Origin of the sequence: Jingyaoa shaoxingensis (genome assembly GCF_014385005.1) — a bacterium.
GTDB lineage: Bacteria > Bacillota > Clostridia > Lachnospirales > Lachnospiraceae > Marvinbryantia > Marvinbryantia shaoxingensis.
Genome location: NZ_JACRSZ010000007.1, coordinates 1 through 57671 on the forward strand (window position 1 = coordinate 1; position 57671 = coordinate 57671).

55 protein-coding genes (1 of these 55 running past the window's edge) are annotated in these 57671 nt (G+C 43.0%); 52 read left to right on the top strand and 3 right to left on the bottom strand.

The window, feature by feature from the left end; all coding sequences use genetic code 11:
* A partial coding sequence (tnpB, locus tag H8716_RS18065) for an IS66 family insertion sequence element accessory protein TnpB (RefSeq protein ID WP_408610889.1) occupies positions 1-155 on the bottom strand: 155 nt, incomplete at its 3' end.
* Positions 149-547 carry an IS66 family insertion sequence element accessory protein TnpA gene (gene tnpA, locus H8716_RS07900; RefSeq protein ID WP_249308030.1) on the bottom strand — a complete coding sequence of 133 codons (399 nt, stop codon included), beginning with the start codon at positions 545-547 and terminating at the stop codon, positions 149-151. The genes tnpA and tnpB, both read right to left, overlap by 7 nt.
* A gap of 324 nt (positions 548-871) precedes the next feature.
* On the opposite strand from tnpA, the gene H8716_RS07905 reads away from it, so the two are divergent.
* The 23 genes from H8716_RS07905 (at position 872) to H8716_RS08015 (ending at position 23500) form a co-directional block, all read left to right on the top strand.
* Entirely contained in the window at positions 872-1213 is a 342-nt protein-coding gene (locus tag H8716_RS07905; RefSeq protein ID WP_249308031.1) for a nucleotidyltransferase domain-containing protein, read from the top strand.
* Positions 1200-1481: a HEPN domain-containing protein gene (locus H8716_RS07910; protein WP_330606517.1), complete on the top strand. Its 282-nt coding sequence runs from the start codon at positions 1200-1202 to the stop codon at positions 1479-1481. The genes H8716_RS07905 and H8716_RS07910 overlap by 14 nt, the downstream gene beginning before the upstream one ends.
* A gap of 445 nt (positions 1482-1926) precedes the next feature.
* A complete protein-coding gene (locus H8716_RS07915) occupies positions 1927-3639 on the top strand; it encodes an AAA family ATPase (RefSeq protein ID WP_249308032.1) in 1713 nt (570 codons plus the stop codon).
* A 316-nt stretch (positions 3640-3955) separates the two neighbouring features.
* Entirely contained in the window at positions 3956-4600 is a 645-nt protein-coding gene (locus H8716_RS07920) for a hypothetical protein (protein WP_249308033.1), read from the top strand.
* A gap of 156 nt (positions 4601-4756) precedes the next feature.
* On the top strand, positions 4757-6079 hold the full coding sequence (locus tag H8716_RS07925; RefSeq protein WP_249308034.1) for an RNA-binding domain-containing protein: 1323 nt from the start codon (positions 4757-4759) through the stop codon (positions 6077-6079).
* Between the two features lie 158 nt (positions 6080-6237).
* Positions 6238-7410, top strand: a complete 1173-nt coding sequence (locus tag H8716_RS07930; protein WP_249308035.1) for a plasmid pRiA4b ORF-3 family protein — start codon at positions 6238-6240, stop codon at positions 7408-7410.
* Between the two features lie 43 nt (positions 7411-7453).
* Complete coding sequence (locus tag H8716_RS07935) at positions 7454-9355, top strand: hypothetical protein (protein WP_249308036.1); 1902 nt, start codon at positions 7454-7456, stop codon at positions 9353-9355.
* A gap of 146 nt (positions 9356-9501) precedes the next feature.
* The gene (locus H8716_RS07940; RefSeq protein WP_249308037.1) at positions 9502-9894 is read left to right on the top strand and encodes a BlaI/MecI/CopY family transcriptional regulator; all 393 of its coding nucleotides are present in this window, start codon (positions 9502-9504) and stop codon (positions 9892-9894) included.
* A 2-nt stretch (positions 9895-9896) separates the two neighbouring features.
* Positions 9897-11048, top strand: a complete 1152-nt coding sequence (locus H8716_RS07945; RefSeq protein WP_249308038.1) for a M56 family metallopeptidase — start codon at positions 9897-9899, stop codon at positions 11046-11048.
* Positions 11045-11281 carry a hypothetical protein gene (locus H8716_RS07950; protein WP_249308039.1) on the top strand — a complete coding sequence of 79 codons (237 nt, stop codon included), beginning with the start codon at positions 11045-11047 and terminating at the stop codon, positions 11279-11281. The genes H8716_RS07945 and H8716_RS07950 overlap by 4 nt, the downstream gene beginning before the upstream one ends.
* Before the next feature lie 190 nt (positions 11282-11471).
* Entirely contained in the window at positions 11472-11876 is a 405-nt protein-coding gene (gene hxsD / locus H8716_RS07955; protein ID WP_249308040.1) for a His-Xaa-Ser system protein HxsD, read from the top strand.
* Positions 11869-12093, top strand: coding sequence for an HxsD-like protein (locus tag H8716_RS07960; RefSeq protein ID WP_249308041.1), 225 nt, complete (start codon positions 11869-11871; stop codon positions 12091-12093). The genes hxsD and H8716_RS07960 overlap by 8 nt, the downstream gene beginning before the upstream one ends.
* Positions 12086-13105: a prepilin peptidase gene (locus H8716_RS07965; protein ID WP_249308042.1), complete on the top strand. Its 1020-nt coding sequence runs from the start codon at positions 12086-12088 to the stop codon at positions 13103-13105. Before H8716_RS07960 ends, H8716_RS07965 begins: the two co-directional genes overlap by 8 nt.
* Positions 13102-13971, top strand: coding sequence for a His-Xaa-Ser system radical SAM maturase HxsC (gene hxsC / locus H8716_RS07970; RefSeq protein WP_249308043.1), 870 nt, complete (start codon positions 13102-13104; stop codon positions 13969-13971). Before H8716_RS07965 ends, hxsC begins: the two co-directional genes overlap by 4 nt.
* Positions 13968-15362 (top strand): His-Xaa-Ser system radical SAM maturase HxsB, encoded by a 1395-nt coding sequence (gene hxsB, locus H8716_RS07975; RefSeq protein WP_249308044.1) that lies wholly within the window; start codon positions 13968-13970, stop codon positions 15360-15362. The genes hxsC and hxsB overlap by 4 nt, the downstream gene beginning before the upstream one ends.
* A gap of 18 nt (positions 15363-15380) precedes the next feature.
* A complete protein-coding gene (locus H8716_RS07980; RefSeq protein ID WP_249308045.1) occupies positions 15381-15914 on the top strand; it encodes an MORN repeat-containing protein in 534 nt (177 codons plus the stop codon).
* 2 nt (positions 15915-15916) lie between these two features.
* A complete protein-coding gene (gene hxsA3, locus H8716_RS07985) occupies positions 15917-16276 on the top strand; it encodes a His-Xaa-Ser repeat protein HxsA3 (protein WP_249308046.1) in 360 nt (119 codons plus the stop codon).
* Between the two features lie 258 nt (positions 16277-16534).
* Positions 16535-18010, top strand: a complete 1476-nt coding sequence (gene pap / locus H8716_RS07990) for a polyphosphate:AMP phosphotransferase (protein WP_249308047.1) — start codon at positions 16535-16537, stop codon at positions 18008-18010.
* Positions 18011-18031: 21 nt separating this feature from the next.
* On the top strand, positions 18032-18619 hold the full coding sequence (locus H8716_RS07995) for a M48 family metallopeptidase (RefSeq protein ID WP_249308048.1): 588 nt from the start codon (positions 18032-18034) through the stop codon (positions 18617-18619).
* 116 nt (positions 18620-18735) lie between these two features.
* Positions 18736-20127: an alanine/glycine:cation symporter family protein gene (locus H8716_RS08000; RefSeq protein ID WP_249308049.1), complete on the top strand. Its 1392-nt coding sequence runs from the start codon at positions 18736-18738 to the stop codon at positions 20125-20127.
* 15 nt (positions 20128-20142) lie between these two features.
* Positions 20143-21060 carry a ketopantoate reductase family protein gene (locus H8716_RS08005; protein WP_249308050.1) on the top strand — a complete coding sequence of 306 codons (918 nt, stop codon included), beginning with the start codon at positions 20143-20145 and terminating at the stop codon, positions 21058-21060.
* Positions 21061-21320: 260 nt separating this feature from the next.
* Complete coding sequence (locus tag H8716_RS08010) at positions 21321-22802, top strand: DUF1538 domain-containing protein (protein ID WP_334299709.1); 1482 nt, start codon at positions 21321-21323, stop codon at positions 22800-22802.
* A 17-nt stretch (positions 22803-22819) separates the two neighbouring features.
* Entirely contained in the window at positions 22820-23500 is a 681-nt protein-coding gene (locus H8716_RS08015; RefSeq protein ID WP_249308052.1) for a P-II family nitrogen regulator, read from the top strand.
* A gap of 21 nt (positions 23501-23521) precedes the next feature.
* Here H8716_RS08015 and H8716_RS08020 read toward each other — a convergent pair whose 3' ends face one another.
* Positions 23522-24361 (bottom strand): helix-turn-helix transcriptional regulator, encoded by an 840-nt coding sequence (locus H8716_RS08020; protein WP_249308053.1) that lies wholly within the window; start codon positions 24359-24361, stop codon positions 23522-23524.
* Between the two features lie 325 nt (positions 24362-24686).
* On the opposite strand from H8716_RS08020, the gene H8716_RS08025 reads away from it, so the two are divergent.
* The 29 genes from H8716_RS08025 to putP all read left to right on the top strand — a co-directional run.
* Positions 24687-25967 carry an ABC transporter substrate-binding protein gene (locus H8716_RS08025; protein WP_249308054.1) on the top strand — a complete coding sequence of 427 codons (1281 nt, stop codon included), beginning with the start codon at positions 24687-24689 and terminating at the stop codon, positions 25965-25967.
* Between the two features lie 94 nt (positions 25968-26061).
* A complete protein-coding gene (locus H8716_RS08030) occupies positions 26062-26949 on the top strand; it encodes a carbohydrate ABC transporter permease (protein WP_249308055.1) in 888 nt (295 codons plus the stop codon).
* A gap of 76 nt (positions 26950-27025) precedes the next feature.
* Positions 27026-27754 (top strand): carbohydrate ABC transporter permease, encoded by a 729-nt coding sequence (locus H8716_RS08035; RefSeq protein WP_249308192.1) that lies wholly within the window; start codon positions 27026-27028, stop codon positions 27752-27754.
* Positions 27751-28200, top strand: a complete 450-nt coding sequence (locus H8716_RS08040; RefSeq protein WP_249308056.1) for a hypothetical protein — start codon at positions 27751-27753, stop codon at positions 28198-28200. The genes H8716_RS08035 and H8716_RS08040 overlap by 4 nt, the downstream gene beginning before the upstream one ends.
* Entirely contained in the window at positions 28169-29473 is a 1305-nt protein-coding gene (locus H8716_RS08045) for a right-handed parallel beta-helix repeat-containing protein (RefSeq protein ID WP_249308057.1), read from the top strand. Before H8716_RS08040 ends, H8716_RS08045 begins: the two co-directional genes overlap by 32 nt.
* Complete coding sequence (gene gnpA / locus H8716_RS08050; protein WP_249308058.1) at positions 29473-31635, top strand: 1,3-beta-galactosyl-N-acetylhexosamine phosphorylase; 2163 nt, start codon at positions 29473-29475, stop codon at positions 31633-31635. Before H8716_RS08045 ends, gnpA begins: the two co-directional genes overlap by 1 nt.
* 267 nt (positions 31636-31902) lie before the next feature.
* Entirely contained in the window at positions 31903-33003 is a 1101-nt protein-coding gene (locus tag H8716_RS08055; RefSeq protein WP_249308059.1) for a LacI family DNA-binding transcriptional regulator, read from the top strand.
* Positions 33004-33031: 28 nt separating this feature from the next.
* Positions 33032-33964 carry a carbohydrate ABC transporter permease gene (locus H8716_RS08060; protein ID WP_249308060.1) on the top strand — a complete coding sequence of 311 codons (933 nt, stop codon included), beginning with the start codon at positions 33032-33034 and terminating at the stop codon, positions 33962-33964.
* 16 nt (positions 33965-33980) lie between these two features.
* The gene (locus tag H8716_RS08065) at positions 33981-34844 is read left to right on the top strand and encodes a carbohydrate ABC transporter permease (RefSeq protein WP_249308061.1); all 864 of its coding nucleotides are present in this window, start codon (positions 33981-33983) and stop codon (positions 34842-34844) included.
* 92 nt (positions 34845-34936) lie between these two features.
* Positions 34937-36241: an extracellular solute-binding protein gene (locus tag H8716_RS08070; RefSeq protein ID WP_249308062.1), complete on the top strand. Its 1305-nt coding sequence runs from the start codon at positions 34937-34939 to the stop codon at positions 36239-36241.
* Positions 36242-36274: 33 nt separating this feature from the next.
* Complete coding sequence (locus H8716_RS08075; protein ID WP_249308063.1) at positions 36275-37321, top strand: zinc-dependent alcohol dehydrogenase; 1047 nt, start codon at positions 36275-36277, stop codon at positions 37319-37321.
* A gap of 92 nt (positions 37322-37413) precedes the next feature.
* The gene (locus H8716_RS08080) at positions 37414-38166 is read left to right on the top strand and encodes a hydroxypyruvate isomerase family protein (protein WP_249308064.1); all 753 of its coding nucleotides are present in this window, start codon (positions 37414-37416) and stop codon (positions 38164-38166) included.
* Positions 38163-39290, top strand: coding sequence for a Gfo/Idh/MocA family protein (locus tag H8716_RS08085; RefSeq protein ID WP_249308065.1), 1128 nt, complete (start codon positions 38163-38165; stop codon positions 39288-39290). Before H8716_RS08080 ends, H8716_RS08085 begins: the two co-directional genes overlap by 4 nt.
* A gap of 37 nt (positions 39291-39327) precedes the next feature.
* On the top strand, positions 39328-41853 hold the full coding sequence (locus tag H8716_RS08090) for a glycoside hydrolase family 3 protein (protein WP_249308066.1): 2526 nt from the start codon (positions 39328-39330) through the stop codon (positions 41851-41853).
* Positions 41854-41858: 5 nt separating this feature from the next.
* Entirely contained in the window at positions 41859-43352 is a 1494-nt protein-coding gene (glpK, locus tag H8716_RS08095) for a glycerol kinase GlpK (protein WP_249308067.1), read from the top strand.
* A gap of 23 nt (positions 43353-43375) precedes the next feature.
* Positions 43376-44485: an Ldh family oxidoreductase gene (locus H8716_RS08100; RefSeq protein ID WP_249308068.1), complete on the top strand. Its 1110-nt coding sequence runs from the start codon at positions 43376-43378 to the stop codon at positions 44483-44485.
* A 143-nt stretch (positions 44486-44628) separates the two neighbouring features.
* On the top strand, positions 44629-45048 hold the full coding sequence (locus tag H8716_RS08105) for a hypothetical protein (RefSeq protein ID WP_249308069.1): 420 nt from the start codon (positions 44629-44631) through the stop codon (positions 45046-45048).
* A 26-nt stretch (positions 45049-45074) separates the two neighbouring features.
* Positions 45075-46022 (top strand): L-lactate dehydrogenase, encoded by a 948-nt coding sequence (locus H8716_RS08110; protein ID WP_249308070.1) that lies wholly within the window; start codon positions 45075-45077, stop codon positions 46020-46022.
* A 12-nt stretch (positions 46023-46034) separates the two neighbouring features.
* On the top strand, positions 46035-47207 hold the full coding sequence (locus H8716_RS08115; protein WP_249308071.1) for an NAD(P)-dependent malic enzyme: 1173 nt from the start codon (positions 46035-46037) through the stop codon (positions 47205-47207).
* Positions 47208-47320: 113 nt separating this feature from the next.
* On the top strand, positions 47321-47455 hold the full coding sequence (locus H8716_RS17610; RefSeq protein ID WP_283243042.1) for a hypothetical protein: 135 nt from the start codon (positions 47321-47323) through the stop codon (positions 47453-47455).
* 145 nt (positions 47456-47600) lie between these two features.
* Positions 47601-48356, top strand: a complete 756-nt coding sequence (locus H8716_RS08120; RefSeq protein WP_249308072.1) for a tRNA threonylcarbamoyladenosine dehydratase — start codon at positions 47601-47603, stop codon at positions 48354-48356.
* A 33-nt stretch (positions 48357-48389) separates the two neighbouring features.
* Positions 48390-49208, top strand: coding sequence for an ATP-dependent sacrificial sulfur transferase LarE (gene larE, locus H8716_RS08125; protein WP_249308073.1), 819 nt, complete (start codon positions 48390-48392; stop codon positions 49206-49208).
* A 72-nt stretch (positions 49209-49280) separates the two neighbouring features.
* Complete coding sequence (locus H8716_RS08130; RefSeq protein WP_249308074.1) at positions 49281-50426, top strand: ATP-binding protein; 1146 nt, start codon at positions 49281-49283, stop codon at positions 50424-50426.
* A 136-nt stretch (positions 50427-50562) separates the two neighbouring features.
* A complete protein-coding gene (locus tag H8716_RS08135; RefSeq protein WP_249308075.1) occupies positions 50563-50901 on the top strand; it encodes a DUF6110 family protein in 339 nt (112 codons plus the stop codon).
* A gap of 13 nt (positions 50902-50914) precedes the next feature.
* The gene (locus H8716_RS08140; RefSeq protein ID WP_249308076.1) at positions 50915-52996 is read left to right on the top strand and encodes a heavy metal translocating P-type ATPase; all 2082 of its coding nucleotides are present in this window, start codon (positions 50915-50917) and stop codon (positions 52994-52996) included.
* A gap of 132 nt (positions 52997-53128) precedes the next feature.
* Positions 53129-54487 carry a Trk system potassium transporter TrkA gene (trkA, locus tag H8716_RS08145; protein WP_249308077.1) on the top strand — a complete coding sequence of 453 codons (1359 nt, stop codon included), beginning with the start codon at positions 53129-53131 and terminating at the stop codon, positions 54485-54487.
* Between the two features lie 16 nt (positions 54488-54503).
* A complete protein-coding gene (locus H8716_RS08150; protein WP_249308078.1) occupies positions 54504-55958 on the top strand; it encodes a TrkH family potassium uptake protein in 1455 nt (484 codons plus the stop codon).
* Between the two features lie 25 nt (positions 55959-55983).
* A complete protein-coding gene (locus H8716_RS08155; RefSeq protein WP_249308079.1) occupies positions 55984-56580 on the top strand; it encodes a TetR/AcrR family transcriptional regulator in 597 nt (198 codons plus the stop codon).
* A gap of 325 nt (positions 56581-56905) precedes the next feature.
* A protein-coding gene (gene putP / locus H8716_RS08160) for a sodium/proline symporter PutP (RefSeq protein ID WP_249308080.1) crosses the window boundary here: on the top strand, positions 56906-57671 show its 5' portion. Its footprint extends 752 nt past the window's final position; only the first 766 of its 1518 coding nucleotides appear in the window; it begins with the start codon at positions 56906-56908; its stop codon lies off the right edge, out of view.

The following is a 57671-nucleotide window of genomic DNA, read 5'->3' on the forward strand; positions in this document are numbered from 1 at the left end:
GCCCTCTTTCCACAGAACAGGAATAAGGAATTGCTGTAAGGATCCAGTTTGAAGTTGTACTGGATGATATCCAGCAAGCCATTGAGCTGCTTCCTCATATCGGTGTAGCCGCATCGGATATAGATTTTCTCCACATGGGAAAGATCTCCTAACATGACTGCACGGCTTTCAGAATGTTTTCCAGCATCTGGGCAGATGTGCCTTCATAAAGTTCCACTGTTATGGATCCGATATGAAGTATGGCTGCAGGAGTGGAACGGGAAATGTTTCTGTCCGGAAGTGAAAGCTCCGCAAACTCAGCCGGGGATTCCGTTAAAGCAGTTGACTGTTGGTCTGTACACATGTGGATGCCGTTTTTCTTGCGGGGCAGTTCTTCCAGGGCAAGCTTTCGAATTTTGGAAAGCCAGTAATAATAACTTTTCAAAGAGATATCGTGTTGTTCACACCAGATCTGATTTGTCAGTCCGGAGGCCCTGCATTGCTGTATTACATCCAGCCAGTATTGAAGTTTCACCTGTTTGTCTGGAGTCAAAGAAGAAAGATCCATAAGCCTGCTCCTTAGATTAGATTTAGAGTTTTTAGAGTCAACTCCCAAAACTCTAATCAATAGTTTACATGCAACAGCCAGAAATTTCGATACACCCTCTTATTGGACGCTTACGATATTCGAAAGATAATAGTAAAGTTGAAATGAGAAAATCTTGATTGAGAAACGGGCGTAAACTGGTTATAATAAAATAAAGAAGTAAGTAGATTACAGTACAATCAGCATAAAATGAGGTGGAGTATTCAATAAACCCCAAGATATTGGGAGAAAGGAGAATAATCCATTACCCTCAAAAAAGGATAATTGGATTATACGTGATGATATATGTCAAAGATGATGCAGGATTTAATCGAACAGTATGTAGAAGCTGTTAAAAAAATCTATGGTTCCCATGTACGACAGATAATTCTTTATGGTTCATATGCAAGAGGTGACTTCCGTTCAGATTCAGATGTAGATATTATGATTCTGGTGGATATATCCGATTTAGATTTGAAGGCATATGCACAACAGCTCTCTTATATGACTTATGATTTTAATATGGATCATGACACGGATATTAAGCCTATTGCAAAGAGCGAGGCACATTTTAAAAAGTGGATTGTGAACTATCCATTTTATTCCAATATTCATAAAGAAGGGGTAGTTTTATATGGAGCAGCTTAATCAGGAAATTGGTACCAGACGAGATTTGGTGTTATATCGTCTGGAAACGGCTAGAAATGATTTGAAATCGGCAAGAGCATTATTTTCTATTGAAGATTATAAAGGGGCCAATAACAGAGCATACTATTCCATTTTTCATGCAATTAATGCAGTGCATGCAGTCAGCGGTAAAGCATATAAAAGACATAAGGATGCAGTAGCAAACTTCAATAAGGATTATGTGAAGACATCTGTATTTCCAAGAGAAATCGGAAGGAAAATCGGATAGGCAGAAGAGATTCGCCATGCTAGTGATTATGATGATTTTTATATTGCAAGTAAAGAAGAATCAGAACGGCAGATTTCAGTTGCGGATGAATTTATAATTTTGGCAGAAAAATACTGTTTAGAACAGCTTGAAAAGCAAAAGGAACATTGAAACGTGACCAGGTTGAACATATTGGAGTGTAAGGATATAGATAATACCGTAGAAAGTTATGAAACGTACAGAAAAGTTAGAAAGTACAGACGGAAAGCACATGATCAAGAGTGCCAGTGTGGAGTTTATGAGTTTCATCGAAGAAGCGTATAAGTGCCTCCGGTGGTAGAAAAAATAATTGCGCTGTGCGGGGGTATCAACTTGTTATTTGGGCGGTTAGATGGTAAAATCAAAGGACACTGGGATTGAGTATCCTCATACTCAGTAGTATAGCTTCGGAAAGGAGCGTGGAAGAATGGCAATAACGTTGAAACTTCCAGTTGGAATCGAAGATTTTAGAGAAATCCGCCGAAAGGGTTTTTACTACATTGATAAGACAAGACTAATCGAACAGCTTCTTGACAGCTGGGGAAAGGTCAATCTTTTTACAAGGCCGCGTCGCTTTGGAAAGACCTTAAATATGAGCATGCTCCGTTACTTTTTTGAAATAGAAACGGATAAGACGCTATTTGATGGGCTTCACATCTCGCAAAGAAGTGACCTTTGTGATGAATATATGGGAAAGTTCCCGGTTGTATCTCTCACACTTAAAGGCGTATATGGAACCACGTTTGAGGAAGCTAAACTTAGCCTTGCAGAATTAATCGTGGCAGAAGCCAGACGGTTTAAATTCCTGTTAGAAAGCGATAAACTGGATGCCGACGATAAAGAAATGTATCGTGAACTGATTTCTTTAAACAAGGAACAAAGTCCAGCGTCTTCGGTAAAACTCAGATTCTCGCTTAAAAACCTATCTGAGTTGTTATATAAGCATTATGAGCAGAAGACTATCGTGTTGGTTGACGAATACGATGTGCCACTTGACAAGGCCTTTCAGGACGGATACTATAGAAAAATGGTATCGTTAATTCGCGGATTGTTGGGCGAGACTCTTAAGACGAACGATTTTTTGCAGTTCGCAGTTTTAACAGGATGCTTACGAGTATCTAAAGAAAGCATTTTTACAGGTTTGAACAATTTTAAGATTTTTTCTATAACGGATGCTCGTTTTGATGAACAGTTCGGCTTTACAGAAGACGAAGTCGAAAAGATGCTAAAAGATTACCAATTGGAAGATCATCTGGCAGAAATGAAGGAATGGTATGATGGATATCATTTCGGAGATGCCGATATTTACTGCCCTTGGGATGTAATCAATCGGATAGATGATCTATGTAATAAACCAGAAGAAAAACCGAAATGTTATTGGATAAATAGCAGCGGAAATGCTTTAGTTAAACGATTTGTTTTTATAGCCAATAGAACAACACAGGACGAAATTGAACGTTTGATTGCAGGTGAACCAATTGAAAAGTCTGTTCGGCTTGATTTGACACACGATGAGATTGATAAAAGTATAGATAACATTTGGAGCGTTCTGTTTACAACGGGATATTTGACACAGGTTGGTATGACAGAACAGGGAGCATATAAGTTGATCATTCCAAATAAAGAGGTTCGAGAGGTATACAAACTTCAGATACAGGACTGGTTTGATCAGAAAATAGCAGATAATGCGGAGCAGATGACCTCTTTTTGGAAAGATATTGAAGAGGGAAACACAGAGGCAATAGAACAGTATTTAAACCGAACATTAAATAATACAATCAGTGTTTTTGATACGAAGGCACCAGAAACAGAAAAGGAAAACTCCTATCATACTTTTCTTGCAGGGTTGTTGACGGGAAACACAGATTGGGTGGTTAAGTCAAATGTGGAAGCCGGAGAGGGATTTGCAGATATTATCATTAAACCGCAAAATCCGGACGATGGTATTATCTTTGAACTTAAGTATTCAAAGGAAGCATCAGGATTGGATAAAGCCTGTGAAAGAGCAATTAAACAAATCAGAGAGCGAAGGTATTCTGAGTACCTGAAAAACGATGGCCGCCACAATATGACTCTTTATGGCATTGCTTTTTACAAAAAGAGATGTAAAGTAGTGGTTGAGAAACTGAAGGAAGCATAATGCTGACAAGCCCATTTACGCACTGTGTAAATTTTACATGGTTCGTAGGTGGGCTTCTTTTTTGGGGGCCATTTTTGCACGAGTTCCTACCTTATTATAGGTATACGGTAAATAGTTAGTACCGTGCTTTTTATTATAGTAAAGAAGGAAAATGGATGCGTATGCCAATTAATCAGTTAAGTGATGGATATAAGAGTAACTTACGAGTTGCTAACTCACGAATATAATTGTTGGAGGTGAGCAAATGAGTAAATTCTATTGTCGTGAAGATGAACAAACGGTATAATAACTATTTTTGAGAGGAGACAATACGAGAATGAAAAACAGAAAGACAAGATTTACAGGAATTATAGCAATGGCAGTAATGGTAGCAGTAATGCTTATGCCAGTGGGGGTACAGGCAGCATCGCAGAAATCCATGGCGATTCAGGCGTATAAAAAAATTTTATCCAATGCGACGATACCATGGGAGGATGACTGGAAGGTGAGAGCCTCCAGATGTTCGTTTGCACTTGCATATATTGATAACAACAATGTACCGGAACTGATTGTAAGTAATAGCTTAGATGTTTCACATGCAAGTGGTCATGGACGGATTTTTACTTATAAGAATGGAAAAGTACGGCGCATTGTGAATCTCTATATGGATAATTCAAAGTTTTCTTACTATAAGAAAAAAGGGGTTTATGCAGACTCATATGTACAGGGTGGTGTTACAAATACATATTATAAATTATCTGGCATTACAAAAATAAAAAAATTATCGATCTTTAAAAATGTAGCAAGGATAGCATGGTTGCCAAAAGGAACTAGCTATTATGATATTTCCGGTGCGGCAAATGTAAAAATTTCCAAAAAGACATTTAATAAAAAATTGAAAAAAATGGTAGGAAGCAGAAAGATGACAAATGTGTCTTTAAAGAAAAATACATCTTCCAACCGTAAAAGATACCTGAAATAAGAAAAAATAAACATTTCAAAAAATTTATAAATAAAACTGAGAGAGGTATGTTTTTTAATCGACAAAACATTTGTTTCTGCACCTCTTGACTCTTCTTTCTTTCTTGATTACAATGAGAAAGAAAGAAGAAAGAAATGAGAAAGGAAGGAGCAGAAGATGTTAGCATTCGAAAACCAGAATATCGAATTTAAGCAAGAGTATGTCCCTGACATCCGAAAAGAGGTGATGGGATTTGCAAATGCAGAGGGCGGCACAGTTTATGTCGGTGTACGAAAAGATGGAGCAGTTCTGGGTATTAGTGATCCGGATGGTGTGATGCTCCAAATCGTGAATTCTTTGAAGGATTCGCTGGCACCAGATATAATGCCATTTGTTAGAGTCAATACAGTTGAAATAGAAGAAAAGCAAGTCATCGAAATTGATGTAACAACAGGAACGAATCGGCCGTACTATCTCCGTGAAAAAGGTCTGAAGCCTGGTGGAGTGTATGTAAGAAAAGGAAGTTCTACACAGCCAATGACTGAAGAGGGAATCCGGGAGATGATTCTTCAAAACAGTGGTAGATCTTTTGAACTGTGCAGAAGTATGAATCAGGAATTGACGTTCCATACTCTCCAAACAGAGATGCAGAGAAGGTCTATCGAAATCGGACCATCGCAAATGCGGACCCTCAAGCTGATTGGTGAAGATGGCTTATATACAAATCTTGCATTGCTGCTATCAGACCAGTGTGAAACAACAACGAAGGTTGCTCTTTTTCAAGGAACAGATAAGGAATTATTCCGAGACAGAAAGGAATTTAAGGGCTCCATTTTAAAGCAGCTTGAAGATGTCTACCAGTTTATTGATTTAGTCAATAAAACGAAAGCAACATTTTCAGGGCTGGACAGAACTGATAGAAGAGATTACCCAGAAGAAGCAGTAAGAGAGGCTTTACTGAACAGCATCGTTCATCGTGATTACTCTTTTAGTGGAAGTAATCTGGTCAATATCTATGAGGATAGAATCGAATTTGTTTCTCTTGGAGGTCTTGTATCAGGTTTGGAGTTGAAATCCATTTTTCTTGGTGTTTCACAATCGAGGAATCCGAACCTTGCGGCTGTTTTCTACCGCATGAGATTGATTGAGAGTTATGGTACAGGAATTGGAAAAATTGAGCGTGCGTATAAAGTGTGTCCATTCCAGCCAGAGTTTGAAACAGCAAAGGGCGTTTTTCGGGTGACACTTCCGAACCGAAATGAAGAGCAAGAAACTGAGATGCAGGAAATAGAGAATACGAACAACGATATTTCACTGGATGAGCAAAAGAATCTAATAGTTCAGTATGCGCGGGAGAATGGCAGTATAACAAGAAAAGAAGTCGAAGATTTGATTGGCGCAGGAACAACAAAGGCATTCCGATTGCTTAAAGAACTTTGCAAGGTTAATAAACTTGAGCAAAAGGGAAGTGGAAAGTTGAGTACCTACGTTATCAAATAAATATCAATGCATGAAGAAGCATCTTGGCGATGGTTAGGGTGCTTTTTGGTACCATATAAGTGTAAGAGATAAAGCGTTCAGAGAAATACCGAAACAGAATGAGGCATGCAGCGGCTATACAGGTGATAAAAGCGAATCGAAAAGGAGACAGGGGTGAAATGCAGGTAAAAGATGACAGAAGCAAATGCAAAGCACAGGTTCTGAAACTTCATCTGGAACTGGATCTGAAATGTATAAGTGAAGAGGAAGTTCAGATTCTGAAAAAATATGGTTCCATGAAAAAGTCGATATCAAGAGATATACTTGTTCCGGCAGATATTACGCTGCATGCATTAAATTATGCAATCCTTCGAATGTTTGGCTGGCAGAACGGACATTTGCACAACTATAGTTTGCCGGAAAAGGTCTTTAAAGAACTAACTGAAAACAGTTTTCAGACATGGGCGGGGATGGCCGGTGTGTACTTCAGATTCCCGACAGAAAATTATGAGGATATCTATTGGGACGATGATTATCGGGAAGGACAAAGTATCAGATCATGGATGAAGAAAAAATATACAGGTCCATATAGATATAAGGGATATGGAGAACATTATCTGATGAATCAGATGGAAGTACAGGATATGTTTGCAGGATGGCAGGAGATTACAGTACGGGAGTTTGCATTTGGAGCCAAGAAACAGCCAGAGCCATATCAGGTGAGATTAAGTGATGCGACAATTGATCAGGTAACAGATGCATTTGCAGACATTTTCTGTGAAGAATTAATAGAGAGACTCCCGTTGGCAGAGATTCTTCTGCCAAAGAAAAAAGAAGTGGATTATGCACAGGTAAGAGATAATGTGAGTAACCAATTATCCAAAACAGATATAGAAAGTGCGATCTCGGAATATATGCATACACGATTCAAAAGTGAGAAACAGAAAAAAGAATTTTTGATGAAGTACGACATTCCGGTCTCACCGATAACAGAGCAATTGATCTATAGTTATGATTTCGGAGATGGTTGGAAAGTTTTCATAAATTGTGAAAATGTATATACACGGAACGGAGACAGTGACTGGAAAGACAGTAAAGGAGAAAATGTAGATGTTTTAGAAGGGGATCTGGAAAAAGTAATTGCTAAATATTCGCCAGTCTGTATTGAAAAAGACGGGATAGAACTCGTGGATGACGTGGGAGGTATCTATGGTTTTTGCAGAATGCTGCAGACAATCTATGAGACAGATACAGGTATAGAGGAAGATCGGGAAGAAAGAGAAAGCATGCTGGGATGGGCAGATATGATGGGATGGACCGGAAGAAAAATCGGTTTAAAGCAGACGCTGTGAGAAAGATATTCTAAACTGTTGCTTAAACTACGGGAGATTTTTTATGTATTATGCAGATGATGAAATAAGGAGAACAGATTTAGAGCTGCGTTGTTGGTATCCGGAGCTGGAGACAGAAATCTATAAAAAAGGAATGTTTCGTTATGAGATCCGCTGCGTAGATTATGCGGGGGATTTTGAACTGCTGAGAAAAACGTTTGAACAGAAGATACGAAAGATAGCTTCTCCGGTTACACTTTCGCAGGTGAGACCGGTTGAATATGAAGAAAAGTTAGAGCAGATACCATTTGAAAATCCTGTTCAGGGGTTTCGTGCCTCTGTATCCACAGAACCGGAGGTTCGTGCATTTGTAGAGGCAAAATATTCAGATGTGGAACTTATAGACATCGTACATCATCCCGGTGTTGATTATACAGTAGATATTTTTGTGGGGAATAAAACAGACCCGGAAACGATGAAAGAAATGGAGTCTTTTTTAAAGCAGGTTCTTGGTACGGATACGATCCGTGTGCAGAAGAAAGAGAGGAAGGAAGTATCGAAAGAATTTGAAAATGAGAAAGAGTCGGTTGTTTTGGATCCGTTTATTCAATTTTTGGATAATAATAGCTTGGGGTATCATCGAGAACTTGCATATTCAGCGGAAGAAGCAGATTATTGGTTTTCTAATGCAGAAGCTATTTATGGGAATCAGATCAGTAGATCAGATCTGCCATATTTTCGGGACGGACAGAAGAATTTTTTCATGGACTGTTCGGTAAGCGAAGGCCTGGATATTCGAAATGCATTATTTTTATACGATACAGTGTACCTGGGAATGCCCATGGAAAAGTATTTGGATTCTTTCCTCTCATATCAGCGAATGACAAGAAAAGAACTGATAGAATTAGTGGATATGGGAAAAGTTGTCATTGTATTGACAGGAGCAGAGAAGAGATATGATGCAGCGCTGCTGAATGATGCGTATCAGGCAACCTCTCTTGGAGTCGTGGGAAGACGGGGAGCTAATATCCTTATGGCGTCTTATTTTTCAGATTTGGAAAAACGATATGCAGGTCATTTCCCGGGAATATATGATTGTGCAAAAGAAATGTATCGTTTTTCGAGAAAAAATCAGGATAACAATCTTTTAATGACAGCAGATTTGATAAGTTTTCCACTGCGCGCCAAAGCAAGGAGCTTTGAATATTTAAACAAAGATGGTTTATTGTCCCTGACAGCATTCGGAGCGAATACAATGCTGCAGGAGATGTTAACTGACAGTTTGAAAGAAACAGGAGATTTTGATCTGTTTCTTGGTGCATGTGCAGGACCTTTACATCTTTCCATGGCACTCAATGCATCTTATTTTCCTGTATCAATGTTGAAAGAGCAGGGGAAGAATCCAGGTACGGATATGTGCCTGGCGGAGATTATGGAACAAATGCTGAGCTTTTACTGGTATAATAAGGATCAGTTCGCGTATCTGCAGGAATCCAGGAATACGAAAGACTTGGATCAGCTGAAGTTGTTCGAATGCGAGCCAAGTCTTTCAGTGCTTGATGTGGCCAAGAGTGCGGATGACTGGCATACACCTGATTTGTTTGGAAAAATCCTGGAAAGTATTGCCAGACTTCCGGTCAAAGAGCAGAATGAGAAGATACGGGAATATAATCATCTTTTATTTGAACTTGCGAAGCTTCCGTCTGGCACATCTGTCATCGATATGATCATGACCGGAGCCGGATATCTGCCACTTCCGGATGGCGCTTCCACAGCTATGAATGTGTTAGATATTTTGAGAAAGGTTCTTTCAGACCAGGAAGACATGAAAGAGCTTGCAGAGAAAAAAGAGTTGAAAAAGAAACTGAAGAAAATTGACAGAAAAGAGACAAGTTCTGAAATGGTTGAGGATATTTATCTTTTGGATAAGATTTATCGTGTAGCGAGACTGAAATCGAATTCATAGGAAACGGTTGGATTAAAAATCATAAAAATCTTCCATTTCACGTAATTTACGATTGACGAGCTATGATATTTATTATAGAATAATAGTTAACAAAAGAAATTAACATGCAATATTAATTACTATATAGATAAGGCAGAGTGTAGAAAATGCAGTTAACAAAGAAAAAATATTTATTGACAGACGCAGAGCGGGAAGTGATGGAATATATCTGGACATCCGAAGAACCACTTTCCGGTAACGATATTTTAGCGAAGCCATCATTTAAGGAATGGAGTTCAGGATATCTTCACAATGTGCTTCGTTCCATGTTGAAGAAAAAGGTGATTCAGGTAGACGGGCTGGTGCAGAGTAATACACAGTACGCCAGAACCTTTGTACCGGCACTGACGAGAGAAGAGTATGCAGCGCAGATGGCCATGTCCGTAGGCGGTGTAGTGAACCAGAAGTCCATAGCGAAGGTTGCAATGGCTATGGCAAAAGAAGCAGGAAGCGAAGACCTGATTCGGAAGCTGGAATCACTGATCGAGGAGAGCAAATAAGCATGGATAACTTTTTACTCTCATTTCTGATCATGATGCTGTGGAGCCTGATCTTTACATGTATGTTTCTTGGAATGAGGAAGACGAAGATTCTCAGAAGCAAGATCGGGATCTCAGGCAGTATTTTGATCTGCGCAATACTTATGGTACGCATGGCAATACCGTTTGATATCGGAATTGCAAGACGGGTTCGGGTATATTGGCCATGGTTTCTGAAATGGTACAAGGCTGTGAAGATAACAAAGTACAGCACCATATTTGGAGATGTATCCGTTATACAGATTGCGGGAGTGATCTGGGGCGTGATAGCCATAATACGACTAATCCAGTTTGCAAGATTATATATCATGCAGAGGAATGTGTGTCACAGAAGTATCCTATATGGGAGTGAAGAATATACAGCAGTTTTACGGAAAGTATGTGAGAAGCGAAATTATAAGCGTAAGATTTTGCTTACCAGGAGCAGCGAGATTACATCTCCCATATGTATCGGGATAAGGAATTCGTACATTGTTCTACCGGAGAGAAGCTTCAGTGCGACAGAGCTGGAATACATATTTTCTCATGAGATTACACATCTGAAGAATCATGATCTGTGTTATCTGATGGCTGCTAATCTTCTGACTTGCATATTCTGGTGGAATCCATTGACCCATGTAGTAAGGACTGAACTGGAGTACGCATTAGAAGTTCGTTGTGACATCGCTGCAACAGCAGGATACACAAAAGAAGAAAGCTTAGAATACCTTGGAGTCATATTGAAAATATTGGCTGAAGGACGCAAAGATAACCGTCTTCTGACGGGGAATGGCGTTGGCTTTGCAAAAGATTCTTTTGATAAAGTTATGGAAGAAAGATTTCATGCAGTACTGGATCAAGAGCCAATGAAAGGAAGTTCAAAAGCGGGATTTCATGTATGGTGTATAGGAATGGCTGGCTTGCTGGTGTGTAGCTACATGTTTATCGTTGCACCGTATTATGATGCAGATATGGGTGCAGGACAAGAATTAAATAGCAGCGAGATGTGGACCACAACTAATGAAAAAGGAGAATATGTACTACATTTTTGGAAAGATGGAGAGTTAGTAGAACAAGTTGTTGAAGAAGATATGATTTCTACAATGGAAGCGGAAATGGGGGTGAGAGAAGAGTGAAAAAAAGAGTAGGTATAGTATTAATGGTTTTAGCATTAGGTAGTATGGGAGTGATAGCTGGAGCAAATGAAATGACAGTTGCTCAGGATACTGAAATTGCACAGGATGTGGAAGGCAGAATAGCAGATGAAATAATAATGAAGTATCGTTACTATAATGGTCATGTGCAGTGTCGCAGATGGAACGCAACACAGGGTTACTGGGTTGATCCTTATTGGAAGAATGTAACTTGATTCTCAAAGAGCACTTTAGGAATTTTATCTTTCCTAAAGTGCTCTTTTCCGTTGACGAATAGTATGGAAGTCTGTACAATAGAAATAATAAAAATGGTTTACAGATATGAGAAATAGAGCAATGCTATGATTATAAATGAGCAATCTTATGATGCAATAACAAAGAGCAGATATTTTCAGAGGGATTACTATGTTGGAGTACACGATATTAGATGACGGAAAAGCGGAGGTTCGGATAAAGAAGGAGCTTTATCCGTTAAAGGCGGTTTACAGGACTGCATATTTATTCATGGATGATTATTATATCGGACTGGATATGGATGAAGTGCATTTTATCATACGTTTTACCGGTAAGGATGGACGGATTGACAGTGACAGGGTGGGAAGGCTTCAGAATGAGCTGCTGAATCAGTGCCTGAAGCTGGCGGTTGGTCAGGATACACAGGAATTAAGAGAACTGATTGTGACGAGAGCCTTGTACAGTGCATTTATCCCGGAAGAGGATACAGACGAGTCTGAGGAAAAGGAAGAAAAAGCAGACGAGCCTGATCGATATGATTTAGATGAGATTGCGAAGGCGTGGTACGATGAATAGAATGACTCTGCAAAAAGAAATATATCCCAAAAGTGCAATAGAAGAGACAATACAGGCTTTTAGCCGGATCGCGAAGATCCATATGGAAGAGGAAAAGGAAAATTACTACAGCCTGACTTTTGAACAGTGCCTGGCAGATCCACAGCGAACCATGGATGAGTTTGGCAATTACGTTCTGGCAGAGACCATAAGGGCAGCCGGAGGTATGTATGATTGAAGGGATCATGATGCTTTATCTGCTGGGCATTTGTCTGGTGGCGGCGGTTACAGACTGGAAAAAGGGGAAGATCTACAACCGCTGGCTCAGCCTCGGCATGATTCCGGCCAGTATACTGGTTGTTCTGTATTATTACGGACATCGGGAAAGTATTCGGCTTTTTCTGATGAATCTGCTGGCAGCCATTGCCATTGCCATTATATTCTATGCATTAAAGATGTGGGGAGCGGGAGATTCCAAACTATGGATGTTTTTGAATTTCCTGTTTCCGGCCGGATGGTACGTGACCACAGACAGCATGCTGTTCCCGTCTATGTTGATTTTTATGCTGATTTTTCTGGAAGCTTATCTGTATATCTTTCTGGAATCAATATGGTACCGGTTTTTTAAGAAGAAAAAGGGAATTCAACTCCAAAAAGAGAAATTTGATTCACAGCAGGTCTGGAATCTGCTGTTTTCCATCTCATTTTTATCTCTGGTATACACACTTTGTGCTTATTTTATGGGAGAGTATTATGAGAGCAACCGAATCTTTTTCGCAGTGGTGGGAGTACTGCTGACCAGTCAGCTTGTGGCAGTACAGTTCCGCGGAAAGAAAGTACTGACCGTGATCCTGTGTATTCTGTATGTGGCAGGGGCAGTGATGTCGGGCGGTATGCGAATGAATGATCTGGGACTTACGATACTTCTGGTACTGGTATCTCATTTCAGTCTGAAGTTTGCAGAAAAGTATAATTACGAATGGGTAAAGACCAGTGAAGTAAAAAGTGGTATGATTTTATCCTGTTTTGCGGTACAGCAATTTTTATGTTCCAGAGTGAAAGGGCTGCCGGAAAGCACAGATGAGACAACGAAGTCCCGTATTACCCAGGAACAGGCAGAATCCATTCACAGATGGGAAAAGTCCAAATACGGAAAAGAATATATTATGGTGGTACGTTATATTCCATTTGCAGTGTTTATACTGGCAGGGCTGATAACGTATCTCGTGGGAGTAGTGATAATAAAATGACAGAAGAAAAAGCGGAATCCAGTGCACTGGTTTATGTGACGAATCAGTGTAACTCTAACTGTATTATGTGTCCGGATTCTGTAAAATTGCGGACCAGACCCAATGAAGTCACCAGGGAGAATCTGCTGGAACAGATAGGTGAGATCAATCCGGAAGCAGAACATGTGGATATCACTGGTGGAGAACCAACACTGCTGAAGGAACAGCTTCCAGAACTGATAGAAGCAGTATTTCGTCAGGCACCGGATGCGGAAGTACTGATGTTGTCCAATGGGAGGAGTTTTGCTGCCGGAGGATATACAGAACGGTTTTCAGCATTTGCTCACAGGCGGCTGAAAATTGAGATACCAATCCATGGGGATTGTGCAGAACTGCATGACAGGATAGCAGGATGTCCGGAAAGTTTTGTACAGACAAGAGCCGGGATTCACCATCTGCTGGAAGCAGGTGTGGAAGTGGGAATTCGGATTGTGGTATCAAGACTGAATTATAGCAGACTAAATGAACTGATCCGGTTTATCAGCCGGGAGTTCCCGGAGATAAAGTATGTGAATCTCATGGGAATGGAAGTACTGGGAAATGCCTGGAAAAACAGAGAACAGGTGTGGATCGAATTTGATGAAGTAAAAGACAGCCTTCAGCAGGCGGTGGAACAGTGTTTTGCCTGTGGAATCATCCCAAGTCTGTACAATTATCCGCTTTGTCTGTTTGACCGGAAATACTGGTATTGTTACCGAAACAGTATCAGTGATTATAAAATACGGTATTTTGAGGAATGCGAGAAATGCACAGAGAAAAGCCGGTGTGGTGGATTCTTTGCATCCACATACCGCTATACCAGGTATAAAGTCAGGGTACAGGTATGAAAAAGAATTTTTTTAACTACAGAGAGATGAGACAAAAGGTCTTGCTGACCAATGATCTGGGGAGATATGTATTCCTCTCCAAAGAAGAATTTTATCGGTTTCTGAGAGATCAGCTGGATCCACAGGAGGAGATCACCCAGAGATTAATGGATGAATTCTTCTTATATGATGGCAGTGAATATGAGTTTGTAGAACGGGCTGGAGAAGCTTTTCGAATGTACCGGCGGAATCTGTTTCAGGGAGCGGCGCTGCATATCTTTGTGCTGACTAAGCAGTGTAATCAGCAATGTGTGTATTGTCAGGCGTCTACAGAACTGGAGCGTCATACGCAGATGTCAGGGGAGACAGCCGCAAAAGCAGTGGATATTGCACTGCAGACGACGGCACAGTATGTGACCTTCGAATTTCAGGGCGGGGAGCCGTTGATGAATTTTGATACACTGCAGTTTATTGTAGAGTATGCAGAAGAACAGAATCAGAGTTGTGGAAAGAATCTGGAGTTTTCGGTTGTAACGAATCTGATGCTGTTAGATGAGGAGAAACTGGAATTTCTGATAAAGCACGGAGTTTCGATCTGCACATCGCTGGACGGAGATGAGATCTTACATAATAAAAACAGACCTTATTTTCAGCAGAATACATTTGAGATTCTGAAAAAGAAAATACAGATGATTCAGGATAAAGGTGCTTCGGTGTCAGCCATTCAGACAACGACCAGGGATTCACTTCCCAGATATCGAGAGATGGTAGATCAATATCTGGCATTCGGATTAAATCAGATCACCATACGTCCGTTGACGCAGCTGGGGTATGCAGCGAAGAACTGGGCTAAGATCGGATACACAGTGGACGAATTTCTGAATTTTTACCGGAAATCCCTAGACTACATTATAGAACGAAACCAACAGGGAACCTTCATTCTGGAAGGACATGCGCGCATGTTTCTTTCGAAGATATTCTGCAGAGATGCAGGCAATTATATGGAACTGCGCTCACCATGTGGCGGTGCGATAGGTCAGCTTGCCTATTATTATAATGGAAAGGTGTATAGCTGCGACGAGGCGAGAATGCTGGCAGAGATGGGGGATGACAGTTTCTGCTTGGGAAATGTGGAACAGGATACCTACGAAAGCATTGTAAATAATCCTGTCTGTAAGACAATTGCGAAATCCTCCTGTCTGGAAGGACTGGCAGACTGCGATGGCTGTGTGTATCAGCCATATTGTGGAACCTGTCCGGTGATCAGTTATGCAAGATATCAGACCGTTTATCCGTCCATGCTTCAGGAATATCGATGCAGAATCTATAAAGGAATACAGGACATTCTCTTTGAAAAACTGGAACAGCAGGACGAGGAAGTAGTAGAGATATTCAGACGATGGTGTGAGTAAAGAAGGGAGAGAAGACAAATGAGAAAGGGTATGAAGAATCTGCTGAGAGTAATGCTGCTGAGTTTTCTGGTTCTGTTCGGAATACAGCAGCCGTATCAGGCTCAGGCAGCATCAGGAACCATAAGGTATGAAGATGGAGAGCGCTATGTTGGAAAGTATAATGCAAAAACAGAGCGAAAAGAAGGAAAGGGAAAATATTACTGCAACAATGGCTGTGTGATCACCGGTACTTGGAAAAATGACTACCTGACAGGAAAAGCTACCGCTGTTTATCGCAATAAAGACAAATATGTTGGATATTTTAAGTATGATCAGCGCAATGGCAGCGGCACCTATATCTGGAAAAATGGAGACAGGTATAAGGGATCGTGGAAAGACGATGTCATGAATGGAAAGGGCAAGTATACCTGGAAAAATAAGAATTATGTAACTGGAACCTGGAAGAATGGCAAACTGAATGGCAAAGCGACTTTAAAGATTCGTAAGTACAAATATTCCATTCGGGTATCAAATGGAAAGCTGAAGAAAGTATACAGAAGAAAGAAGGCGTAGATATGGATAAAGACAATATTTTTCCAACGATCAAAAAAGGTCTGGAAGATTTTATTCAGGAAGAAGAAGGAAATATTTCCAGATCAAAAGTGGCCATGATCGGCTCTATGATGGTGATTCTTGGTGTGATGCTGGCAGATGGAAGCGTCTATGCGGCACACCGGTCTCATAGTTCCCATAGTTCTCATCGGTCTCACAGCAGTCACAGCTCCCACCGTTCAGGAAGTCACAGCAGCCACAGCTCCCACTCATCAGGCAGTCATAGCTCCCATTCTTCTGGAAGCCATTCATCCGGCAGCAGTAAATTAAAAGTGTCTCTTCCGAAGATGCAGATACCGCAGTCTACACCGGATATGTATTAGATCGTTTAATGAATCAGGAAGGTCTCATATTTGCGGGACTTTCCTGATTTTTTAGTTCTTATCGTTTGTGGTTGGTATTATTGCCTGATTTCTAATGGAAGGATGGTACGGTATCCAGCCTTGGTTTCAGAAATTTCAATACGAACGTGATATACATCTTCAAGTATGGATTATTTTAATTTTTTTATTATAGCAGTTTACTCATACCCTGGTACGGGGTAAAATAGTAAATCATAACATCCCACAGGAGGTAATGCCATGCTTACAAACTGGAACCCGGCGCATATGCCGGAAAAAGAGGAATTAAAGACGCGTTTGTCAGATGCGAGAAATCAGTTATACGATCTGCAGATGAAGATCAAGGAACACAAGGTACCGGTATTGGCATTGTTTGAAGGCTGGGGCACTGCAGGTAAGGGCAGTACCATTGGCAAGGTAATCCGCAATATTGACCCGCGGTTTTTCAAGGTTGTTACCATGTCAGAACCGACCGCGGAGGAGCAGCGATATCCGTTTCTGTATCGTTATTTTAAGCATATCCCGGAACAGGGAAAGTTCACATTTCTGGATTCCGGATGGATGGAACAGATCTGCAGGGAGCGTCTGGAGGAAAAGAATGATGAGAAGGAATATGGCAGCAGAATTGAGAGTATCCGCCGGTTTGAGCGTCAGCTGACAGACAACGGATATCTGGTGCTGAAGTTCTTCATGCACATCGATCAGGAAGAACAGAAGAAGCGGGAAGAACGTCTTCTGGAGCATAAGGACACCAGATGGAGAGTGTCAGAGTTTGACCGGTGGGAGAATGCACATTATAAGAAGTGTGTAAAGGTATTTTCCCAGTATATGTCAGATACCAATGCGTCCACATCACCATGGTATATCATAGATGCCAGTGAGCGGAAGTGGGCAGAACTGCAGGTGTTGGAGACCATGATCAGCAACATTCAGGTGGCACTGCAGAATCAGGCACATTCCGTACCAATTCTGCAGAATGTATTTCCATTGGAGCAGATTCCACGCCTGTCCGAGATCGAGCTGAAGGATAAGGAACTGGAGGAAGCAGAATACAAAACAGAGCTGAAGAAGCTGCAGAGTGAACTGGGGGAACTTCATAACCGGTTATACAGAAAACGGATTCCGGTGATTATTACTTATGAAGGCTGGGATGCTGCCGGAAAAGGCGGGAATATTAAGCGCATCACGGAAGCACTGGATCCGAGAGGATACGAAGTGCATCCCATTGCCAGTCCCGAACCGCATGAGAAAGCAAGACATTATCTGTGGCGTTTCTGGACGAGACTGCCAAAGAATGGTCATATTGCGATCTTCGACAGAACCTGGTATGGACGTGTCATGGTAGAGCGGCTGGAAGGATTTTGCAGTGAGAATGACTGGCGGCGTGCCTATAACGAGATCAATGAGTTCGAAAAAGAACTGAAGGAATGGGGTGCTGTGATCATAAAATTCTGGGTGCAGATCGACAAGGATACCCAGTTGGAACGCTTCGAAGAGCGCCAGAACACACCGGAAAAACAGTGGAAGATCACAGAGGAAGACTGGAGAAACCGTGAAAAGTGGGATGATTACGAAGTGGCGGTAGATGAAATGCTGCAAAAGACGAACACATCCTTTGCCCCGTGGCATGTACTGGAATCTGTAGATAAGAAATACGCCAGAATTAAAGCACTGAAAATCGTAATCGAAGAAATCCAAAAAGCACTGGGGGAATAAAAGATCAGTGCAAAGTGTGAAATGAGCGAAATACAAAGCAAAGGCATGGAAGAAATGAAATACAAGAATTATGACATTGAGTTGATCCGCAGCCGTCGCAAGACCATTGCCATTGAAATTCATCCAGATCTCAGTATAAGGGTGCGGGCACCGTTGCGGATGCCTCAGTATCGGATTATGGAGTTTTTGGAAGAGAAGGAGCATTGGATCGATCTGCACCTGGAGAAGATGAGGCAGAGACAGGAAAGTAACGCAGATCAGACGTCCCGAATTTCGATTTCCGAAGAAGAAATAAAGCAATTAACAGAACTGGCAAAAGAGGTAATCCCACAGCGGGTTGCCTTTTTTGCCGCACAGATGGGTGTGAATTACGGCAGAATCACGATCCGCAATCAGAAGACCAGATGGGGAAGCTGCAGTCAGGCAGGAAATCTGAATTTTAACTGCAGATTGATGAAGATGCCACCGGAAGTATTGGACTATGTGGTGGTACATGAGCTGTGCCACCGTAAGCAGATGAATCATTCGCGGGCATTCTGGGAAGAAGTAGAAAAGGTACTGCCAGATTATCGCGTTACACGGCAATGGCTGAAACAGAACGGAAGATAAACCTTTCTTGCAATCCATCCCAGAATCCGTTACAATAATACTATTGTGGAGTGAAATACAGAAGAAACGTATTTTGCAGGAAGAGCAAAATTCATGGAAAGAGGACAAGAGAGAGTATGATAGAGGCAATAGAAAGGATAAACAGTGTAGTCAACAATTTTATCTGGGGAGTTCCGGCCATGCTGTGTATTTTCGGCGTGGGGCTGTACTTAAGTATCAGGACAAACTTCCTGCAGATTCGGAAGTTCCCTTACGCGATTAAAACAACAATTGGACGAATGTTTCGTAAAAAGAATGCATCCGACGGTACACTGACTCCGTTTCAGGCTGTCTGTACCGCACTGGCGGCCACAGTGGGAACCGGTAACATTGCAGGTGTAGCAGGAGCCATCGCCATTGGTGGTCCCGGCGCTGTATTCTGGATGTGGGTATCTGCCCTTTTGGGCATGTGTACCAAGTTCGCAGAAGTGACCCTGGCAGTACAGTTCCGTGAGAAGAATGCCAACGGAGATCTGGTTGGCGGACCAATGTATTACATCAAAAACGGGCTGGGCAAAAAATGGCTGTGGCTGGCATATCTGTTTGCAGCCTTCGGTGTGCTGACGGTGTTCGGTACCGGTAATGCCACACAGGTCAATACCATTACCACTGCGGTGAATTCCGCACTGTTAAATTATCATGTGATTCCGGAGAGTGCGGTAGCAACATCGAATCTGATTATCGGCATTATTATCACCATTCTGGTTGGCATGATTCTTCTTGGAGGAATCAAACGAATTGGTCAGGTAACAGAGAAACTGGTGCCATTTATGGCATTGTTATATATCGTTCTGGCAATCGGTGTAGTCGTGATAAACATCCGTGTTCTGCCGGCTGTATTTGTATCTATTGTAAGAGGAGCATTTCAGCCATCTGCCGTAACCGGCGGTGTGGTAGGAAGCATGTTCCTGAGTATGAAAAAGGGAGTCTCCCGTGGTATCTTTTCCAATGAAGCAGGTCTTGGTACCGGATCCATTGCCCACGCCTGTGCAGATACCAGAAAACCGGTAAAACAGGGGATGTTTGGTATTTTCGAAGTATTTGCAGATACCATTGTGATCTGTACACTGACAGCGCTTGTTATTCTGTGCAGTCAGGTACCGATAAACTACGGAGCGGCAGCAGGTGCAGAGCTGACTATTCAGGGATTTACATCTGTATATGGCGACTGGGTATCCATCTTTACAGCCCTTGCCATGTGCTGTTTTGCTTTTTCCACCATTCTGGGATGGGGACTGTATGGCGCAAGATGTATTGAGTTCCTGTTTTCAGAAAAAGTCATCAAGCCATTCATGGTGGCATATGCACTGGTTGCTATTCTTGGTGCCACAGCGAATCTGGGACTGATGTGGAGCATTGCAGAGACCTTCAACGGTCTGATGGCTATCCCGAACTTAATTGCACTGTTCCTGCTGTCCGGAATAGTGGTGAAACTGGTAAAAGATTATTTTGCATCCGGTGAGGAATAGAACAGGAGAGAACATATGGAACAGATCGTACTCATTGGTTTTGGGGCAATCGGAATTCCCATTGCCTGGCATATGAATCAGTGTTATGGAGACCGATTTGCCCTGGTTGCCACCGGGCAGCGCAGGAAGAAGATGGAGAAGAAGCATTACTGGGTAAATGGAGCTGCCTTTTCTCCGAAGATAATTTCAACGGCAGAGGAGCTGGTGGAAAAGCCTTCCCTTGCCATTATCTGTGTCAAAAATTATGATATCGAATCTGCGATAGAAGATCTGCGTCCGGTGATTGCACCGGGAACAATTCTTCTTCCTCTTCAGAATGGAATCTATGCATTCCGGAGATTCTGTGAGGCATTTCCGGAGAATATTGTACTGAAGGGGTACATACAGGGACCGAATACCATTATGGATGGAGAAAATCTCCTTTTCACCAATGCGGGAGTGACCCACATCGGTGCATCTTCCTATTCCGGAGATGATATTGTACAGTATGTTTACCGGCTGATGCACAGTACCGGGCTGGATGTAGTGGTAGAAGCAGACATAGACAAAATGGTATGGAAAAAATGGATGCTGAATGTAGCGGGCAATTCTGTAACGGCACTGACCGGGGCAGATTACAGTAAGTTTCGGACTTATGAAGAGCTGCAGACCATCTGCCGGAAAAGCATGCGGGAGTTTGTGAAGGTGGCGCAGGCCAAAGAAATTCCCCTTTCTGAAGAAGATATCGAAGATATTATTCAGTATTATGTCAGCTACAAAGGCGCAAAGAAGACGTCCATGCTGGAGGATGTGCTGCATCACAGAAGAACAGAAAATGAGTATCTGGCAGGAACGCTTCTGCAGATGGCAAAGAAAAAGCAGATCCCGGTTCCGGCAACCGAGACACTGTATCTGCTGATGAAGGCAAAAGAAGAGATCTATCTGAATGAATAGTAGCACTGTATAATATGGATGTGAATCTGGTATATCAGATGTGAAATGGAAAAAGCTGAAAAAACTCTGGAAGAATAGAATGATCCGTGATAAGATAAGGCAAACATATTTTTGGAAACCAACAGACGGCAGAATATAAGACAAGGGGGATTTCGTTGGCGGGAAAAGGATTTGTCAGAGAATTACGGATACACAGGAAAACATTAAAAGATAAGATACAGGAAAAGGCGCGGGAATCAGTAACAGCAGTACTGCCGGTCATGGTGATAGTACTGATACTGAGTTTTGTCATAGCGCCTCTTTCCCCTGAGATTATGGTGGAATTTATCATAGGCGCTGTGCTGGTTATTATCGGCATGGCGTTTTTTTCACTTGGTGCAGAAGTTTCCATGACTCCTATGGGAGAACGGGTTGGCGGAAGTCTGGTGAAAACAAAAAAGCTGTGGTTCATTATCGGAACCGGATTTATTTTGGGAATTATTATTACCATATCAGAACCGGATCTTCAGGTTCTGGCGCAGCAGGTACCATCCGTACCCAATATGGTATTGATCCTGTCGGTGGCAGCAGGGGTTGGAATCTTTCTGGCAGTTGCACTGATGCGAATTCTATTTGGTTTTGCGCTGGCACCATTACTGATCGTATTTTATGTGATCATTTTTCTGCTGGCAATGCTGGTGCCGGGAGATTTCCTGGCAGTTGCCTTTGATTCAGGAGGCGTGACGACAGGTCCTATGACAGTACCTTTTATTATGGCACTTGGCGTGGGAATTTCTTCCATTCGTAATGACCGTCATGCGGAAGATGACAGCTTCGGACTGGTTGCGTTGTGCTCCATCGGCCCGATTCTTGCAGTCTTGCTGTTAAGCCTGATATATCAGACAGAAGGATGCTTTTCTCCGGAGAGAAGCGGAAGTATTGCGAATTCTGTAGAAGTCGGGCAGCTTTTTCTGGGGGCAATTCCGGAATACATAAAAGAGATAGGCGTATCCCTCCTTCCGATTACAGTATTCTTTGGGCTCTTTCAGATTTTTTCGCTGAAACTGGAACGAAGAACACTTAGTAAAATCCTGATTGGACTGGTGTATACCTATATTGGTCTGGTACTGTTCCTGACAGGGGCAAATGTGGGATTTATTCCTGCAGGAAACGCACTTGGAACTGTACTGGCATCGCTTCCGTATGCATGGATTCTGGTGCCTCTTGGAATGCTGATCGGGTATTTTATCGTAAAAGCGGAACCTGCGGTGTATGTGCTGATGAAGCAGGTAGAAGAACTGACAGATGGCGCGATATCGGGAAGGGCTATGCAGATCAGTTTATCCATAGGCGTTGCGGCGTCGGTAGGGCTTTCTATGATTCGAGTCTTAAAGGGAATCTCGATTTTATGGTTCCTGATACCGGGATATGCCATTGCATTGGGACTGACCTTCCTGGTTCCGAAGATCTTTACTGCCATCGCCTTTGACTCCGGTGGTGTGGCGTCCGGACCGATGACGGCTACTTTTCTGCTTCCACTGGCGCAGGGTGCCTGTATTGCCGTGGGAGGAGATGTAGTCCGGGATGCATTTGGCGTGGTAGCAATGGTAGCTATGACGCCACTGATTACCATCCAGATTCTTGGTGTACTATACGTGAAGAAAGAAGCACAGTCTGCAGGCAGAACACCTGGCATGGAATATCAGACAGATATGATGGAACTGTTTGCAGAGTATGGCGATGATGAAATCATCGAGTTCTGAGAAAGGAAAAACAGGATATGAGCAGAGTATCGATGCTGATTACCATCAGCAGCCGGAAAAAAATATCAGAATTTGTGAATTTTTATGAAACCTGGCAGGTAAAAGCCGGAACAATTTCCCTGGGGCGTGGGACGGCAGCCAGTGAGGTGCTGGATTATCTGGGACTGGAAGATGAAGAAAAGGGAGTTTTTTTCTCACTGGTTACAGACGCTGTATGGCAGAAGCTGCAAAAGGGACTGCAGAAAGAATTACAGATTGACATTCCGGGAACCGGAATCGCCTTTACCGTTCCCTTATCCAGCATAGGAGGAAAAAGGACACTGGCATTTTTCCTGGATGGACAGGAGTTTGAAAAAGAGGAGGAAGCAGAGATGACAGATGCGAAGCATGAACTGATTATTGCGATTGCCAATTACGGATATACAACGAAAGTCATGGAAGCAGCCAGATCCGGAGGTGCCACGGGTGGCACCGTGCTTCATGGAAAAGGCGTCGGAATGAAGCGGGCAGAACAGTTCCTGGGAGTCTCGCTTGTCTCTGAAAAAGAAGTGATACTGATCGTCTCAAAAAAAGAAGAGAAAAATGCGATTATGAATGCCATTATGGAAAAGACAGGAATCGGAACAAAGGCCGGAGCAATCGTATTTTCCCTCCCGGTTACCGGGGCGGCGGGCTTAAGGCTTCTGGAAGAAATGTAAAAACGGCAGCAGGCAGGGACATTATTTTTGTCCCTGCTTTTTTTTAGCAAGTTTTCGGTAAGTGCCTGCCGTCATCTGGCAGTACTTGCGAAAACTCTGTGAAAGATAGCTCTGAGAAGAAAAACCGGTCAGATGGGCAATATCTGAGATGCCATAGTCACTGTTTTCCAACAGATCCTTGCAGACTTCGATGCGCTTCCGGTTCAGATAATTAATCGGTGAGATATCATAATACCGGGAGAATTCGTGACTCAGATAATATTTGTTCAGGTGACTGAGTTCTGCCAGATGATCCAGAGTAATGTTATCACTGTAGTTAGAGTCCAGATAACGCTTGATGGCGGCACATTCACGGCTTGGATGCTGGGATGGCATCAGCTCAAAGGCAGAATCAGTAATACGGCGCAGCTGGATCATCAGGATCTCCAGCATGTGGCGGCAGATCACATCGTATCCTTCTTCCTGACGGTCCAGTTCGCGGAAAAGTGACTGGAAGTAGAACAGAAGGTTGACCTCGCGGTTGTGACAGTGCAGAATCTGAAAGTCTTTATGATCTTTAAAGGAAAAACCGATTCCGTCGATACCAAGGGTCAGATAACTCAGAGGAGGGCTGCCTTTGGAAAGTTCAGTGTGCAAAATCTGAGGATTAATGATGACCAGATCATCTTTGGCAATAGGGTAATGCTCATCCTCAATCAGGAATTCTCCTTTACCGTTCTGCACATAGAACAATTCAGTAAAAGCGTGGGAATGACGGATACTTGGCCAGTCACCTTCGTATCTGGAGGAAGAAGCACTGAGCAGTACCGCATCAGTAGCGGAAGACTGTTCGGAAGAAAATCGCAGGGATCTGGTACTCATAAAGACTCCTTTCCGGAAAATAAAATATTTATTAGGAATTTTGTTTTGAATAAAAATATACTTCTAAACAGAAAAGAAGGTTGACTGCTATAAAGTGTATATTTTATCTAAAACAATTTGAATTATTTGAAAAAACAAAGCAAATTCTCCAAAAAAATAGATACCTTGATTTCTGATAGTAAGTATAAATCCATAATAGCGCAAAAGAGACGTAAACGCAAGAAATCTAAAAAACAAAGCAAAAAGAGAATTGAAATACAAAAGAAAACAACGTATGCTAAAGACAGATGAAAAAACGTGAAAAAGATTTTCAAGGAGGATAAAAATGAGAAGAAAATTAGTAAGTGCAATTCTGGCGGCTACAGTAGTTGGAAGTATGATCGCAGCAGTACCGGTTGCTGCCGAAAGTAACGATGAGACATTAACCGTATGGTGCTGGGACCCGAATTTTAATATTTATGCTATGAAACAGGCAGAGGCAGCATATCAGAAGGATCATCCGGATTTCAAACTGGATATTCAGGAAAACGTATACTCCGATATCGAGACTAAGCTGATTACGGCTGCGACATCCGGGGATTACAGTACACTGCCTGATATTTTCCTGATGCAGGATTATTCTTATCACAAAGATGTTACCAGCTTCCCGGATGTATTCACAGATCTGACAGATTCCGGAATTGATTTTTCTTCATTCTCAGCCGGTAAACTGGCAGACTCTACGGTAGATGGCAAGAACTATGGTGTTCCATTTGATAATGGTGCAACTATCATGGCAATTCGTTCTGATATTGTAGAAGAAGCGGGACTGACTACAGATGATTTCAAAGATATTACCTGGTCACAGTTCATGGAACTGGCTAAGACAGTAAAGGAAAAAACCGGTACACCGATGCTGACTACTTCCGGTGGATCCGAACTGGTTCTGGAAATGCTTCAGTCCGCAGGTGCTTCTCCAATCGTAGACGGAGAAGTTAAGATTGCTGATAACGAAGTACTGGCACAGGCTGTTGAGGTATATGCAACTCTGGTAAAAGAAGGTTATATGACAGAGTACACTGATTGGGATCAGTATATTGCTTCCATGAACAATGGAGATGCAGCAGGTGTGATCAATGGATGCTGGATTATGTCTTCTATTCAGGCAGCAGAAGATCAGTCAGGTAACTGGACAATTGTGAATATGCCTGCACTGGATGATGTAGAAGGAGCAACCAACTACGCAAACTGTGGTGGTGCAAGCTGGGCAGTATCTTCCAACTGTGAGAATACAGATCTGGCTTTTGATTTCCTGAAATCCACATTTGCAGCAGATGTAGATCTGTATGATGATTTACTGGTAAATGCAGGTGCAATCGCAAGCTATCTTCCTGCAGCAGAATCCAGTGTATATCAGGAAGCATCTGACTTCTATGGCGGACAGAAGGTATATGCGGATATCGTAGATTTCGCAAGCCAGGTTCCTGCATTTGACTGCGGAGCTTACTATTCAGATATCAGAAGTGCTCTGACAGACGTAGTAACAAACGTAGTACAGAATGATGCAGATATCACATCTGAACTGCAGAATGCACAGGATACTGTAGAGTTTAATATTGAAGGTTAATCAGATCTTGACAGTATAAGATTTGACAGATGATTGAAGGGCCGCTGCAAAATGCAAGGATATTTTTGCAGTGGCTCTCTTTAGGAGGGAATATATGCAGCCAAAACGAAAAAAAATGAGCCTTCAGAAGAGACATAATCTGATTGGATGGGCATTTCTGATTCCGGCATCTCTTCTGATTTTTATTTTCTGCTTTTATCCCATGGTGCAGGCCATTTTGCTATCATTCAAGAAGGGCATGGGAGCAGCAGGAGTCTGGAATGGAATCGGCAACTATACACGTATTTTAAAGGATAAGACTTTCCGGCAGTGTCTGTTTAACACGGTATTCTATTTCATTATTCAGGTACCGATCATGCTGCTTCTGGCACTGATCCTGGCGCAGCTTCTGAATAATAAGGATCTGAAGTTTAAGGGGCTGTTCCGTACGATGATCTTCTTGCCGTGTGCCACATCACTGGTATCTTATTCTATGATTTTCAAGTCATTGTTTGCAGGAGACGGATTTGTTAATGCGATACTGACTCACATCGGAATGCAGCCGGTAGACTGGTTTCAGAATGCATGGGCGGCAAGATTTGTTATCATTATTGCCCTGATCTGGAGATGGACCGGATACAATATGGTATTTTATCTGTCTGGACTTCAGAATATTGACAGTTCTATCTATGAAGCAGCGCGGATTGACGGAGCAAACGGCATTCAGCAGTTTTTCAAAATGACGATACCACTGCTAAAGCCAACGATTCTTCTGACTGCAATTATGTCAACATCAGGTACCCTGCAGCTTTTTGATGAATCTGTGAATCTGACCGCCGGAGGACCTGGAAAGTCAACCATGACTCTGGCACATTATATTTTTAACATCTCTTTTGTAGAGACACCGAAGTTTAATTATGCAGCAGCTCTGTCCGTATTTATTTTGGTATGTGTGGCAATTCTGTCTGCAATTCAGATGAAAGTGGGTGACAGTCGTGACTAGTAATAAATGGAAAAACAGGATCTCTTATATTGTATTAAGTATCGCAAGCCTGCTATCGGTGTTCCCACTGTATTATATGATCTCCGGGGCAACGAATAAGAGTATCGATATTGTCCGGGGACGTTTGATTCCGGGAAGCTATCTGATGGAAAATTTTAAAAGTCTGACTGCTAATCAGAATCTGGGTCTGGCTATGTTTAACTCTTTTCGAAATGCGATAGTGATTACCATCCTGACACTTCTGATCTGTTCTATTGCAGGTTATGGATTTGAAATCTACCATGACAAGGGAAAAGACCTTTTGATGAGTATTCTGCTGCTTGCCATGATGCTGCCGTTTGTGGCACTAATGATACCGTTATTTACCATGTTTTCCAAAATAGGGCTGGTAAACAGCTGGATGGCACTGGTACTGCCGTCGATCTCCACCCCGTTTATGATTATGCTATTCCGTCAGGCATCCCGTTCCTTCCCGGTGGATATTATTGAGGCAAGCCGTCTGGAAGGAATGAGCGAGATTGCGATTTTCTTCCGTATGTATATACCGGTGATGAAGTCTACTTATGGAGCAGCTATGACGGTCACATTCATGAATGCATGGAATAATTATCTGTGGCCGAAGGTCATCTTACAGAATAATGAATCCATTACCATGCCAATGCTGGTAGCCAATTTAAAGAGCGGTTACAGTGTAGATTATGGAATGCTGATGCTGGGAGTACTGATCTGTACCTTACCGACAGCAGTGATTTTCTTCTGTCTGCAGAAGAGCTTTTCCAATGGACTGACAGGAGCGGTAAAATGATGACATTTGATTTTCTGGATAAAAAGGAACGGGACTACAGTATGGCAAGTCTGATGCAGGCTTACAGACTGGGACTGATAGAGAATCCAAGACTGGCAGCTGTGGAGCAGCGAAGGCAGGTGGAAAACAGGAGGCGCAGAGAGACACTGGAGAAAGGCGAGACGGTCTACGGACCTGAGCAGTATTCCCCGATTGCCTATCTGCACCATGAACTGACTGAGTTTAAGCTGGCTTATGCTTCAGAAAGCGCAGCCATTGACAACAGAGAAGTTTTCCGTCCGATCAGCCGGGAGGAAACAAGACGCTTTTATGAAACACACAAGAATCTGTTTACCAGATATCAGGGAGATGCATTTTCATATGAAGATGTGGAATTGATCATACGAAAAAAAATAAGGGAAAAGGAGTATGAAGATGCAGTACAGAACATATTATGTCAGCTCTGAAACAGGAAATGACTGCTATGACGGTCTGAGTAAAACGACTCCTTTTGCCACACTGAAGCGTCTTCAGCAGTGCAAATTGTATCCGGGAGATCAGATTTTGCTGGAATGTGGTTCAGTATTTGAAGACCAGTATCTGCATATATCAGATTCCGGATCAAAAGAACTGCCAATCGAGATTGGCGCGTATGGAAATGGCGCACTGCCAAAGATTCATGCCAACGGAACGGGTATCTGGTATCAGGATTATGGAATGCCGCTGGATTCTCCGACGCATGTATACAGGGGAAACGTGTCATCAGCAATTCTGCTCTATGATGCGCAATATATCTGGATTCACGATCTGGAGATTACCAATCAGGAGCCATTTACGACCATGGACGCATATTGTGCACCGGATAAAATGGACCGTACCGGAGTGGCAGTTGTGGCGCAGAACGGCGGTACCCTGCATGGAATTCATCTGAGCAATCTTATGATCCATGATGTGAATGGTAATGTATACAATAAGCACATGAATAATGGCGGAATTTATATGACGGCTCTGAAGCCGGAAAATGAGAAAGTAACCGGAGTGGCACGTTTTGATGGAGTGCTGGTGGAAGACTGCTCTGTGTGGCGTGTCAGTCGTTGGGGAATCGCAGTAGGTTATACTTATCAGCATGCAAGATTTACCGGAGCCGAGCTAGCAGAAGAGACATTTTTGCAATATGGACAGGAACATATTCTGCTGAGGAATAATTATGTAAAAGAGGCTGGCGGAGATGCCATCACACCAATGTATGCACTGCGTCCGGTAACAGAACACAACAGTGCAGATTCTTGCGCCTGTGAGATGAATGATCATGTTTACCGTCATCCGGGAGAGCGCATGGGTAAGGTGGCAGCGGGAATCTGGTCATGGAAATGTAAGGATGCTGTGTTCCGTTATAATGAAGTGCGGGATATGAAGCTGAATCAGGATGGAATGGCGTATGATGCAGATTCCGGAGACGGGACTCTGTATGAATATAATTACAGCAGTCAGAATGAAGGCGGATGTGTCATGTTCTGTCTGGAGGAAGCTATCCATAATACATTCCGATACAATGTCAGCGTAGATGATCTGGGAGGAATCTTAAGTCCTTCCGGCAATCCGGATGCATATGTGGCAGAGAATGAATTCTATGTGAGAAGAGGCGTTCCTCTTCTGAGAAATCAGATGAGTGACGGCAGAATCACACTGGAGAAAAATAAGATCACAATGATAGAGAACGAAAACGGAGGACAGAGATAATGGAGCAGAACAAAGGTCGTGTAACCATACCGACAGATCTGGATGTGGTGCCGCAGACACTGGAGATCATGGGTGAGTGGGGAGCAGATGCACTCCGAGACTGTGATGGCACGGAGTTTCCGCAGGAATTGAAGAATACCGGAGCAAAGGTCTATGCGACTTACTGTACAACCAGAAAAGATAATGAATGGGCAAAAGCGAATCCGGACGAAGTTCAGCAGATGTATATTATGTCATCTTTCCATACGGCAACGGAAGACAGTTTGAAAATCCATCTGATGGATCATCTGTATCCGGCAATGCTGAAGGTGAATGACCGGGATGATATCCGGAAATGGTGGGAAGTGACAGATCGTACCACAGGGGAAGTCGTTCCTGTCGGTGAATGGACTTACGAAAAAGAGAGCGGGGATGTGGTGATTCATCCGACAAAACGGTTTCATGAGTATACCGTCAGTTTCCTGGCTTATATTATGTGGGATCCGGTCAATATGTACAATGCTGTGGTAAATGACTGGAAAGATGTGGAGCCGCAGATTACTTTTGATGTGCGTCAGCCTAAAACGAAGGCGCATTGTATGGAAAAACTGCGTCAATTTCTGGATACCCATGAATATGTAGATGTGATTCGTTTTACTACTTTTTTCCATCAGTTTACACTGATCTTTGATGAACTGGCAAGGGAAAAATATGTAGACTGGTTCGGCTATTCGGCGTCTGTCAGTCCTTATATTCTGCAGCAGTTTGAACAGGAGGTGGGATATCCGTTCCGCCCGGAATACATTATCGACCAGGGATACATGAACAATACCTATCGCATTCCATCAAAGGAATTCAAAGATTTCCAGGATTTCCAGAGAAGAGAAGTGGCGAAGCTGGCAAAAGAGATGGTGGATATTGTACACGAATATGGCAAAGAAGCCATGATGTTCATGGGTGACCACTGGATCGGTATGGAGCCGTTTATGGACGAATTTGCGTCCATTGGTCTGGATGCAGTAGTAGGAAGTGTTGGAAATGGCGCAACTCTGCGCCTGTTCAGCGATATCAAAGGCGTAAAATATACCGAAGGAAGATTCCTGCCATACTTTTTCCCGGATACTTTTTATGAAGGCGGGGATCCGGTGAAAGAAGCAAAGGAGAACTGGGTAACTGCCAGAAGAGCCATCCTTCGCAGTCCGATCCAGAGAATCGGATACGGCGGCTATCTGAAGCTGGCACTCCAGTTCCCGGATTTTGTAGAATATATTAAGGACGTCTGCCGAGAATTCCGTACCCTGTACGACAATATTCAGGGAACCACACCATATTGTGTAAAGCGTGTGGCGGTGTTAAACTGCTGGGGAAAGATGCGCTCCTGGGGCAATCATATGGTGCACCACGCAATTTATTACAAACAGAATTATTCTTATTTTGGTATCATAGAAGCCTTAAGCGGAGCTCCATTTGATGTGTCCTTTATCAGTTTTGACGACATCAGGAACAATCCGGATCTGTTGAAAGACATTGATGTTATTATTAATGTAGGAGATGCAGATACAGCTCAGAGTGGAGGCGAAAACTGGATTGATGAGACAGTTATTACAGCAGTAAAAGAGTTTGTATATAATGGTGGCGGCTTTATTGGTGTGGGCGAACCTGCAGCACACCAGTGGCAGGGCAAATTCTTCCAGTTGGATGATATCCTGGGCGTAGAAGAAGAACGGGGATTTAACTTGAATACAGACAAGTACAACTGGGAAGAACACAGGGATCATTTCATTCTGGAAGACAGTGAGGGTGAAGTGGATTTTGGAGAAGGCAAGAAGAATATCTTTGCACTTCCGGAGACAGAGATTCTGATACAGAATCATCAGGAAGTACAGATGGCGGTAAAGACCTTTGGAAAAGGTCGTGGCGTTTATATCAGCGGACTTCCATACAGCTTTAAGAATAGCAGAGTACTCTATCGTGCAGTATTATGGTCCTCATCTGCCGAAGATCAACTGCACTGCTGGTATTCCTGCAACTACAATGTGGAAGTGCATGCATATGTAAAGAATGGTAAATATTGCGTGGTTAACAATACTTATGAACCACAGGATACGATTGTATACAAAGGAGACGGAAGCAGCTTTGAACTGCATATGGATGCAAATGAGATAAAGTGGTATCAGATCTAAAATAATACTTTCAGTAAATGGCAACAGAATGGCTGCATGAAAAGTCATGTAACATTCTGTTGTCATTTTTTGTTTTGAGAACGTGAAAAAAATCACATTTTTACAAAATGGTTTTGTTGTAAATATGTGAAAAAGTGACAACGTTTTCATAGTACAACACTGACAAAGTTGTGAAAATAGACTAAAATAGTGTTGCAAAACGAAGGAGTTTATGTTTAAATCACAATATAAGCGGGTGGGAAATGAAAAACATAAGAGGAAAAATAGATGACCGAATATGAAAAAATTTCACAATTCAATATGAAAAATAAGTCATCCAATAAAGTGACACTGAAGATGATTGCTGAGAAAGCAGGAGTGTCTGTATCCTGTGTGACAAGGTGTATAAATGATAGTGGTTATGTGGCAGAGAAGAAAAAGAAAGCCGTGCAGGCGGTGATGGAGGAATTGAAATATGTTCCAAACAGACATGCCAGAATGCTGCGGGGAGAAAGATCTAAACTGTTGGCATACATTTATTTGGCTGTTGATGAAAATATCTTTTTTACCAAGATCGCAACGAGAATAGAAAGTATCAGTTTTCGAAAAGGATATACCATTTTATCATTTGCATTGACGAATACCAATTCTATAGCATTTAAAGAAGTAATGGAATCGCTGATGTCTTACGGCGTGGACGGACTGATTTTTAACACAGGAAGTAATCAGTCCATTATAGAAAAGGTTAGGGAAGTTGTTCGGACTATATCGGTACCAACGGTTATGATTGAGCGATGTGGGGATATCTATAATGTGGAAAAGGTTCTGATTGATAACACAGAAGGCAGTTATATAGCAGTATCCAAGCTGGCTGCAATGGGACATCGACGGATTGGATTTTTTGGTGTCAATCCGGAATCCAAAGTAGAACAGGAACGTTATGACGGATACCTGCAGGCAATGGAAGAAGTAGATCCGGAGTATGCAAAAGGACACAGTTTTTTTACCACCGCATATACAGTGGAAAATGGATGTTATCGTTTCAGGGAGATTCTGGGTATTCTGGAAAAGGAAGAGGAATCCGTAAAACCAACAGCTTTTCTGATCGCATCCGATATTTTGGCGGCAGGCGCCTACCGGGCAATATCAGAAAGAGGGTTGAAAATCCCGGATGATATTTCACTGGTTGGTTATGATGATACGATTGCGGAATTCCTTTCCCCGCCACTTGCAACCATGCAGCTCCCGGCAGAGGAAATCGCTGAAGCAGCGACAGATATCTTAATTGATAGAATTGAGTCATCCACGGAGCATGATGCTCACAGAACAGTAAAGATCGGACCGGTATTTATTCCACGGCGTTCCGTAAAAGATCTCAGAGGACAGTAGAATCAGACATTGGATAAGGAGGAAAGACATGGAACAGCAGACTGAAAAAGTAAAGAAACAAAATAGTTTTGGAAGTATTCTAAATCAGTGGACTTCGTTTTTGATGCTGATGCCTGCAATTGCATCTCTTTTGATTGTTTCGATTTATCCTACGGTAAAAACCATTTGGATGTCATTTTTTGACAAGTCTATCTTGAAAAAAGAGGAACCGTTTATTGGATTGGCAAATTACATAGAATCTTTTTCAAAGGCGGGTACCTGGCAGACGATCTTTAATACTTTGTTTTTTGCAATTGTGTCCCTCGTCTTAGGAGTATCGCTGGCAATGCTGATAGCTACCAAACTTATCAAGCCTTATCCACTGAGAGGATTTTTCAGGGCAATGTTCCTGATTCCATGGGTAACTCCGCCACTGGTAGCATCAATTGTCTGGAGATTCATATTCAGTGAAAACTTCAGTCCGATTAATTCTATTTTATTAAAATTACATCTGATAAAAGTTCCGGTTAATTTCCTGGGAAGTACAGCAACATTTTTGGGAGTATCAGAACCGTTGATTGTATTGACGATCATCAATGTATGGTCCATTTTCCCATTCCTTATGGTCATGTTTATTGCAGGATTACAGACAGTTCCGCAGGAAATATATGAAGCGGCAAGAATGGACGGAGCCGGTAAAATGGCAACATTCTGGAAGATCACCGTTCCGTGTATCCGGCCGGTGATTACATCTTCCATTGTGCTGGAACTGATCTGGCAGTTTAATAATTTTAATATCAGTTACATGGTAACCAATGGTGGACCACTGGGATTGACTAAAACCATGGCGGTAGAAGTATATCAGGCGGCGTTTACCAATTACAGATATGGGTATGCTTCGGCACTTAGTATCATTATGATGCTGATTGCATTGATTCCATCCATTTTCTATATTCGTTCTTCACTGAAACCAGAAAATTAGAAGAGGAGATGAGCTGATGAATGCGAAGACAAAAAAGAAGATTCAGAAAGTTTGGAAAGTGATCTGGCATTATATTTCATTATTCCTGATCAGTTGTTTTGTATTACTTCCATATTACTGGATGATCGTGACAGCAGTGAAACCGACAGAAGAGGTAATGCAGTCACCAGCGACCTTACTCCCATCCAGATTATCTTTTACGAATTTTACAAAAGTGTGGTCCTCTATCCCACTTGCAACTTATATGAAGAACTCTATGGTAGTATCACTGACAGCAACGGTTGTGAGTGTCATATTTGCAACACTTTGCGGATACAGTATAAGCCGGTACATCCGCAAGAGAGCACAGAGAGTATCCTTTGTAATCATGCTGGTCAGCCAGCTGATTCCAGGAATAGTTACTATGATCAGCTTATATTTTATCATGTTCAATATGAAACTGACGAATACCTATGTAGGTCTTGTGATTGCATATGTGGTATGGGCAGTTCCGTTCTGTACCCTCATGATAAAGAGCTACTTTGATGCGGCAATTCCGGTGGCAATTGAGGAAAGTGCCAGAATCGACGGATGTAGTAATTTTGGAATATTCTGGAGAGTATGTCTTCCGATTTCTGTTCCAGGTATTATTTCAACAGGAATTTTCGCTTTCATTACGGCATGGAACGAATATATGTGGGCAAGTATTATTTTATCAAAAGACAAATTAAAACCGGTATCAGTAGGTATTTATGATTTTATAGGACAGTACAGTGCCAATACAAAGATGGCAATTACTATGACAGCCGGTATTATTATTACCATTCCGGCAATTATCATATTTGCATTTTTACAGAAGTATCTGATCAGCGGCTTATCAGCAGGCGCTGTAAAAGGATAAAAGAATAGCTTACTGTCAGGGGCGCAAGACGGGAAACTATGTCAGAAGGGTGAAACAAAAAGGATAATGTATTCTAAAGGAGGATATTTGATATGAAGAAATCTTTGATCGCATTAGGCATGACAGGAACCATGATTTTGGCAGGAACTTCTATGGTAATGGCAGAAGATAAGCCATATGACGGAACAAACCTGGTATTCTGGATGCAGGCTTATGGTTCAGATCCATCCATACAGAGAGCTGCTCTGGATAAGGTTACCGCAGATTTTCAGGAACAGACTGGTATTTCAGTAGAATACAATATTGTGGACTGGGGCAGTGCATCACAGAAGCTGACACTTGCCTGCACAGGCGGTGAAGCACCGGATGTGGCAGATATTTTCTTTACCAAGTCTCTGGCCACTATGAGTTCAGATGAATACGGATTGATGGAACTGAATGATCTGGTAGAAGAAATGGGTGGAGAGGATACCTGGATCACAGCCGGAAAAGATGAAGCCTGCGTAGATGGTGACTGGTATGGAATTCCATGGCGTGCTGATACCAGAGTATTACTTTACAATACGGAAGATTTTGAGAATGCAGGTATTACAGAAGCACCGACAACATGGGATGAACTGGTAGAAGATGCACAGAAACTGACTGTGACAGATGAGGACGGAAATATTACACATGCAGGTCTTGCATGGTATTCAGACATGGGACGTTACGATCAGACATGGTTCTCCATGCTGGCACAGTGTGGCGGTACATTGATGAATGATGAGTTTACAGAATTTACTCTGGATACAGAACAGTCTAAACAGGCACTGGCATTTTTATCTGACTGTATCAACACATACAACATTTGCAGCAACAGTCTGGATGCTTCCTATGATGCTGTAACAGAGTTTATGAGTGGTAATGTATCCATGGTATTTGGTGTAACAGGTGAAACAAAGAATAACATTCTCCAGAATGCGCCACAGATGGAAGGCAAGTTTGCATCTGCGCCGCTCCCAACTGCAACAGGCGCAGAAAATGAGAAAAATGGTATTTCTTTCTCTGCACCAATTGGTATTTTCAAAACAACAGAAAATGCAGATGCAGCAAAAGAATGGGTAAAATATTTCTGCAGTGAAGATGTACAGCTGTACATGAGCCAGGAACTGGGACTGTTAAATTCCAACTGTGCAGTAATGGAAAATTCTTACTTCACAGAGGATGACTGGTTAAAGGCATTCTCAACTACCATTGCAAATTCTCAGTCCGGTGATATGCCTCTGACTACATGGAGCCAGATTGATGCATGGCCAGATGGACCGATTCCAAGTATGTGCGCAAATGTTGTAAACGGTACAGATGCAGATACTGCAATTGCAGAGTGCTTGAGCCAGATTGAGGCAATTGGCTTTTAAGTAGAAACGACAAGGAAAGGTGTGACAGAAATTATGAAGGCAATTATGTATGAAGGACCAAGAGATCTGAAAATCATTGATGTGGACAGACTTCCAATGGCAGAAAACCAGATCCGTTTAAAATCTCTTTATTCAGGCGTCAGCCATGGAACAGAAATGAATGTATACAGAGGTTTGGCACCATTTTTTCGGAAAAAGCAGGATCCGGTAACTCGTCTGTTTGTAGATGCAGATGAGAGTGAACTTTGGGAATATCCGGTAAAGAGCTGTGATCCTGGAGTATGGTACATGGGATATGCTTCTGTGGGAGAAGTAATCGAAGTAGGTAGTGCGGTAACCGGTATCAAGGTCGGAGATATCGTGACGGTAAGTGCACCTCATCAGGAAGAAAACGTGGTGAATGCAGCAGATGCTGTGATTCTTCCAAAAGAGATTCCTGCGGAAAAGGGAATTCTGTTTACCAATCTGATTACTGCTTACAATGGAATTATGGACACACATATTAATCTGGGAGATACCGTTGTGGTCAGCGGACTTGGCGTCATCGGTCAGCTTCTGGTGCAGATGGCGAAGATGAGTGGGGCGTTTAAAGTATACGGAATCGATGTACTGGAAAAGAGAAGAAAAGCGGCACTGGAGAATGGAGCAGATGAAGTATTTGATCCAACCGCTGGTGATGTGGCAATGGAGATCCGCAAGAGAACCAATAACCGTGGAGCGGATAAAGTAATTGAAGCATCGGGCAATGGTGCAGCACTGAATCAGGCAATCCGGATTGCAGCACCGGAAACAACGATTACCGCTCTGGCATGGTATCAGGGAGCTCTTTCCAAAGTAGATTTATCAGAAGAATTCCATCATAACCGGATTGGAATCAAACAGTCTCAGACAGGCCATGTGGCGCCAGAGTTCTCGAATCTCTGGGATTACCCAAGACGTGTGGAATCCTGCCTGGAGATTCTGAAAAAGCTGAAAACAGACAATCTGTTTACGGAATTCGCTTATGATGATATATGTACAGCTTATCATACCATTGATAAAGAACCGGCAAAAATTATTCAGGCTGTAATTACATATTAAGTAATCAAAGTCCTATATCTTGTATCGTATGGTAAATAAGTACCCTGACACAAGGTATGGGACTTTTTTCAGAGAAAAAGGAGAAATGAAAAATGAAATTATCAGTATGCATAGATGCAGTTTTTATGGGAGAAGATATCGAAAAAGCAATTCACAAAGTAAAGGATATGGGGATTCCGGCAGTAGAATTCTGGAGTTGGGACGATAAGGATCTGGAGAAGCTGAAAAAAGCAAAACAGGAAACAGGAATTGAGATCGCAGCATTTTGCACAGGATTTATCAGCCTGGTAGATGAAAGTAAAAGACAGGAGTATATTGATTCCCTGATTCGGACAATAGAGATTGCCAAAGAACTGGGATGCAGGACACTGATTTCCCAGACTGGTGCAGATATGGGAATCGCAAGAGAAACACAGCATGCATCAATGGTAGAAGGATTAAAGGCGTGCGTACCTTATCTGGAAAAAGCAGATATGATGCTGGTGATTGAGCCGTTAAATACCAGAGTAGATCATCAGGGATATTATCTGTCAAGCTCAGATGAAGGTGCAGAAATTATGAAAGAAGTAGGAAGCAGCCATGTGAAGATGCTATATGACATCTATCATCAGCAGATCACAGAGGGTGACCTGATCCGGAGAATCAGAGAGTATGCACCGTTGATCGGACATTTTCATGCGGCCGGTAATCCTGGAAGACATGAATTGTATCGTTCAGAGATTGATTATCGTAAAGTATTGGAAGCCATTCGTGAAACTGGGTATGAAGGATATGTAGGACTGGAATATTTCCCGGTGGATGAAAAAGAAAAAGGGCTGGAATATGCAAAGCAGGTGATGGAATGAAAAAGATCAAAGCAGCAATTATTGGCTGTGGTGTAATCAGTGAGGTATATCTGGATTCTATAAGAGAAAATTTTCAGATATTGGACATTGTGGCCTGCTCAGATCTGGATGAAGTTAGAATGAACAGCACTGCTCAGAAATATGGAATAAGAGCGGCTGCCTATGAGGAGATATTGAAGGAACCGGAGATTGAGATGGTAATCAATTTGACCAGTCCGGCAGTACATTATCCGCTGACAAAGCAGGCACTGGAGCACGGAAAACATGTATATTCAGAAAAGATGATTGCAGTGGAGCTGGAACAGGCGAAAGAATTGTGTCAGATTGCAGAGAAAAATAAGGTGCGGCTTGGGTGTGCACCGGATACATTTTTGGGTGGTGGAATTCAGACAGCAAAGTATGCTCTGGAAAAAGGGATGATCGGTATACCACACAGTGGCTTGATTTCTCTGTCAAGAGATTATCGTGTGTATGGAGAGAACCTGCCACATTTATTCCGACATGGCGGATCCGTTCTGTATGACATGGGCTGCTATTATCTGACAGCCTTTGCGAGCCTGCTGGGACCGGTGAAGTCAGTAATGTCATTTGGAAAGAAGACAGAAGAAATCCATAAAATAAAACGTATAAGCAGCAGGTTCTATGGTCAGGAGATTCCACTGGATGACTGTAATGTTATCACGGCAATTCTTGCCTACGGAAATGGTACGCTTGTGACATTACATATGAATTCGTCTTCTGTTGTAGATGAGACATTTCATCTGGAATTATACGGTGACAGAGGAATCCTGCGTCTGGGAGATCCAAACACATTCGGTGGCAGGGTCAGCATTCAGAAACCACATAACGAACCGCTGGCAGTTCCGCTCAGTCATGGATTTCAGGAACAGTCCAGAGGGCTGGGAGCGGCAGAAATGGCATGGTCCATATGCAGCGACAGACCTCACAGAGCTTCCAAAGAAATGGCATGCCATGTACTTGAGATTGTTCATGGTATCTTTTGCAGTATAGAGACACAGACAGTGTATCAGATGACTACAACATTCAGGAAACCGGAAATCCTGCCAGAAGGTTATATCGGAAAAGGCTTCTGGGAACCTGAGGAAGAAACTGCCTTGTTATAAAAGAAAAGCAGATTTGGGGATGCAGGAGGATGTATTTATGTTGCAGATGAAAAAAAGAAAGTTCAGTGGAACTACGGATACGAAAGTATCACCAAGAGAGCAGCGCAATCAAGAACTTGCCAGGATACTCGCAGAGGAGGGAATTGTTCTGTTAAAGAATGACGGGATCCTTCCGTTAAAAAAAGAGAACAAAATCGGGCTGTTTGGAAACGGGGCTGTCTGCACCATAAAAGGTGGAACAGGTTCAGGAGATGTGAATGCCAGAAATGTGGTATCAGTCTATCAGGGAATGAAAAATGAAGGCTTTCAGATTACCAGTGAAGAGTGGTTGAAAGACTATGAAGAAAAATATAAAAGGGCGCGACAGAACTGGCGCGATTTGATTTTGCATAGGACAGAGAAGGCGGGCATATCCGATTTTTTCAATATTTATGTTGCCAATCCATTTCAGATGCCGGAAGGAAGAAAAATCATCAGAGAAGATCTGGCAGGAACGGAAACAGCAGTTTATGTGATTAGCAGAAATGCGGGAGAAGGAGACGACCGTCATGCAGAACCGGGAGATTATTATCTGAGCGCTCTGGAAAAAGAAGAACTTCGTGTACTGTCAGAGTTCTGTGAAAATCTGGTTATATTGATAAACAGCGGAGCACAGATCGATCTGGAAGAATTGCTGGCAGTAAAGAAGATAAAAGCGATTATGAACATTTCCCAGCCTGGAATGGAAGGTGGGAATGCAGCAGCCGGGGTGCTGTCAGGAAGAGTCTGCCCAAGTGGAAAACTGACGGATACATGGGCAGTAAAGTATCAGGACTTCCCAAATGCAGATGAATTCAGCTATCGTAATGGAGACACTTCAGAGGAAGTCTATTCAGATGGGATCTATGTAGGGTATCGTTATTTTGATGCAGCGCAGATAGAACCAAGATATGCTTTCGGATATGGCCTATCATATACGGAATTTGAGATTGCCGTAGAAAAAACAGAACTATATGGAACCGAGACGCGAGTTGCAGTAAGGGTGAAAAATACAGGGAAACGTTTTGCAGGGAAAGAGGTAGTTCAGATCTATCTTTCCTGCCCGCAGAAAGAGCCAAGAGAAGTAAAGAAGCTGGTGGCATTTGCAAAAACGAGATTATTAAAACCGGAGGAAGAGGAACAGCTGACACTGATCTTCGACCAGAAGAACTATGCCTATTACAGTGAAACGGACCATAGCTGGAAAATAGAAAGTGGGGACTATATTCTGCTGGCCGGGAATGCGTCTGATCATCTGAGAGCTGTAAAAGTGGTTACAGTAGAACAGACAGTGACCATTGAGAAAGCGCACAGAATAGGTTCTTTGAAGCAGAGCCTGAAAGAATGGGAACCAGATCCTAAAGTGGCTGTTGAAAAACGAAAAGAATGGATGGAATCAGCAGAAAAAGATAGCGGTAAATTGATTCTGACACCAGTGGAAGAAGAAAAACAGATCTATGTCAGTCCATTGGCACAGGAAGCAGAAAAAGTAGTAAAAAAGCTTTCTGACAGGCAATTGGTTTTGATGTCTCTGGGAGAAATCAGCAAAGGGCATGAAGTAGCTCTTGGAGCGGCGGGGATCATGGTGCCGGGTGCAGCAGGTGAGACAAGCGGATGTCTGGAAAAAGAGTATCAGATACCGGGAGTGTCTATGGCAGATGGTCCGGCAGGCTTACGTATTATGAAAGAATACAAAGCAGATATAGAAGCAGGAAATGTGTATACAAATGGAATTCTGGGATCCATGGAAAATGGATTTTTCCTGAAAGAAGAAAAGAAGGAATTACAGAACGAAACGATATTTTATCAGTTTTGTACGGCGTTTCCGGTTGGAACCATGATAGCACAGACATGGAATGAAGAACTGCAGAGAATGTTTGGCAGGGCAGTGGGAGAGGAACTTCAGGAAATGGGGATTTCCTGGTGGCTGGCACCGGGAATGAATATACACCGTAATCCGCTTTGTGGAAGAAATTTTGAATATTATTCAGAAGATCCATATGTTTCGGGAAAAACAGCGGCAGCAGTTACCAGGGGTGTACAGTCTGTTCCCGGAACCGGAACAACCATCAAGCATTTTGTATGCAATAATGCAGAACAGAATCGAATGGGATCAAACAGTATTCTCTCGGAACGTACACTGCGTGAGATTTATCTGCGGGGATTTGAGATTGCAATAAAAACAGCTCAGCCTATGGCAGTGATGTCATCATACAATCTGGTAAATGGAATACATGTATCGGAGAATCATGATCTTTTGACAAACGTATTAAGGGGAGAATGGGGATTCGCGGGTATCGTCATGACGGACTGGACAACCACAACAGCAGGAGGCAGTACGCCATGGAAAGTAATGGCCGGAGGCGGCAACCTGATTATGCCTGGGGCAACGTCAGATATCAGTGATCTGGAAAATGCATTAAAAAAGGGAAAACTCAAAAGAGAAGACCTGGAAAGCAGAATTCAGAAGCTGTTGGAAATTATATATCAGACGAATGCATATGAAGGATGCAGAAGTTACAATGAACAATTTGAACAGGGATGATAAATATGAAGAAATATATTATGGCTCTGGATGCCGGAACCACCAGTAACCGGTGCATACTGTTTGATAAGAATGGAAACATATGCAGTGTCTCACAACGCGAGTTTACTCAGATGTATCCACATAGTGGATGGGTAGAGCATGATCCTTATGAGATTTTTAACATTATGCTGGGAGTTGCCCGTGATGCTATACTGAAAGCTGGAGCACAGGCGGAAGAAATTGCGGCTGTTGGCATTACGAATCAGAGGGAAACAACGGTTGTGTGGGATAAAAACACAGCGCAGCCAGTATATAATGCGATTGTGTGGCAATGCAGAAGAACCGCAGAATACTGTCAACGGCTGGAACAGTGGGGATGGGGAGAAAAGATACAGAAAAAGACAGGACTGAAGCTGGATGCATATTTTTCTGCTACCAAAATAAAATGGATTCTGGATCATGTGGAAGGAGCAAGAGAAAAGGCAGAAAGGGGAGAACTGCTTTTTGGAACGATTGAAACATGGTTGATCTGGAAGCTGACAAAGGGTAGAATACACATAACAGATTATACCAATGCATCAAGAACGATGCTGTACAATATTTTTGAATGTAGATGGGACCAGGAACTTCTGGATCTGTTTCAGATACCGGTATCCATGCTCCCAGAAGTGAAAAACAGCAGTGAAATCTATGGCTGTACGGCACCAGAGTTCTTTGGAAGTGAGATTCGAATTGCAGGTGCTGCAGGAGATCAGCAGGCGGCTCTCTTTGGACAGCAGTGTTTTCAGCCCGGAATGGTAAAATGCACTTACGGTACCGGTGGTTTTCTGCTTATGAATACAGGGTACAAACCAGAGATGTCATCAAATGGGCTTGTAACCACAATCGGATGGGGAATAAAGAACGAGATTACATATGCACTGGAGGGCTCGGTGATGATTGCAGGTGCCGTGATTCAGTGGCTGCGAGATGAACTGCACCTGATTGATTCGGCAGCAGATACCGAGTATCTGGCATCCAAAGTAAAAGATACGAATGGAGCTTATCTGGTACCGGCATTTGTAGGATTGGGGGCTCCCTACTGGAATTCGTATGCGAGAGGCGTGTTTGTAGGACTGTCCAGAGGGGTAAATAAGAGTCATATGGTAAGAGCTGCACTGGAGTCTATGGCATTTCAGGCAAATGACGTGATTCAGGCAATGAGAGAAGATACCGGAATGGATATGAACTTGATCCGCATTGATGGCGGAGCCGGATCGAATAATCTGTTGGCACAGATGCAGGCTGATTTTTCCAATATATCTGTAGTACGTCCAGCGTGCGTAGAGACAACAGCACTTGGTGCCGCATATCTGGCGGGACTTGCGGCAGGATTCTGGGACTCATTGAGAGATATTCAGAAACATGTGCAGGAGAACCGTAGTTTTTATCCACAGATGGATCAGAACATAAGAAAAAAGAAGTTGGATGACTGGAAAAAAGCAGTAAAGTGTGCCAGTTATCTGACAACACTATAACGCAGTAAGAGAGGAGCAATGAGATGGAAACTAGACCGTATATCAGCTGGAAACTGGCAGAGAACTTTATGGTGGATGCGTTTCAGGCAGTAGGAGTGCCGGAGGCAGATGCCAGAATCTGTGCAGATGTATTACTGGAGAGTGACAGAAGAGGAATCGAAAGCCATGGATGCAATCGTTTTAAACCGATCTATATGGATCGGATTCTGAACGGGACACTGAAGCCGGTAACAGAGATCGAGATTCTGAAGGATACACCAACCACAGTGGTGATGGATGCCCATGATGGAATGGGAATGGTGGCAAGCCATAAGATGATGGAGATGCTGATTGAAAAGGCAAAGAAATATGGCATGGCAGGCGGCTCTATCCGTAATTCCACACATTACGGAATTGCAGGCTATTGGGCAACTATGGCCAGTAAGGAAGGTCTGATCGGAATAACCGGAACCAATGCAAGACCATCCATTGCACCGACCTTCGGTGTGGAAAATATGATGGGAACTAATCCGCTGACTTTTGCACTGCCGACAGACGAAGAATTCCCATTCTGTCTGGACTGCGCCACATCCATCGTACAGAGAGGCAAGATTGAATATTATGCGAGAGAAGGCAAGGATACACCTGCCGGAATGGTAGTCTCGGAGAATGGTGAAGCTATGACGAATTCAGAAGAGATCCTGAAAGCGCTGGTAGATGGAACTGCAGCACTTGCACCCCTTGGCGGCATCGGTGATGAGATGTGTGGATTTAAGGGATATGGATATGCTGCAGTTGTAGAGATTCTGTCAGCCGCACTTGCCGGAGGTCCGTTTATGAAAGCATTGACCGGATTAAATGCAGATGGATCCAGAGCCATGTATCATCTGGGACACTTCTTCTTTGTAGTAAATCCAGACTTCTTCATGGGTGAAGAGACTTTCCGTAAGACTGCAGGAGATATCTGCCGCGCTTTACGGGCTTCAAAAAAAGCACCTGGGCATGACAGGATCTATACTGCCGGAGAAAAGGAATGGCTGGTATGGCAGGAACGAAAAGAAAAAGGTGTACCTGTGGGAGAAGCGGTACAGAAGGAATTCATCGGTATCCGAGATAAGTACCATCTTCCGTATCAGTTTCCATTTGAGAAATAATTGGATCCCATGTTTGCGAGAATGAACATTGTATACATGAAAGAACAATATTGTATAAAAAGACATACAAAAAGATTGACACAATAATAACGCTATGCTAAAATTCACAGGTGTAAACATATGATACGTGAAGGGACATCATTGTGAATTTTGGCATAGCATATATACAGAAAAAAACAATTCAGAAAAAATTCATATACCCTCTGGTTTTCCTGTTGTTACTGATACCGGTTCTGTATTTCGCAAAAGGAAGTTTTGCTGATGAGATAGGGATGAATGAAAGCAGGATACACAGCACCAGTCTTACCGGACAGAAAGCGTTCTCGGTGAAGAGAGCGGCAGATGTATGGTATGAGACCGGATGCAGTGTCCGGGAACCGGAGCGGTCAATCAGACAAAGTTCTGTCACATCTTCCGGACTGTGTATAGAGACAGTTCCGGTTCAGTTTTATCAGAATGAGGTAAGGGAACATATACGAAAGAGGCATTCAGAGAGACCACCGGAACCTGGCAGGTCTAACTGGAGTCTGAGAGCACCGCCCGTTTACGTCTGTAACATATAAAAAACAGATAAACAGGAGGGGCAAATATGAAAAAAGATCACGGAGAAAAAATTGTAGTAATTGGAGCCGGCAATGTGGGAGAAGCAATTGCCTATACATTAATGGTAAGGAAACAGGCAAATGAAATTGTGCTGGTGGATGTGAATGAAGACCGGGCGAAGGGAGCGGCTATTGACGTGCTGCAGGGAACCAGTTTTCATAAACAGACTGGTGTACGACAGGGCGGATATGAAGAATGTGCAGATGCAGATATTGTGATCATAACCGCAGGAATTGCCAGAAAACCGGGGCAGACCAGACTGGAACTTGCCCGGACGAATGTGTCAATCATCCGGAGTATTACAGAAAGCATTATGAAGCATGCGGTGAATCCATTGTTGCTGGTAGTATCCAACCCTGCAGATATTTTAACCCGTGAAGTGCAGAAAGTATCCGGTCTTCCGTCGGAACGTGTCATCGGAAGCGGAACTTCTCTGGATACAGCCAGATTTCGTGCCAATATCAGTGCATGCCTGAATGTGAACGTGACAGATGTACAGGCATATGTATTAGGGGAACATGGAGACAGCCAGGTGGCAGTATGGAGCTCTGCATCGGTCAGTGGAATTCCACTTACAGATTACGAGAACATTCAGAAGGTGGAGCTGGACCGCAGGGAGATTACCGAACATACCAGAGATGGCGGAGCGGAGATTATCGGACTGAAAGGAGCCACCTTCTACGGAGTGTCAATGGCAGTGTCTACAATCGTAGAAGCAATTGTGAAAGATGAACATGCAATTCTTCCAGTATCACATGTATTGGGGGATACGTACGGCAGCTGGTCAGGAATTGCATTTTCTCTTCCATGCAGAGTTGGCAGAGAGGGAATTGAGCAGACTTTTCTGGTTCCGCTCAGTGAGGAGGAACAGAAAGCACTGGATCAGTCGGCAGAACTTCTGAAAGAATTTTACAGTCAGGTGAAAGAAGTGTAGGGGGATAAGAAGATGGATAAAAAAGAATTTGCGCTAAAACAGCATGAAGCATGGGAAGGAAAGATTGAAGTTATCAGCAGAGCAAAGATCGAGACACCGGAGGAACTGGCTGTGGCGTATACACCGGGAGTTGCAGAGCCTTGTCTGAAAATTGCAGAGGATGTGGATTTATCTTACAAATATACCAGAAGAAAAAATATGGTAGCTGTGGTGACAGACGGGACAGCAGTACTTGGTCTTGGCGATATCGGACCGGAAGCCGGAATGCCGGTAATGGAAGGAAAATGTGCACTGTTCAAAACATTTGCAGATGTGGATGCATTTCCGTTATGTGTGCGAAGCAAAGATGTAGATGACATTGTGAAGACAGTCAGCCTGCTGGCAGGAAGTTTTGGCGGAGTGAATCTGGAAGATATTTCGGCACCGAGATGTTTTGAGATTGAGCGGAAATTAAAAGAATGCTGCGATATTCCGATTTTCCATGATGATCAGCACGGTACAGCAGTCGTTACTACAGCGGCACTGTTAAATGCCTTGAAAGTAGTGGGAAAGAATCTGGATGAAATCAAAGTGGTAACATCCGGTGCAGGAGCAGCCGGAATTGCGATTATCAAGCTGCTGGTAAGTCTGGGACTGAAAAATGTGATCATGTGTGACCGCCATGGAGCAATCTATAAAGGCCGCGATAATCTGAATGCGGAGAAAAAAGAGATGGCTGAGATCTGCAACCAGAATATGGAAAAAGGTACATTGGAAGAAGTGCTGAAGGGAGCAGATGTCTTTATTGGTGTATCTGCACCTGGAACTGTGACAGAAGAGATGGTGAAGAACATGGCAGAAAAACCGATTCTCTTTCCGATGGCAAATCCGGTTCCGGAAATTATGCCAGATCTGGCAAAACAGGCAGGGGCAGCCGTTGTGGGAACCGGCCGCAGTGACTTCCCGAACCAGATTAACAATGTACTGGCATTTCCTGGTATTTTCCGTGGAGCACTGGATGTGCGGGCTAAGGATATTAACGATGAGATGAAAGTGGCAGCAGCCTATGCCATTGCAAATCTGATTCCGGAAGAAGAACTTTCGCCGGAATATATCATTCCGAACCCGTTTGATAAGCGAGTAGTAAAGGCTGTAGCTGATGCAGTGGCAGAAGCTGCAAGAAAAACAGGTGTTGCAAGAATATAATCTGCCAATTATGCACAAAAAAGAACCAATTTTACAAATGTTGTAAAATTGGTTCTTTTTTGTGTTAAGATAAAAACAATAATAAAAAACAGAAACTGGAAAGGGGAAAGATTATGGCCGAATATGAGGAAAAGAGAGAACAGGAAAACACAGTAGAGAATCTGTTGGATTATGCGTGGCTGCTGCATATGTTTCTGAATTTTTACGAAGAAAAACTAACAGAGCCACAGCCATGTGAGGAAGAATAAAATGTCTCAGAATAGAAAGTACATTGACAGATCACAGACTCCATAGTACAATTACCCTATTAAAACAGTGGGTAGTAAAGTGATAATAACCCGGCGGATGGTTTCCATCCGCTGTTTTTTAGAGTATAGATAGAGGAGTTATAGAATGTTAACACAGTTTTCAAGAACCGAGTTATTACTGGGAAAAGAAGCTATGGATAAGCTGGCAAACAGCCGTGTGGCAGTGTTTGGCATTGGCGGTGTTGGAGGATATGTGTGCGAGGCACTGGTTCGTACCGGTGTAGGATCCTTTGATCTGATTGATGATGATAAGGTATGTCTGACCAACCTGAACCGTCAGATTATTGCTACCAGAAAAACAGTAGGACAGTATAAGACAGATGTGATGAAGGAACGTATGCTGGAGATTAATCCAAAAGTAGATGTACGTGTCCACAAGTGTTTCTTCCTTCCGGAGAATGCGGATGAATTCCCATTTGAAGAATATGATTATATTGTCGACGCAGTAGATACCGTTACTGCAAAGATTTCATTGGTAATGAAGGCACAGGAGATGAACATTCCGATTATCAGCAGTATGGGAGCCGGCAATAAGCTGGATGCCAGCAAGTTCCAGGTGGCAGATATCTACAAGACCAAGGTATGTCCTCTGGCTAAAGTAATGCGCCGGGAACTGAAAAAACGTGGTGTGAAAAAGCTGAAAGTGGTATATTCCGAAGAACAGCCGACAAGACCGGTTGAGGATATGTCCATCAGCTGCCGGACACACTGCATCTGCCCGCCAGGGGCAGCGCATAAATGCACAGAGCGCCGGGATATTCCGGGAAGTGTGGCATTTGTGCCATCTGTTGTAGGACTGATCATTGCTGGAGAGGTAGTAAAAGATCTGAGTGTAAAATAATGATATAAGATTTTTGTGCAGGAGGAACGTCAAATGGGACAGTTAGAAGAAAAGTATGAAGCGTTGCTGGAGTATCTGCGCAGCCTGAATTCTGTGGCAGTAGCATTTTCCAGCGGTGTAGATTCCACCTTTTTATTAAAAGCAGCAAAAGAAGCACTGGGAGATAAGGTTATTGCAGTAACTGCGCAGTCCTGTTCTTTCCCGAAGCGAGAATTAAAAGAAGCAATTGCATTCTGTGAGAAAGAAGGCATCCGTCATTTTATCTGTGAATCCGAAGAACTTCATATTGAAGGATTTGCACAGAACCCAAAGAACCGCTGTTACCTTTGCAAAAAGGAATTATTCGAGAAGATCAGGAAGCTGGCAGCAGAACAGAATGTAGAGAATGTAGTAGAAGGATCCAATCTGGACGATAACGGAGATTACCGTCCGGGACTTCAGGCAGTAGCAGAACTGGAAGTAAAGAGTCCTCTTCGCCATTGCGGCCTGAGCAAGAACGAGATTCGCCTGTTATCTAAAAAGCTGGGACTTCCTACCTGGGAGAAACAGTCCTTTGCATGTCTGGCTTCCAGATTCGTGTATGGAGAGATCATCACAGAAGAAAAACTGGGCATGGTAGATAAAGCAGAACAGCTTCTGCTGGATCTGGGATTTCATCAGGTAAGAGTCCGTATTCATGGTATGATGGCAAGGATCGAGATCGAACCAGCAGAATTTGACAAACTGATGCAGTCGGAAGTCAGAGAGAAGATCACGAAAGAATTCAAATCCTATGGATTCACTTATGTGACACTGGATCTGATGGGTTATCGAACCGGCAGTATGAATGAAACCTTAGATATAAAAAAATAGTACCCGTCAGGGTGCTATTTTTTTGACACAGTGAAACAGGATATGCTATAGTTGCTGAAGAAGGAGAAAGACATGAGCATAACAGTAGAAGAATTAAGAAAAATGGATGCGGGTACTTATCAGTTAATTGATATCCGCAGTGAGAGTGAGATTGCACACGGTGCCATACCGGGTGCAACGGCGATTCCGGGGGAAAAGATCGCGGACAGCGAACTGACAGATAAAGGGAAAAAGCTGATTATCTGTTGTTCCAGAGGAAGAAACAGTGTGGATCTGGCGGCAGAGCTTTGTGAAAAAGGATATGATGCAGAGAGTCTGGAGGGAGGCTATGTTGCCTGGCTGATGGATTATATGAAGCGCCAGGAAGAAGCAGATTTTGCTAAAAATGTGGAACAGAGCCTGAGAAAAACTTACAAAAAAAGGATCTGGTCCAGGTTTTGCAGAGCCATTAATACCTATGAACTGGTGAAACCGGGAGATAAGATTGCAGTCTGCATTTCCGGCGGGAAAGACTCCATGCTGATGGCGAAGCTGTTTCAGGAACTGAAGCGTCATAACAAGTTTGAATTTGAAGTAAAATATCTGGTGATGGATCCCGGATACAATGAGGCAAACCGGCACATCATAGAAGAGAATGCCCGCAGACTGAATATCCCGGTAACGTTTTTTGAATCTAATATTTTTGATGCAGTGTATGAGATTGAGAATTCCCCGTGTTATCTCTGTGCCAGAATGCGAAGAGGGCATCTTTATGCCTACGCAAAAGAACTGAGCTGCAACAAGATTGCACTGGGACATCATTATGATGATGTCATCGAGACCATTCTGATGGGAATGCTCTATGGCGGTCAGGTACAGACCATGATGCCAAAGCTGCACAGTACGAATTTTGAAGGAATGGAACTGATCCGTCCGTTGTATCTGATTCGGGAAGATGATATCAAGTCCTGGAGAGACTATAACGATCTGCATTTTATTCAATGTGCCTGCAAGTTCACCGATACCTGTACCACATGTAATAATGAAGAGAACCGTTCCAAGCGAGTGGAGATCAAAGAACTGATCCGCACTCTGAAACAGAAAAATCCGTTTGTTGAGGGTAACATTTTTAAGAGCGTGGAAAATGTGAATCTGGATACAGTAGTGGAATATAAGGCAGGAGGAGTTCGTCACAACTTCCTTGAACGCTATGACAAAATGGGGAATACCGATCAGTAAAATGTGTGTTTTTTGTGAAATAAGGCTTTTTTCTCCTGTTTGAAATTGACAAAAAAAGAGTCATGAAGTAGAATAGTTGTGTTTAAAAAAAGTTAGCATAAGCTAATGAAAGTTACAATACAAGGAGGAAATGATCATGAAAAATGTATTCAAAAATGTAGACTGGAAAAAAGTGGGAACTTTCGCAGGTGGCTTTGTATTTGGAACAGCAGGTGTAAAAGTTCTGGCAAGTGATGATGCAAAGAAAGTATATACACAGTGCACAGCAGCAGTTCTTCGTGCAAAAGAGTGTGTGATGAAGACTGTGAACCTTGTACAGGAAAACTGTGAAGATATTCTGGAAGGTGCGAAAGATATCAACGAAGAACGTGCACAGAAAGCAGAGGCACAGGCATTCGAAGACGAAGATTTCAGGGAAGTAGAAGAAGCTGCAGAAGAAACTGCAGAAGAGACAGCAGAAGAGACAGCAGAATAAGGGGCGTTCATCAGTGAAGTTTCAGATTAAAAACGAATCAAAAAGACGTATCCGTATTCATATGTCAGTATACCGTATGAATTATGTACAGGCAGATACGCTGCAGTACTTCCTGACAGGTCTGAATGGAATACAGGAAGTAAAGGTGAATGACCAGACCTGTGACGTTACTGTTTATTATAACGGTGACCATACTGACCGTCAGGATATGCTGAAGAAGCTGCAGGGATTTCATTATGATGAGATTGAAGTACCCGAGCATTACATTCAGAACTCTGGCAGAGAATTAAATGCCGAGTATCAGGATAAGCTGGTATGGAAGGTGGCATTTCACTATGCAAGACGATGGTTCCTTCCTGCACCACTGAATGCCTGTTATAATACCGTAGCAGCAATTCCATACGTAGTAAAAGGATTGAAGTGTTTGTGGAATCGTAAGATCGAAGTTCCGGTACTGGATGGTACGGCAATCGGAGTATCCGTGATACGTGGTGATTACGTAACGGCGGGCTCCGTCATGTTCCTTCTTGGCATTGGTGAAATTCTGGAAGAGTGGACCCATAAGAAGTCAGTAGGAGATCTGGCAAGAAGTATGTCTCTGCATGTGGAAAAAGTCTGGATGAAGCAGGATGAAACAGAAGTTCTGGTTGACAGTAACAAGATCCGGAAGGGCGATAGAATTGTGGTCCATATGGGTAATGTGATCCCGTTTGATGGAACGGTAACGGACGGAGAAGGCATGGTGAACCAGGCATCTCTGACCGGAGAATCGGTTGCTGTCCGTAAGAATGAAGGAGCCGGAGTCTTTGCCGGAACCGTTCTGGAAGAAGGAGAACTGACCATTCGTGTAACTGCAGTAGGCGGTGGAAGCCGTTATGAGCAGGTTGTGAAGATGATCGAAGAATCCGAGAAGCTGAAGTCAGGACTGGAAAGCAAGGCAGAACATCTGGCAGACCGTCTGGTTCCGTGGACTTTAGGCGGAACTGCTCTGACTTACCTGCTGACACGCAACGTGACGAAGACATTGTCTGTACTGATGGTAGACTTCTCCTGCGCATTGAAGATGGCAATGCCGATTTCTGTATTATATGCCATTCATGAGGCAGGAACCCACCATATTACGGTAAAAGGAGGTAAGTTCCTGGAAGCGGTGGCAGATGCAGATACCATTGTGTTTGATAAGACCGGTACATTGACCGAGGCAAAACCGACGGTTGTAAAAGTGGTATCTTTTGACGGCAGAAGTGAAGATGAGCTGCTTCGTATCGCAGCCTGTCTGGAAGAACATTTCCCACATTCTATGGCAAAAGCTGTGGTACATGCGGCACAGGAAAGAGGTTTGGAGCACGAAGAGATGCACTCCAGGGTTGAGTATGTGGTTGCACATGGCATTTCCTCATCAGTCGAGGACAAAAAAGTCATCATCGGAAGTTATCATTTTGTATTTGAAGATGAAAAGACGGTCATTCAGGAAGATCAGAGAGCTATCCTGGAAGGACTTCCAAAGGAATATTCTCACCTGTATATGGCGATTGAAGGCAGGCTGTCTGCAGTTATCTGTGTGGAAGATCCTCTGCGAGAAGAAGCAGCGGATGTTATCCGTACACTGAAATCGGCAGGTATCTCCAAGGTTGTTATGATGACAGGGGATAATGAACATACTGCAAGAGCCATTGCAGAAAAAGTCGGTGTCGACGAGTATTATGCAGAAGTGCTGCCGGCAGATAAGGCAGGCTTCGTAGAACGTGAAAAGGCAGCCGGCAGAAAAGTAATTATGACCGGAGACGGCATCAATGATTCACCGGCATTATCTGCTTCTGATGCGGGCATTGCCATCAGTGACGGGGCAGAGCTGGCAAGAGAGATTGCAGATATTACCATCAGTGCAGATGATCTGTACCAGATTGTGATCCTGAAGCAGATCAGTGACCGGCTTATGAAACGTATTCGCAGGAATTATCGCAGCATCGTGGGAATTAATTCCACGCTGATCGGCCTGGGAGTACTGGGTATCATTCAGCCGACCACATCCGCACTGCTTCATAATACATCCACGTTGTTAATCAGCATGGGAAGTATGAGGAAACTGCTGTAGAAAAGGCAGATATCTGTAAAATAATTATCAGAGAAAACAAGGGGATTCTGGATAACAGAGTCCCCTTGTTTTCTCTGATAGAATATGTTAAGATCATCAAAGATAAGCAACGATACGATGGAGGAAAAACCTGTGAAGATAATTATAGCGGGGGATGGAAAGGTCGGTAACATGCTGACGAATCAGCTGTCTGCGGAAGGACATGATATTACACTGGTGGATTCCAACCCGGAAGTGCTGGAAGCAAGTATTGAAAATTATGATGTAATGACGGTGCAGGGCAACTGTGCATCCATGGCGGTACTCAGTCAGGCTGGTATTCAGGAGACAGATCTTCTGATTGCGGCAACCAGTGCAGATGAAGTGAATTTGCTCTGCTGTATGACTGCACATGGAATGAAACAGGGAATTCATACGATTGCCAGAATCCGCAATCCAGAGTATTCGGACCAGATCTATAAGATGCGGGATACGTTTGCGCTGTCTCTGGTAGTGAATCCGGAAAAGCAGGCAGCAGTGGAGATCGAACGTCTCCTGAAGTTCCCTGGATTCTTACACCGTGAGGCTTTTGTGGGCGGAAGAGTGGAGATTGCAGAGATCCGTCTGGATGCCAGTAATAAGCTGTGTAATGTGCCGTTGACCCGTCTGGACAGTATTGTGAAATGCAGGGTTCTGGTTTGTGCAGTATTGAGAAATGGCAGTGTTGTGACTCCAGACGGTAACTTTGTGCTGAAGGCAGGTGACAGGGTGTTCGTGACGGCACCAACCAATAATCTTGCTATTTTACTGAATAATACAGGCATTATTACGAAGAAAGTAAAAAATGTCATGATCTGCGGAGGAAGTAAGATCGGATTTTATCTTGCCCAGAGACTGCAGAAAAGCGGTATGTCGGTGAAGATCATCGAGCAGAGAAAAGAACGGTGTATTCAGCTGGCAAGTCTGCTTCCTAATGTAACGGTAATCCAGGGAGATGCCAGTAGCCAGGCACTGTTATACAGTGAGAAGATCGAAGAGATGGATGCGCTGGTAACATTGACAGGACTGGATGAGATGAACATGATTATTGCCATGTATGGCAAAAAGTGCGGAGTATCCCAGATTATTACAAAAGTAGGACGCCGCAGGAATGGTAATCTCTTAGACGAACTGGAGCTGGGAAGTGTAGTCTGCCCGAAAGAGCTTTGCTGTAATAATATCGTACGTTATGTCCGTGCCATGGAGAATCAGACTGGTGCTGCGATTACCGTGCATACCATTGCAGATGGCAAGGCTGAGGCAATGGAATTCAGAGTGAATGAAAAGGCAATTCATTGTAATGAGCCTCTGAAGGCACTGAGAATCCGCAAGAACGTACTGATTGCCTGCATTACACATGGCGGTCAGATTGAGATTCCAAATGGTAATTCCTGCTTTACTCCGGGAGACTCTGTAGTAGTAGTAACCAGCAGTGACAGAGTTCTGTATCAGCTGGATGATATTTTTGAATAATTGAGGGATTTAACAGATGAATTACAAGATGATGGGGCGGTTTGTAGCCCAGATTCTGGGCATTGAGTGTGTGTTCATGATTCCGGCTCTGGTAATCAGTATTTTCTGTGAGGAACGAGCTGCAATAAAAGGATTTGCCCTGAGTATTCTGATTATAGCATTACTGGGAGGAGTTCTCTATGTAATATGCAGAAAAGGAAAAAAGAGATTCTATGCGCGGGACGGTATGGTCTGCGTGGGTATCAGCTGGATTGTGTTAAGCCTGATGGGGGCATTGCCTTTTTATATTTCAAGGGAGATTCCAGCCTATATTGACAGTTTTTTTGAGATTGTTTCAGGATTCACTACGACAGGTGCATCGGTTCTCCCGGAGGTGGAACATCTTTCCAAAGGAATCCTTTACTGGAGAAGCTTCAGCCACTGGATTGGAGGAATGGGAGTTCTGGTATTTTTACTGGCGATCTCTTCTATGAAGGGAAGCAAAGGCGGCTATACCATGCATTTGCTCCGTGCAGAGAGCCCTGGACCGAATGTGGGAAAACTTGTTCCGAAGATGAAGCAGACAGCAGAGATTTTGTATGTGTTATATATTCTTCTGACTGTACTGGACTGTCTGTTTCTGCTGGCAGGCGGGATGCCTCTGTTTGATGCAGTCTGCACTGCTTTTGGTACGGCGGGTACCGGAGGCTTTGGTATTAAGAATGACAGTATCGCAGGCTATAGCATATATATTCAGAATGTGTGTACCATATTCATGCTGCTGTTTGGTGTGAACTTTAGCTGTTATTATCTGATCCTCATGAAGCAGTTCAGGGCAGTATTAAAAGATGAAGAATTGAGAGTGTATATTGGAATTGTTGTGGGAAGCACGGTTTTGATTACTCTGAATCTTCATGGATTTTACGACACACTGGGAGAGACAGTACGCCATGCGGCATTTCAGGTGGCAAGTATTGTAACTACTACAGGATTTGCAACGACAGACTTTGATCTGTGGCCAAGCTTTTCTAAGGCAATTCTGCTCTGCCTGATGGTGATCGGAGCCAGTGCCGGAAGTACCGGAGGTGGCTTTAAGTGTGGACGTGCCCTGCTGTTGTTTAAGAATATGCGCAGGAACCTGAAAAAAGCACTGCATCCACGGAGAGTGGAAGTGGTATATAATAATGGACAGAAGATGGAAGAAAATGTGCTGACCAATATTGACACTTATCTGGCAGCTTATGTAATGATTCTGATTGTCAGTTTCCTGGTGATTTCTTTGGATGGATTTTCTATAACAACCAATTTTTCGGCAGTATTATCTTGTTTTAATAATATTGGTCCTGGCCTGGAGGTGGTTGGTCCGACCTGCAATTATGGAGGTTACGGTGTGTTGTCCAAGCTGATTCTGATCTTTGATATGCTGGCAGGACGTCTGGAGATTTTCCCAATCTTGATTCTGCTGACTAGAAGTACCTGGAAAAAGGGCTGAGATTCTTGAATGAAGGGGAGCATATATGCCAAAAAAACAGAAGAAAAATACCAGAGGAAATATTATTACAGCAGCGTGGCAGCTCTTTTATGAACAGGGGTATGAGAATACTACAGTAGATGAGATTATTGTGGCTGCGAATACATCCAAAGGTTCTTTTTACCATTATTTTAATGGGAAAGATGCACTTCTGAGTACCCTCGCCTATCTGTTTGATGAAAAATATGAAGAACTGGAAGAAACCATGGATTCGTCTATGGACAGCTATGAGAAACTGCTGTTTTTGAATCAGGAACTGTTTACCATGATTGAGAACAGTATTTCCATCGAATTACTGGCGAGGCTCTTATCTACACAGCTTGTGACTCGTGGGGAAAAGTCTCTGCTGGATCGAAGCCGTCTCTACTACCGGCTGCTGAGCAAGATTATAATGGAAGGTCAGACAGCAGAAGAATTGCGTACGGATATTTCGGTTGGAGAGATTGTAAAAGCCTATGCCATCTGTGAAAGGGCATTTATGTATGACTGGTGTATCTCCGGCGGGGAGTATTCCCTGCGAAGTTATTCACAGCGCATGCTGCCCATCTTTTTATCAGACTTCCGGAAGCTGAAGTCAGAATAAGTAAACGAAATTGTGAAACGCATGTATGAGGGATCTTGTACATGCGTTTTTTCTTTAAAAAGTAAGCACAACCCGGAAGAACGTATATAGAAATCCGATCCGCAGCATGGTACAAATTCTTTCTTACGACAGTGTACGAAAAAAAGTACAATATAGTATTAAATTATATTATAATTTTAGTATAGTTCAAAAATTTGATAAATAACTGATAAATATAAAATTTTTGATAAAAAGTATAGACTTTGGTCTAAACTACGTTCTATTTGAAGAAGAGAAAAGATGGGGGTATAATGGCAAGATAGAAACACGCAGGAGGAGAAAAATTATGACATCAGCAAAAATATGTATTATGATCGCAATTATCATTTATCTTGGCGGCATGCTTTATATCGGATATCGCTGTTCCAAGAAAAATGAAGATACTGACGATTTTTATCTGGGCGGCAGAAAACTGGGACCATTTGTAACTGCTATGAGTGCAGAAGCTTCCGATATGAGTAGCTGGCTTCTGATGGGACTGCCGGGCGTAGCTTATCTGACCGGTATTTCCGATGCGGGATGGACGGCAATCGGTCTTGCCATTGGTACTTATATTAACTTTTTAATTGTAGCAAAGAGACTTCGCCGTTATTCTCATGTGGCAAACAATTCCATTACTCTGCCACAGTTTTTTAAGAACCGTTTTCATGATGAAAGCAGGATTCTGCTTCTGATCTCTGCAATTATTATCGTTATTTTCTTTATCCCATATACTGCATCGGGCTTTGCAGCATGTGGAAAGCTGTTCTCCAGTCTGTTTGGAGTCAGCTATATGACAGCTATGATTATCAGTGCAGTGGTCATTGTAGGCTACACGATGCTGGGAGGTTTCCTGGCAGCTTCTACCACAGATTTTATTCAGAGCATTATCATGTCCATCGCATTAATCATCGTCCTGATCTTTGGAGTGAATGTGGCAGGAGGACTGGATGCAGTCATTGACAATGCAAAGGCACTTCCGGGATATTTATCCATGTTCCAGAGTTATGACGTGGCAACCGGAACAGCTTCTACGTATCGTCTGCTGACCATCTGCTCCACACTGGCATGGG

Coding starts and splice junctions, on each gene's coding strand:
- tnpA (WP_249308030.1), bottom strand. CDS start 547: ATGGATCTTTCTTCTTTGACTCCAGACAAACAGGTGAAACTTCAATAC.
- H8716_RS07905 (WP_249308031.1), top strand. CDS start 872: ATGTCAAAGATGATGCAGGATTTAATCGAACAGTATGTAGAAGCTGTT.
- H8716_RS07910 (WP_330606517.1), top strand. CDS start 1,200: ATGGAGCAGCTTAATCAGGAAATTGGTACCAGACGAGATTTGGTGTTA.
- H8716_RS07915 (WP_249308032.1), top strand. CDS start 1,927: ATGGCAATAACGTTGAAACTTCCAGTTGGAATCGAAGATTTTAGAGAA.
- H8716_RS07920 (WP_249308033.1), top strand. CDS start 3,956: ATGAAAAACAGAAAGACAAGATTTACAGGAATTATAGCAATGGCAGTA.
- H8716_RS07925 (WP_249308034.1), top strand. CDS start 4,757: ATGTTAGCATTCGAAAACCAGAATATCGAATTTAAGCAAGAGTATGTC.
- H8716_RS07930 (WP_249308035.1), top strand. CDS start 6,238: ATGCAGGTAAAAGATGACAGAAGCAAATGCAAAGCACAGGTTCTGAAA.
- H8716_RS07935 (WP_249308036.1), top strand. CDS start 7,454: ATGTATTATGCAGATGATGAAATAAGGAGAACAGATTTAGAGCTGCGT.
- H8716_RS07940 (WP_249308037.1), top strand. CDS start 9,502: ATGCAGTTAACAAAGAAAAAATATTTATTGACAGACGCAGAGCGGGAA.
- H8716_RS07945 (WP_249308038.1), top strand. CDS start 9,897: ATGGATAACTTTTTACTCTCATTTCTGATCATGATGCTGTGGAGCCTG.
- hxsD (WP_249308040.1), top strand. CDS start 11,472: ATGTTGGAGTACACGATATTAGATGACGGAAAAGCGGAGGTTCGGATA.
- H8716_RS07960 (WP_249308041.1), top strand. CDS start 11,869: ATGAATAGAATGACTCTGCAAAAAGAAATATATCCCAAAAGTGCAATA.
- H8716_RS07965 (WP_249308042.1), top strand. CDS start 12,086: ATGATTGAAGGGATCATGATGCTTTATCTGCTGGGCATTTGTCTGGTG.
- hxsC (WP_249308043.1), top strand. CDS start 13,102: ATGACAGAAGAAAAAGCGGAATCCAGTGCACTGGTTTATGTGACGAAT.
- hxsB (WP_249308044.1), top strand. CDS start 13,968: ATGAAAAAGAATTTTTTTAACTACAGAGAGATGAGACAAAAGGTCTTG.
- H8716_RS07980 (WP_249308045.1), top strand. CDS start 15,381: ATGAGAAAGGGTATGAAGAATCTGCTGAGAGTAATGCTGCTGAGTTTT.
- hxsA3 (WP_249308046.1), top strand. CDS start 15,917: ATGGATAAAGACAATATTTTTCCAACGATCAAAAAAGGTCTGGAAGAT.
- pap (WP_249308047.1), top strand. CDS start 16,535: ATGCTTACAAACTGGAACCCGGCGCATATGCCGGAAAAAGAGGAATTA.
- H8716_RS07995 (WP_249308048.1), top strand. CDS start 18,032: ATGAGCGAAATACAAAGCAAAGGCATGGAAGAAATGAAATACAAGAAT.
- H8716_RS08000 (WP_249308049.1), top strand. CDS start 18,736: ATGATAGAGGCAATAGAAAGGATAAACAGTGTAGTCAACAATTTTATC.
- H8716_RS08005 (WP_249308050.1), top strand. CDS start 20,143: ATGGAACAGATCGTACTCATTGGTTTTGGGGCAATCGGAATTCCCATT.
- H8716_RS08010 (WP_334299709.1), top strand. CDS start 21,321: ATGGTGATAGTACTGATACTGAGTTTTGTCATAGCGCCTCTTTCCCCT.
- H8716_RS08015 (WP_249308052.1), top strand. CDS start 22,820: ATGAGCAGAGTATCGATGCTGATTACCATCAGCAGCCGGAAAAAAATA.
- H8716_RS08020 (WP_249308053.1), bottom strand. CDS start 24,361: ATGAGTACCAGATCCCTGCGATTTTCTTCCGAACAGTCTTCCGCTACT.
- H8716_RS08025 (WP_249308054.1), top strand. CDS start 24,687: ATGAGAAGAAAATTAGTAAGTGCAATTCTGGCGGCTACAGTAGTTGGA.
- H8716_RS08030 (WP_249308055.1), top strand. CDS start 26,062: ATGCAGCCAAAACGAAAAAAAATGAGCCTTCAGAAGAGACATAATCTG.
- H8716_RS08035 (WP_249308192.1), top strand. CDS start 27,026: ATGATCTCCGGGGCAACGAATAAGAGTATCGATATTGTCCGGGGACGT.
- H8716_RS08040 (WP_249308056.1), top strand. CDS start 27,751: ATGATGACATTTGATTTTCTGGATAAAAAGGAACGGGACTACAGTATG.
- H8716_RS08045 (WP_249308057.1), top strand. CDS start 28,169: ATGCAGTACAGAACATATTATGTCAGCTCTGAAACAGGAAATGACTGC.
- gnpA (WP_249308058.1), top strand. CDS start 29,473: ATGGAGCAGAACAAAGGTCGTGTAACCATACCGACAGATCTGGATGTG.
- H8716_RS08055 (WP_249308059.1), top strand. CDS start 31,903: ATGACCGAATATGAAAAAATTTCACAATTCAATATGAAAAATAAGTCA.
- H8716_RS08060 (WP_249308060.1), top strand. CDS start 33,032: ATGGAACAGCAGACTGAAAAAGTAAAGAAACAAAATAGTTTTGGAAGT.
- H8716_RS08065 (WP_249308061.1), top strand. CDS start 33,981: ATGAATGCGAAGACAAAAAAGAAGATTCAGAAAGTTTGGAAAGTGATC.
- H8716_RS08070 (WP_249308062.1), top strand. CDS start 34,937: ATGAAGAAATCTTTGATCGCATTAGGCATGACAGGAACCATGATTTTG.
- H8716_RS08075 (WP_249308063.1), top strand. CDS start 36,275: ATGAAGGCAATTATGTATGAAGGACCAAGAGATCTGAAAATCATTGAT.
- H8716_RS08080 (WP_249308064.1), top strand. CDS start 37,414: ATGAAATTATCAGTATGCATAGATGCAGTTTTTATGGGAGAAGATATC.
- H8716_RS08085 (WP_249308065.1), top strand. CDS start 38,163: ATGAAAAAGATCAAAGCAGCAATTATTGGCTGTGGTGTAATCAGTGAG.
- H8716_RS08090 (WP_249308066.1), top strand. CDS start 39,328: ATGTTGCAGATGAAAAAAAGAAAGTTCAGTGGAACTACGGATACGAAA.
- glpK (WP_249308067.1), top strand. CDS start 41,859: ATGAAGAAATATATTATGGCTCTGGATGCCGGAACCACCAGTAACCGG.
- H8716_RS08100 (WP_249308068.1), top strand. CDS start 43,376: ATGGAAACTAGACCGTATATCAGCTGGAAACTGGCAGAGAACTTTATG.
- H8716_RS08110 (WP_249308070.1), top strand. CDS start 45,075: ATGAAAAAAGATCACGGAGAAAAAATTGTAGTAATTGGAGCCGGCAAT.
- H8716_RS08115 (WP_249308071.1), top strand. CDS start 46,035: ATGGATAAAAAAGAATTTGCGCTAAAACAGCATGAAGCATGGGAAGGA.
- H8716_RS17610 (WP_283243042.1), top strand. CDS start 47,321: ATGGCCGAATATGAGGAAAAGAGAGAACAGGAAAACACAGTAGAGAAT.
- H8716_RS08120 (WP_249308072.1), top strand. CDS start 47,601: ATGTTAACACAGTTTTCAAGAACCGAGTTATTACTGGGAAAAGAAGCT.
- larE (WP_249308073.1), top strand. CDS start 48,390: ATGGGACAGTTAGAAGAAAAGTATGAAGCGTTGCTGGAGTATCTGCGC.
- H8716_RS08130 (WP_249308074.1), top strand. CDS start 49,281: ATGAGCATAACAGTAGAAGAATTAAGAAAAATGGATGCGGGTACTTAT.
- H8716_RS08135 (WP_249308075.1), top strand. CDS start 50,563: ATGAAAAATGTATTCAAAAATGTAGACTGGAAAAAAGTGGGAACTTTC.
- H8716_RS08150 (WP_249308078.1), top strand. CDS start 54,504: ATGAATTACAAGATGATGGGGCGGTTTGTAGCCCAGATTCTGGGCATT.
- H8716_RS08155 (WP_249308079.1), top strand. CDS start 55,984: ATGCCAAAAAAACAGAAGAAAAATACCAGAGGAAATATTATTACAGCA.